Raw genomic sequence first — 57671 nt, 5'->3', positions numbered from 1 at the left:
CCAGGCGCTGTGCGACGAGGTGGGCGCCACGCCCGAGCAGGCCGACGCCGCGCTGCAGCTGGCGTCGATCCGCACCGAGGACACGTCCTTCGTGGACAAGGTCCGGGCGCTCGGGGTGAACACGCAGCTGCTCGAGGAGGGGCTGCGTGAGCTCGAGGAGGTCGTCGCGGAGGCCTCCCGCCGCGCCCCCGGCCGCGTCGTGGCCGACCTGTCCATCGCCCGCGGCCTCGACTACTACACCGGCACCGTCTACGAGACCGTGCTCCTCGGCCACGAGCAGCTGGGCTCCGTCTGCTCCGGCGGCCGCTACGAGTCCCTGGCCACGACCGGACGGAAGACCTATCCCGGGGTGGGCCTGTCCGTCGGGGTCACCCGGCTGGTCTCCCGCATGCTCTCCCAGGGGATGGCCGCACCGTCCCGGCAGGTCCCCACGGCCGTGCTCGTCTCGCTGGTGGACGAGGAGTCCTGGTCCCAGGCCCAGGACGTGGCCGAGCAGCTGCGCGCCCGCGGCATCGCGTGCGAGGTCTCGGCCAGCGCCGCGAAGTTCGGCAAGCAGATCAGGTACGCGGAGCGCCGCGGCATCCCGTTCGTGTGGTTCACCGCCCGCGCCGAGGACGGGACCCTCGTGCACGAGGTCAAGGACATCCGCTCCGGCGAGCAGGTCCGCGCCGATCCCGCCGCGTGGGCCCCGCCGGCGGAGGACCTGCGCCCGGTCGTCGCCGCCCGCGCCGAGGCGTAGCGCCCGGCACGGGCCCCCGCACGCGTCGCCACCGCCGAGTCCCCACTCGCCCGGCGCCGAGTCCCCATCGAGGCCGCTTCGGAGCCGCTTCTGAGCCGCTGAGTCCCCATCGAGGCCGCCTCGGATCCGCCGAGTCCCCACTCGCCCGGCGCCGAGTCCCCATGGTTGCCGGATCTGGACCGTCATCTTCCCAATCCGGCTTCGGCTCCCCAGGAGCGCGCTGGGGGAACTGAAGCCGCATTGGGGATCGGGCGCTCCGGCGCTCGGCCGGTTGGGGGATCGGCGCCGGGGTGGGGCCTGTTGCCGGGCGGCGCGTGGAGGGCGGGCGCTGCTGAGCGCGGGTGAGTGGAGGGCGGCGCTGCTGAGCGCGGGTGAGGTGTCAGCGGCGGCGGAGGGCCAGGACCAGCGCCCGGCCGGCGAGTCCCGCCGCGAAGACGCCCAGCATGGTCAGCACCGACACGACCGGCAGGGTGGCGGCGAGCACCAGGCACCCGGTCAGACCCACCACGTTGACCGCCCGGGGGGCCCAGCCGGGCCGCTCGGTCATGGTCAGCGCGGAGAGATTGGCCAGGGCGTAGTAGACCAGCACCCCGAAGCTGGAGAACCCGATCACGGTCCGCACGTCCCCGGCCAGGACCAGGACGACCACCAGACCCGCCACGGCAAGCTCCGCGGCCCACGGCACCCGGTGCCGTTCGGACACAGCGGCCAGCCCGGCCGGCAGGTCCCGGTTGCGGGCCATGGCCAGGGCGGTGCGGGAGATCCCCGCCACGAGGGCCAGCAGGGCCCCGAGCGTGGCCAGGGCCGCGGCAGCGGTCACGACGGCGCCCGCGGCGGCCGCCGGACCGGCCGCCCAGCCGGCGGACTCCACGGCGGACCGGACGGCCGTCAGCAGCGGTGCCGGCGCCGCGGCGAGTCGGTCCGGCCCGAGCAGGCGCAGCAGGCCCAGGCCGAGTGCGCCGTAGAGCACCAGGGTGACCGCCAGCGCCCCGAGCACGGCCCGGGGGATCGTGCGGGCCGGGTCCCGGACCTCCTCGCCCAGCGTGGCCACGCGGGCGTACCCGGCGAACGCGAAGAAGAGGATCCCGGCCGCCGGCAGCACCCCCCACGCCGAGCCGTCCGGGAGCGGGGAGGCCGGTGGCGCCGCCGCGGGGCTCGTGTACAGGAGCGCGGTCACCCCCACCAGCACCGCCAGCACGGGCAGGAGCAGCAGCCTGGTCATCCGCGCGGTGCGGGTCACCCCGCCCAGGTTCACCGCGGTCAGGCCCAGCACGGCGGCCACGGCCAGCAGCCGGGCGACGACGTCGCCGGTCCCGGCGAGCTGCCCGGCGTAGAGGCCGAAGGCCAGCGCCATGGCCGCCGCGGACGCCGTCTTCCCGGTCACGAAGCCCCAGCCGGCCACGAACGCCGGCCAGTGGCCCAGGCGCTGCCCGGCGTACAGGTACGAGCCGCCCGAGGCGGGGTAGCGGGCGGCCAGCTGGGCCGTGGAGGTCGCGTTGCACCAGGCCACGACCGCGGCCACGAGCAGGGCGGCGGGCAGCCACGACCCGGCGTGGCCCGCGGCGGGCGCGAAGGCCACGAAGACCCCGGCGCCGACCATCGAGCCGACGCCGATCACGGTGGCGTCGAGGGTGCCCAGCCGACGGGCGAGGGCCGGGTGGCCGGAGGAGCTGCTCATGGTCGTCCTGTCGGTCGGGAACCGGGCTGTAAACTCGTTCCCGAACGAGAGTAGGGGCACCGGGCGACCCCGGCCGAACGTGCGATCCGTGCGGCCCCGTCCGGACCTCCCGACCAACGAAGGGCTTTTGAGTGCTGCGCACACACAACCTCGGCGAGCTACGCGCCGAGCACATCGGAGAGACCGTCACGCTGGCCGGCTGGGTCGGCCGTCGCCGCGACCACGGAGGGGTGGCCTTCCTGGACCTGCGCGACGCCTCCGGTGTCGCCCAGATCGTGGTGCGCGACGAGGCGGACTTCCACCACCTGCGCAACGAGTACGTCCTCCAGGTCGTCGGCTCCGTGGAGCGTCGTCCCGAGGGCAACGAGAACCCCGCGCTCGGCACCGGCGAGATCGAGGTCGTGGCCGAGACCGTGACCGTGCTCAACAGCGCCGCCCCGCTGCCGTTCCAGATCGACGAGCACGTGGAGGTCGGGGAGGACGCCCGGCTCAGGCACCGCTATCTCGACCTGCGCCGGCCCGCGCCGGCGCGCAACATGAGGCTGCGCTCGGAGGCCAACCGGATCGCCCGCGAGCTGCTCCACCAGGACGGCTTCACGGAGGTCGAGACGCCCACGCTGACCCGTTCGACGCCGGAGGGCGCGCGGGACTTCCTGGTCCCGGCCCGGCTGGCCCCCGGCTCCTGGTACGCCCTGCCGCAGTCCCCGCAGCTGTTCAAGCAGCTGCTGCAGGTCGGCGGCATCGAGAAGTACTACCAGATCGCCCGCTGCTACCGGGACGAGGACTTCCGTGCGGACCGCCAGCCCGAGTTCACGCAGCTCGACATCGAGGCCTCCTTCGTGGAGCAGGACGACGTGATCGCCCTGGGCGAGCGCATCGTGGCCGCCCTGTGGCGGCTCGTCGACGTGGAGATCCCGACCCCCATCCGCCGGATGACCTACGCGGACGCCATGGCGAAGTACGGCACCGACAAGCCGGACCTGCGCTTCGGCCTCGAGCTGACCGAGCTCACGGACTACTTCCGGGACACGACCTTCCGCGTGTTCAGGGCCCCGTACGTGGGCGCCGTGGTCATGCCCGGCGGTGCGTCCCAGCCGCGACGGACGCTGGACGCGTGGCAGGACTGGGCCAAGCAGCGCGGCGCCAAGGGCCTGGCCTACGTGCTCGTGGGCGAGGACGGCACCCTGACCGGTCCGGTGGCGAAGAACATCACCGACGCCGAGCGCGAGGGCCTGGCCGCCGCCGCGGGTGCGCAGCCGGGCGACTGCATCTTCTTCGCCGCCGGGGAGACGAAGTCCTCCCGCGCGCTGCTCGGCGCCGCCCGGGTGGAGATCGGCCACCGCACCGGCCTGATCGACGAGGACGCCTGGGCGTTCGTGTGGGTCGTCGACGCGCCCCTGTTCGAGCCCGCCGCCGAGGCCGTGGAGTCCGGGGACGTCGCCGTGGGCGGTGGCCACTGGACCGCGGTCCACCACGCCTTCACCGCTCCCAAGCCCGAGTTCCTCGACAGCTTCGAGCAGGACCCCGGCGCCGCCCTGGCCTACGCCTACGACATCGTGTGCAACGGGCACGAGATCGGCGGCGGCTCCATCCGCATCCACCAGCAGGACGTGCAGCGACGGGTCTTCGAGGTCATGGGCCTCGGCGCGGAGGAGGCCGAGGACAAGTTCGGCTTCCTGCTGGAGGGCTTCCGGTACGGCGCGCCCCCGCACGGCGGCATCGCCTTCGGCTGGGACCGCGTCGTCGCGCTGCTGGCCGGCGCCGACTCCATCCGCGAGGTCATCGCCTTCCCGAAGACCGGCAACGGCTACGACCCGCTGACCGCCGCGCCAGCCCCGATCACCCCCCAGCAGCGCAAGGAGGCGGGGGTCGACGCCGAGCCCGAGCCCCACGGCGGGCAGGGGCACCGGGCCGACGGCGTGCGCGCCGAGCAGGTCCAGCCCGCCACCGCCCAGTAGCCGTCGGTGCCCCACGGGCCGGGACCGCGCGCCGCCGCGGCCCCGGCCCGTCCTCGGTCCGGGGAAGCCTGCCACGGGACAGGGGCAGGGGAGTCCGCCACGGCGGATCGGTCCGGAGGAGCCGGCCACGGTGGATCGGGCCGGTGAGCGTACCCCAGGAAGCGGTCCCGAGGGCGCCGTTGCAGGTGGGCCGTCGTGGAAGACGGACCGTGACGGCTCGCTCCCGGTCGCAGGTGCGACGGCACCGGTCACGGAGCATCATGGAGCCCGGCGGCCGCCGTCCCGGCGGACCGCAGATCGTCCCCGCTGCACCACCCCCGAGGGGATCCCATGACCCGTGACCCAGCCCCGACCCGCGACCCTGCCATGACCCGCACGGCTTTCCTCAACGCGGGAGCCTGCTTCGCCGAGCTCGTCGCGGCCGTCCCGCCCGGCCGGTGGTCCGCCCCCGGCCTCGGCTCCTGGGACGTCCGTGCGCTGGTGGGCCACGCCTGCCGCGCCCTCACGACCCTCACCCGCTACCTCGACGAGCCCGTTCCGGACGTGGCGTGCACCAACCCCGGGCAGTACTTCGTGCGCTCCGCGGAGGCGACCACCCCGGAGGAGGTCGCGGCCCGCGGCGTCGCGGCCGGGAACGATCTGGGCGAGGACCCGGCCGCGACCGTGCGCTCGGCGCTCGAGCAGGCGCGCGCGGCGCTCGCCCGGTTCCCGATGTCCGAGGACCCGGTGATCCGCACCGCGGCGGGCGGCATGCGGCTCAGCGCCTACCTGCCCACCCGCACGTTCGAGCTGGCCCTGCACGGGCTGGACCTGAGCGCCGCGTGCGGCCTGGACCGGCGGCCGCCGGACCACGTCCTGGCCGACGCCGGGCGCACCGCGATGCAGATCGCCGACGAACGGGGCCTGACCCCCGAGGTGCTCCGCGCGCTCACCGGGCGCGGAGACCTGCCGGAGGGCTTCTCCCTGCTGGGCTGAGCGGCGGACTCAGAGGACCGTGCCGGCCGTCGCGGCGTAGGCGAGACCGATGAGCACCCCGATGAGCGCTCCGGCCGCCGTCTGCGCCGGGGTGTGGTCCCCGCTGCGCACCCGCGAGAGGGCCACGGCGATCGGCACCGGCAGCGCGACGACGACCGCCCCGGGGACCGTGACGACGCCCAGGGCGACGGCCCAGCACGACGCCATGGCCACGTGGGCGGAGACCTTCCACCACAGGGTCACGACCATCAGCACGAGGATGCCGGCCAGCACGAAGGCCGTCGTCCACGGCACGGCGGGAGGAGCACCGAGCCACAGCTCCGCACCGACCACGAGAGCCGTCAGCGCGCCCGTGGCGGCGTAGACGGGCAGCCGCTGCGCGCGGGAGCGCACGAAGTGCCCGTCCACCAGCCCGCGCCGGGCCAGCGCGCGCAGCACGAACATCGGCAGCGACGCCACGAGCACGGCCGTGCCCAGTCCCCAGAGCAGCCCGGGCAGCCCGTCGCCGGCCCAGCCGGCGAGCAGCAGCAGGGAGAGCACGAGCGGGGCCGGGGCGAAGACCTCGGCCACGAGGACGCCGGCGCGTGCCGCCGCGCGATCTTCCGTCATGGGACGAGGCTACCCGCCGCCGGCCGGCGCCTGTGGTGGGATGGAGCCCATGCGCATCGTCCTGCAGCGAGTGATCCGTGCCGCCGTGACCGTGGAGGGCGAGACGGTGGGAGCGATCGACGGGCCCGGCCTCGTCGCCCTCGTGGGGGTGACCCACGACGACGACGACGCGACCGCGGCGCGGCTGGCCGAACGGACCTGGAACCTGCGGGTGCTGGCGGGCGAGCGCTCCTGCTCGGACCTCGGCGCGCCGGTGCTGGCGGTGAGCCAGTTCACGCTCTACGGGGACGCCCGCAGGGGGCGTCGCCCGTCGTGGTCCGCCGCGGCGCCGGGTCCGGTGAGCGAGCCCCTGTTCGAGGCGTACGTGCGGGCCCTGCGCGAGCTCGGCGCCCACGTGGAGACCGGCCGCTTCGGGGCGATGATGCAGGTCGAGCTCGTCAACGACGGCCCGGTCACGCTGGTCCTGGACAGCGCCGAGCTGGAGCGGCCGCGCCGGGCCTGAGCCGGCGCCGGCCGGCCGCGGGCACCGTGACCCGGGACGGAACGGCGCGGCCGGCCACGGGCCGCTCCAGGAGGTCGGGGGCAGCGGCTAGCCTGGGGGCGTGACCGGCTCCCTCTTCGACGACCTCGAGACCACCGACCCCGGCGCGGGCGAGCGGCGCGACGAGGCCCGACCCGGCCGGACCCGGCGGTCCCGCGCCCCGCTCGCGGTGCGGATGCGCCCGCGGACCCTCGACGAGATCGTGGGCCAGCAGCACCTGCTGAAGCCCGGCTCGCCGCTGCGCGTGCTGGCGGGGGAGGAGCACGGGCCGGCCGGGCCGTCGTCGATCGTGCTCTGGGGGCCTCCCGGCACGGGCAAGACCACCCTGGCGCACGTGATCGCCCGCGGGGTGGACCGGAAGTTCGTGGAGCTCTCCGCGATCACGGCCGGCGTCAAGGACGTGCGCCGGGTGATGGACGAGGCGCTGACCGACCGGGACCTGCACGGGCGCACCACCGTGCTGTTCCTCGACGAGATCCACCGCTTCACCAAGGCCCAGCAGGACGCGCTGCTGCCGGGGGTCGAGAACCAGTGGGTGGTGCTCGTGGCCGCGACCACCGAGAACCCGTCCTTCTCCGTCGTCTCGCCCCTGCTCTCCCGCTCGCTGCTGCTGACGCTGCGGCCGCTCGAGCGGGCCGACGTGGCGGCGCTGCTGGACCGTGCCGTCGTCGACCCCCGAGGACTGGGCGGGCAGGTGGAGCTGTCCGCCGAGGCGCGCGAGCACCTGCTGGAGCTCTCCGGCGGGGACGCCCGCAAGGCCCTCACCTCCCTGGAGGCCGCCGCCGCCGTGGCCTACTCCGAGGCGCCGCCGGACCACGCAGGGGCGCCGCCGGACCACACGGAGGAGGCCGTGCCCGGGCAGGAGCCGGCGGACGGGCCCCGGGCCGAGGACGTCCGGCCGAGCGGCACGCCCGTGATCACCCGCGAGCACGCCGAGGAGGCCCTCGACCGGGCGGCCCTGCGCTACGACCGCAACGGCGACCAGCACTACGACGTCGTCAGCGCGTTCATCAAGTCGATCCGCGGCTCCGACGTGGACGCCGCGATGCACTACCTCGCCCGGATGATCGAGGCGGGGGAGGACCCGAAGTTCATCGCCCGGCGGCTGATCATCTCGGCGTCGGAGGACATCGGGACGGCGGACCCGACCGCGCTGACGACGGCCGTCGCCGCCGCCCAGGCCGTCCAGCTCATCGGGATGCCCGAGGGCCGGATCCCGCTGGCCCAGGCCGTCGCGCACCTGGCCACCGCCCCGAAGTCCAACGCCGCCTACACCGCGATCAACGAGGCGGTCGCGGACGTCCGCGCCGGCCGGGCCGGACCCGTGCCGCCGCACCTGCGCGACGCGCACTACCCGGGCGCCGGCCAGCTCGGCCACGGCCGCGGCTACGTGTACGCCCACGACGAGCCCAACGGGGTCGCCGCCCAGCAGTACCCGCCCGACGAGCTCGTGGGCACCGACTACTACCGTCCCACCGACCACGGGCACGAGCGCGCGGTCGCGCACCGGCTCGGGATCCTGCGCGGCATCGTCCGGGACGGCGGGGGCCCGGCTCAGCGGCCGTCCAGCTGACGCACCACGGCGGCGGCCGTGCGCTCGTCGATGAGCAGGTCCGTGACCACGCCCGCCCGCAGCGCGCCGAGCAGGCCCGGCACCTTGTGCTCCCCGGCCACCACGCACAGCCGGCGCGGGATCCGCCGCAGCTCCATCGGGGTGGGCCCGCTGGCCCGCCGGTTGAGGTCGATGTCCGCGTACGTCCCGTCCTCCCGCAGGAACACCGTGCAGACGTCCCCGACGACGTGGTGGGCCGCGAGCTCACGGAAGGCGTCCTCGGCCAGGTACCCGCCGCTGTAGACCTGCGAGATCATCGGACCGCGGAACGCGCCGACGCTGAACACCGCGAGGTCCGCCGCGTTGCGCACCGCCAGGACCCTGCGGACCGACGACTCCTGCCACATGAGCGTTCGCGTCTCCTCCCGGTCGAAGAACGCGGGGGTGGGGAAGGGCAGCAGCGACGCGCCGAACGCCGTCGACATGCGCCCCAGCAGCGCGGCCGACTGCGCCGCCCCCGGGGACCGCGCGCTCACCGCGCCGTTCATCTGCACGACCACGGCGTCGCGCGTGGGCCGGGGGACCAGATGCTCGGCGACCGCCGACGTCGTGGTGCCCCACGCGACCGCCAGGGTCATGCCGTCCCCGAACCAGTCCCCGAGCAGCGCCGCGGCCGCCCGGGCCACGGACTCCAGCCGCTGGGGCTCCGTGGCGGTGCGCGGCGTCCCGGCCACGTGCACCGTGATCCCGAAGGTCTCCCGGAGCCGCCGGGAGAGCTCGTGCCCGGCCGCGGGCGGCGGGGCCAGGCTGATGCGCACGATGCCCCGGTCCCGGGCGGCCTGGAGCATCCGGGAGACCGTGGGCCGGGAGACGCCGAAGCGGTCGGCCACGGCCTCCATCGTCATGCCCTGCACCCAGTACAGCTCCGCGGCGTGGTGGAGCTCGGCATCACCGTGCACGACATCCTCCGTTTGCTGCACGTTCGTTCATTTGGATTGAGCATAGGTGCAATCGACGGAACAGTGTGAGGCAGAGCACGAAAAGGTCTCCGCACCCACCGACCGAAAGGACGCCGACCATGGCCGTTCCCACCCTGTCCCCCGCCGAGCGACGCCGCGCACTCACCGAGCTCTCGGAGGGCCCCGAGCTGGACGTCCTCGTGGTCGGCGGTGGCATCACCGGGGCCGGCATCGCCCTCGACGCCGCCACCCGGGGCCTGCGCACCGGCATCGTCGAGGCCCAGGACTGGGCCGGTGGCACCTCCCAGTGGTCCTCGAAGCTCGTGCACGGCGGCCTGCGCTACCTCCAGCAGCTGGACTTCAAACTCGTCTCCGAGGCCCTGCGCGAGCGCGAGCTGCTCCTGGACTTCCTGGCCCCGCACCTGGTCAAGCCCGTCCCCTTCCTCTACCCGCTGACCCACCGCTTCTGGGAGCGGCCCTACGTGACCGCCGGCATCGGCCTCTACGACGCCCTCGCCCACATCGGCGCGAAGGTCGCCACCCTGCCCTTCCAGCGCCACTACAGCTTCGCGGGCGTCCAGCGCGTCTTCCCGGACATCAGGCCGGGGTCCATGGTCGGGGCCGTCCAGTACTGGGACGGCAGGGTCGACGACGCCCGCCTCGTGCTGACCGTCGTGCGCACCGCGGTGCGCTACGGCGCGCTCGCGGCCAACCGCGCCCGGGCCGTGGACTTCCCCAAGGACGGCAGCGGCCGGGTGGTCGGCGCCACCGTGCGCGACCTCGAGACGGGCGCCGAGCTCACGGTGCGCGCGAAGAAGGTCATCGCGGCCACCGGCGTGTGGACCGAGCAGACCCAGGACCGGGCCGGCGCGGAGGGCGGGCTGAAGGTGCTCGCCTCCAAGGGCATCCACATCATCGTGCCGCGCGAACGGATCCGCGGCGAGCGCGGCCTGATCCTGCAGACGGAGAAGTCCGTGCTGTTCATCATCCCGTGGGAGCGCTACTGGATCATCGGCACCACCGACACCCCGTACCACCAGGAGCTCCGCCACCCCGTGGCCACCGCCGAGGACATCGACTACGTCATCGACCACGCCAACGTGGTCCTGGACCGACCCCTCACCCGCGACGACGTGATCGGGACCTACGCCGGGCTCCGGCCGCTGCTGCAGCCGGGGACCAAGGCCGGCGGGGACGAGCAGTCGACGAAGATCTCGCGCGAGCACACCGTCACGGAGGTCGTCCCCGGCCTGATCTCGATCGCCGGCGGCAAGCTCACGACCTACCGGGTCATGGCCCAGGACGCCGTGGACCTCGCCCTGGGCGAGGAGCGTGCCCGTGAGCTGCCCTCCGTGACCGACCGCACGCCGCTGCTGGGCGCCGACGGGTACCTGGCGCTGACCCGCCGGGCGGCCGGGCTGGGCGCCCGGCACGGCTGGAGCGAGGAGCAGGTCCAGCACCTGCTGAGCCGCTACGGCTCGGCGCTCGAGGAGATCGTCGACCTCGTCGCAGACCGCCCGGACCTCAACCGGCCGCTCGCCGGTGCGCCCGCGTACCTGCGGGCCGAGATCGTCCACGCCTGCACCCACGAGGGGGCGCTGCACCTCGAGGACGTCTTCGCCACCCGCACGCGGCTGACCTGGGAGCAGGCGCGCCACGGCCTCGACGCCGTCGAGGAGATCGCCGACCTCGCCGCGGAGGCCCTCGGCTGGGACGGGCGGCGGCGTGCCGCCGAGGTCGAGGCGTACCAGGCACGGTGCCGGGCCGAGGACGCCGCGGCCGGCACCGCCGACGACGCCGCGGCCGCCGCCGCCCGCGCCGCGGCCCCGGACGTCCTGGAGATCGTGCGCGGCGGCTGAGCCCCCGGCCGCGGCACCCCGGCGCCCCGGCTCACCACACCCCCGGCCCACCACACCCCCGGCCCAGCACATCCCCCGGGCCGTCCGCGGACGGACGTTCCGTCCGCGTGACCACCCCTGCGCTCCGTGCTGCCCGCAGGCGGTCCGCCATGCCCACCCGACCCGAGGAGCAACCGTGTCCACCACGACCCACCTGCTGATGCAGACGCTCGAATCCGAACCCGTCTCCCTGACCACCGTCTTCTTCTCCGAGGTCGCCGGAACCGCCATGCTGCTCCTGCTCGGCTGCGGCGTGGTCGCCAACGCCGTGCTCCCCAGGACGAAGGGACTCGGCGGCGGCTTCCTGATGATCAACTTCGGCTGGGGCCTGGCGGTCTTCGCCGGCGTGTACGTCGGCTGGCGGTCCGGGGCCCACATCAATCCCGCGGTCACCGTGGGCCTGTGGGCCAGCGGCGCCGAGGAGTACGCCCCCGGGATCGCAGTCGCCGCCCTCAGTACTCTCGTGTACTTCGCGGGCCAGGTCCTCGGCGCCTTCCTGGGCGCGGTGCTCGCCTTCCTGGCCTACAAGAAGCACTTCGAGGAGGAGGCCGACGGCGAGGTCAAGCTCGCCGTGTTCTCCACGGGGCCGGCCGTCCGGTCCTACGGCTGGAACGTCGTGACCGAGGTCATCGGCACCTTCGTCCTCGTGGCGGTGATCCTGCTCTTCGGGAACACCCCCTCGCAGCTGGGTCCGCTGGCCGTGGCCCTGCTGGTCGTCGGCATCGGCGCGAGCCTGGGCGGGCCCACGGGCTACGCGATCAACCCCGCCCGTGACCTCGGCCCTCGGATCGCCCACGCCCTGCTGCCCATCCGCGGCAAGGGGAGCAGCGACTGGTCCTACGCCTGGGTCCCGATCGTCGGCCCCCTCCTCGGCGCCGCCCTCGCCGGCGGTTTCTACCAGGTCTTCACGACCCCCGCGGCGTGACGCCGGATCCGCACCACCCCCGCGGCCCGGCGCCGTGATCCGCACCACACCCGATACGATGCGACACCACCACGAAGTGAGGAATCCCCGATGAGCACCGAACCGAAGTACGTCATGGCGATCGACCAGGGCACCACCAGCACCCGCGCGATCATCTTCGACAAGCAGGGCACCATCGTCGGCACCGGACAGCTGGAGCACGAGCAGATCTTCCCCCGTGCCGGCTGGGTCGAGCACGACCCGATGGAGATCTGGCTCAACGTCCGCAAGGTCGTCGCCGAGGCCGAGGCGAGCTCCGAGGTCAGTGCCCGGGACATCGCCGCCGTCGGCATCACCAACCAGCGCGAGACGACCGTGGTGTGGGACCGCACCACGGGGCAGCCGGTGCACAACGCCATCGTCTGGCAGGACACCCGCACCCAGGCGCTCGCCGACGAGCTCGCCGGAGACATCGGACCGGAGCGCTACAAGGACCGCGTGGGCCTTCCGCTGGCCAGCTACTTCTCCGGGCCCAAGGTCACCTGGATCCTCGACAACGTCGAGGGCGCCCGCGAGGCCGCCGAGCGCGGCGACCTCCTGATGGGCAACACCGACTCGTGGCTGGTCTGGAACATGACCGGCGGCGTGGACGGCGGGGTGCACGTCACCGACGTGACCAACGCCTCGCGCACGATGCTCATGAACCTCGACACCCTGGACTGGAACGAGGAGATCTGCGCGGACATGCGCATCCCGGTCTCGATGCTGCCCGAGATCCGCTCCTCCTCCGAGGTCTACGGCAAGGGCCGCACCCGCGGCTTCCTGAAGGACGTCCCCATCGCCGGCATCCTCGGGGACCAGCAGGCGGCCATGTTCGGGCAGGCCTGCTTCGAGAAGGGCATGGGCAAGAACACCTACGGCACGGGCAACTTCGTGCTGATGAACGTCGGCACCGAGGTCGTGGCCTCGAAGAACGGGCTGCTCAGCACCGTCTGCTACAAGATCGGCGACCAGGACGCCGTCTACGCCCTGGAGGGGGCCATCGCCGTCACGGGCTCCCTCGTGCAGTGGCTGCGGGACAACCTCGGCATCATCTCCGCCGCGCCCGAGGTCGAGGCGCTGGCCGCCTCGGTCGAGGACAACGGCGGGGCCTACTTCGTGCCCGCCTTCAGCGGCCTGTTCGCCCCGCACTGGCGCTCCGACGCCCGGGGAGCCCTGGTGGGCCTGACCCGCTACGTGAACAAGGGCCACATCGCCCGGGCGACCCTGGAGGCCACCGCCTACCAGTCCCGCGAGGTGGTCGAGGCGATGAACGCCGACTCCGGGGTGGACATCACCGAGCTGAAGGTCGACGGGGGCATGACCGCCAACGAGCTGCTCATGCAGTTCCAGGCGGACCAGCTCGGCGTGCCGGTGATCCGTCCGCGGATCACCGAGACCACGGCCCTCGGTGCGGCCTACGCCGCGGGGATCGCCGTCGGCTTCTGGTCCGGCACGGAGGAGGTGGCCGCGAACTGGGCCGAGGGCACCCGCTGGGAGCCCTCGGTGGAGGACGAGCGGCGGGAGAAGCTGTTCCGCAACTGGAAGAAGGCGGTCACGAAGTCCTTCGGCTGGGTCGACGAGGACGTGGACTGACCGCCCACCCCATGACGTGCCGCACGCCATGACGTGCCCCATCCCGTGAGATGGCGGAAGAGGGCCACAGGGCACCCCCGAGTGGCCCTCTTCCGCCATCTCGGCGCAGGGTGTCGGCGCGGGCGGCGCGAGGCGGCGCGGGGAGCGCGGGGCGGCGCGGGCACGCTATACTGGGACGTCGGCCGGCAAGGCCCGTGCTCCCGCACGCCCGGCGCACCGCCTCAACCACGGTGCACGGCGCGCGGTCACGGCGCTTGCAGGAACAGAGGATTGCGGCTGATCCTCACCTCTCCGGCGGGACCGATCCCGTCCACGGAGGCCGGACCGGACAGAACACGCCCGCCCCGCGCGCCGGGGCGGAGCACCGCATTGTGAAAGGTAAACGTGGCTAACAACACGCGTGCGCGCCGTCAGGTGCGCAAGTCCCGCGCCCTCGGGATCGCCCTGACCCCGAAGGCCGAGAAGTACTTCGAGCGCCGTCCCTACGGCCCCGGCGAGCACGGCCGTGCCCGCCGGAAGGCCGACTCGGACTACGCCGTCCGCCTGCGCGAGAAGCAGCGTCTCCGCGCGCAGTACAACATCCGCGAGAAGCAGATGCACATCGCCTACGTCGAGGCCAAGCGCCAGGAGGGGCAGACCGGTGAGAACCTGGTCGCCCTGCTGGAGTCCCGGCTCGACGCGCTGGTGCTGCGCTCCGGCTTCGCCCGGACCATGGCCCAGGCCCGCCAGATGGTCGTGCACCGCCACATCATGGTGGACGGCCAGCGGGTGGACCGCCCCTCGTTCCGCGTGAAGGAGGGCCAGCTGATCCACGTGCACCCGCGCTCGGAGAAGATGGCCCCGTTCCAGGTCGCCGCCGCCGGTGCGCACCAGTCGGTGCTGCCGGACACCCCGGGCTACCTCGACGTGCAGATCGAGAAGCTGCAGGCCAAGCTCGTCCGCAGGCCCAAGCGCGCCGAGGTCCCCGTGACCTGCGAGGAGCAGCTCGTGGTGGAGTACTACGCCCGCATGGCCTGATCCCTGCGGGCACCTGCCCCGGAGCACCGGGAGCAGGGCCTTCCCGGCGGAAGAGCCCGCGGCGCCCGCGCCGCGGGCTCTTGCGTTGGGTACAGTTGTTCCCCGGGCGCCGCGCCGGTGCCCGTCCCCGCACGGCCGGCACGGTGGGACCGTCCCGGCCGGCCCCCGACCCGACCAGCAAGGAGCGCACCGCCCCATGACCGGTGGAGAAATCGCAGGACTGCTCGCCGCGGGGGTGTTCGCCGTGCTGGTGGCACTGCTCGCCGTGCCGATCCTCAAGCTCGGGAAGGTCTTCGACGAGCTGCGGCTGACGATCCGCTCGCTCAACAACGAGACGGTGCCGCTGATCGACGAGGTCACCCGCACCGTGTCGACCACCAACTCCCAGCTGGAGAAGGTGGACGGGATCACGACCAACGTCTCCGACGCCTCCGCGAACGTCTCCGCGCTGTCCTCGCTGGTCGCCTCGACCGTGGGACAGCCCCTGATCAAGGTCGCGGCCTTCTCCCACGGGCTGCGCCGGGCGTTCGGCACCACGAGCGGCGGGGCCCACCGCGCCGACCGCTTCGGCGCGGCCGGCCACGACACGCCCGGCGCCGCACCGACCGGACCGGACGCGGCGGGGGAGGCCCGGCCATGAGCTTCTGGGGCAGGCTCGCCCTCGTGGCCGCCGGCGCCGCGATCGGCGCCGCCGCGACCCGGATCTCCCGGACCCCGGGCGGGGACCTCGCCGTGCGCCAGGAGGCCCCCGCCCGGGCGCCGCGCCCCGGGGACTGGCGCTCCCGCCTCTACCGCTTCGCCGCGACCGTGCGGGCGGGCATGGACGAGCGGGAGGCCGAGCTGCGGGCCTCGTTCGGCGTGTCCGCGCCCCGGCCCGCGCGAGCACGGCTGGACTCGCCCGGGACCGGCCCGCAGGTGCTGGACGGCACCGCCGGCACGCCCCGCGGCGAGACGCCCACCGACCCCTCGACCGACCGCGAAGGAAAGCACCGGTAATGCTGTCTCAGGAAATCACCAAGCGCTGGCTGGACTACTTCGAGGGCCAGGGCCACACCGTGGTGCCCTCCGCCTCGCTGGTCTCCGCCCAGCCGGGCTCGATGTTCACCATCGCCGGCATGGTGCCGTTCATCCCGTACTTCCTCGGCCAGGAGACCCCGCCCTACCGTCGGGCGACCTCCATCCAGAAGTGCATCCGCACGCTCGACATCGACGAGGTCGGCAGGACCGCCCGGCACGGCACCTTCTTCCAGATGGCCGGCAACTTCTCCTTCGGCGACTACTTCAAGGAGAAGGCCATCCCCATGGCCTGGGAGCTGCTCACCTCACCCGTGTCCGGGGGCGGCTTCGGCCTCGACCCGGAGCGGCTGTGGGTGACCGTCTACGAGGGCGACGAGGAGTCCTACGCCCTGTGGCGGGACACCGTGGGCGTGCCCGTCGAGCGGATCCAGCGCATGGGCCGGGACGAGAACTACTGGGACACCGGCCAGCCCGGCCCCGCAGGCCCCGACTCCGAGATCTTCTACGACCGCGGCCCCCGCTACGGCCGCGAGGGCGGTCCGGCCGTCGACGACGACCGGTACATCGAGATCTGGAACCTCGTGTTCATGCAGTACCAGCGCGGCGAGGGCTCGGGCAAGGACTACGAGATCCTCGGCGACCTGCCCGAGAAGAACATCGACACGGGCCTCGGCGTGGAGCGCCTGGCCATGCTCCTGCAGGGCGTGGAGAACTTCTACGAGACCGACCAGGTCCGCCCCGTCCTCGACCGGGCGGCCGAACTGGCCGGGAAGACCTACCGCGGCACGGAGAAGCCCGGCGAGGAGGGCTACGACGACGACGTGCGCCTGCGCGTGGTCGCCGACCACGTCCGCTCCTCCCTGATGCTCATCGCCGACGGCGTGAGCCCGTCCAACGAGGGCCGCGGCTACATCCTGCGCCGCCTGATGCGCCGCGCCATCCGGGCCATGCGGCTCATGGGCGTCACCGAGCCCTGCCTGCCCGTCCTGCTGCCGGTCTCCCGGGACGCCATGTCCGGGGTCTACCCGTACGTTGCCGCGGACTACGAGCGGATCTCCCGCATCGCCTACGCCGAGGAGAGGTCGTTCCTGAAGACGATCGAGTCCGGGACCACCCGGCTCGACGAGGCCGTGCGGGCCGCCCGCGGCCAGGGCCGGCCCCTGTCCGGGTCCGAGGCCTTCGCCCTGCACGACACCTACGGCTTCCCGATCGACCTGACCCTCGAGATGGCCGCCGAGGCCGGGGTGCGGGTCGACGAGACGGCCTTCCGCGGCCTCATGGAGGAGCAGCGCCGCCGGGCGCAGGAGGACGCCCGGGCCAAGAAGGGCTCCCACGCCGACCTCTCCGTGTTCCGCCGGCTGCTCGAGGAGGGCGGCTCGGTCTTCACGGGCTACACCGACCTGGGCGCGGAGACCGTCCTGCGCGCCGTCCTGCGCGCCGGCGTGACGGTCCCGGCCGCCTCCGCCGGCGAGCACGTGGAGGTCGTGCTCGACGAGACGCCGTTCTACGCCGAGGCCGGCGGCCAGGCGGCCGACCGCGGCACCGTCACCGGCAACGGGTTCGTCCTCGACGTCCTCGACGTGCAGCAGCCGGTCAAGGGCCTGTCCGTGCACAAGGCGGTGGTGCGCGAGGGCGAGGCGGTCGCCGGCAGCACCGTGTTCGCGCAGGTGGACGTCGCCCGGCGCCGAGCCGCCGAGGCCGCGCACTCCGGAACCCACATCGTCCACGCCGCCCTGCACGACGTCCTGGGCCCCGAGGCCGTCCAGCGCGGCTCCTTCAACAAGGAGGGCTACCTGCGCTTCGACTTCGCGTGGGGCGAGGGTCTCGGCGAGTCGCAGCGCCAGGAGGTCGAGGAGCTCTCCAACGCGGTGATCCACCAGAACTTCGAGGTCGTCACCCAGGAGATGGCCCTCGCCGAGGCGAAGGCGATGGGCGCGATGTCCCTGTTCGGGGAGAAGTACGGGGACCGGGTCCGCGTGGTGGAGATGAACGGCCCGTGGTCCCGCGAACTGTGCGGTGGCACCCACGTGGGCGCGACCGCTCAGATCGGCTCGCTGACCCTGCTCAGCGAGCAGTCGGTCGGCTCCGGCAACCGCCGCGTCGAGGCGCTCGTCGGCCTGGACGCGTTCCGCCACCTGGCCGCCGAGCGCACGCTCGTCCACCAGCTCACCGACATGCTGAAGGTGCAGAGCTCCGCGGAGCTGCCCGAGCGCGTGGCCACCACGCTCGAGAGGCTCAAGTCCGCGGAGAAGGAGCTCGCCGGCCTGCGCCGGGAGCGGCTCCAGGCCCAGGCCGGCGCCCTGCTGGAGCAGGCACGGCAGGTCGGTCAGGTCACGGCCCTCGTGCACGACGCCGGGGAGGTCTCCGGCGCCGACGACGTGCGCTCCCTGGCCCTGGACCTGCGCGGACGCCTCGGCGCCGCCGCCGCGGTCGTCGCCGTGGCCGGCGTGGCCAAGGGTCGTCCCCTCGTCCTCGTGGCCACGACCGAGCGCGCCCGGGAGGCCGGGGTGAGGGCCGGGCAGCTCGTGCGCACCGCCGCCAAGGTCCTCGGCGGCGGGGGCGGCGGCAAGGACGACATCGCCCAGGGCGGTGGGCAGGACCCGTCGCAGATCGGCGCCGCGCTGGACGCCGTCCTCGCGGACGTCGCCCGGGCGACGGGCGGCGCCGCCGCGTGAGCGAGGAGTTCGTCAGGGGCCGCCGGATGGGCGTCGACGTCGGGCAGGTCCGTGTGGGACTGGCCCTGAGCGACCCCGACGGCATCCTCGCCACCCCGCTGACCACGCTGCGGCGGGACCCGAAGAAGGGCTTCGACGTGAAGCTGCTGGCCGGACTGGTCCGGGAGCACGACGTCGTCGCCGTCTACGTCGGACTGCCCCGCAGCCTCGACGGCGGCGAGAACGCCTCGACCGGCATGGCGCGCGACTACGCCGCCGCCCTCGTGCGCAGGCTCCGTGCCAAGGGCTCGGGCGTGCGCGTCCGGCTCGTCGACGAGAGGCTGACCACCGTCGACGCGCACCGGTCCCTGCTGGAGGCCGGGGTGTCCCGGCGCGACCACAAGGACAAGGTCGACCAGGTCGCCGCCGCCACCATCCTGCAGAGCGCCGTGGACCGCGGGCGGGCCACCGGGACGGAGCCCGGCGCGCCGGTGGATCCGTCCGCCCCCGGCCCGGGGACCCCCGGCGTCGGCCATAATGGGGGAGAACCCGACGCGGACGGTCTGGTCGCGGAGCGCCGCGGGGGGCGGTCCACCGACACCGAGGGCGCCGCCGAGGACTCCGCCCGAGCGCCCGACCGGGCGCGGACGGCACCGCCTACGACCACCGATCCGGACGGAGAGCATTCGTGAGCGACGACCCGTACGACCAGTCGGCCCCCCGCCGCCCCGACCCCCCGCGCGAGCCCTCCGGCACCGCCGGCGGCCTGGGCAGCCTGCTGGACGAGCCGTCGTCGCGGGAGCCCGCCCACGGCCTGCGCGGCGTGTTCGAGCACGTGGAGCTGACCCCCGAGCAGATCAAGCGCCGGATGCGCCGCGGCCGGGTCTCGCTGACCACGGCGGTCGCCCTGTTCCTGCTGGCCGCCCTCATCACCGTGTCGGTGCTCGCCTCCACCTTCGGCTGGTTCGAGGTCCGCGACTACGGGGGCGAGGGCAAGGACCCCGTGACCTTCTCGGTCTCCGAGGGCGCCACGACCGGCCAGATCGCGGTGGCCCTCGAGCAGCAGGGCGTCGTGGCCGACGCCGGGACGTTCCTGGAGACCTACCAGGAGGAGCACGCCGAGGAGTTCATCCAGCCGGGCCAGTACGAGCTGCGCACGGAGATGAGCTCGGAGGCCGCCGTCGACGCGCTCATGGAGGAGGACGAGGCCACCCACTACGCGGCCGTCGCCCAGACCCTGCGCATGACCGAGGTCTTCGAGATCCTCAGCCGGTCCACCGGCATCCCGGTCTCGGAGTTCGAGGCCTACGAGGAGGACACGGAGACCTTCGGGATCCCCGACCGCTTCCCGACCCTCGAGGGGTGGCTCCACCCCGGGGAGTACCGCTTCGCCCTCGACGCCACGGCCGAGGACGTCCTCCAGGCCATGGTCGACCGCACGCGCACGACGCTGGAGGACAACGGGGTCACGGAACCCGACCAGCAGTTCGAGGTGCTGACGATCGGCTCGATCATCGAGTTCGAGGTCCAGCCGGAGCACTACGACATCGTGGCCGGCGCGATCGAGAACCGGCTCGAGAACCCCGAGGGGGAGACCTCCGGCTTCATCCAGTCCGACGCCTCCGTGACCTACGGGCTCGGGCGCAAGAGCTACGACTTCTCCGACGAGGAGCGCCGGGACACGTCGAACCCGTACAACACGTTCGCGAACCCCGGGCTGCCCGTGGGCCCGATCGGCTCCCCGGGCGACGCCGCGATCAAGGCCGCGGCCGACCCGCAGGACACCGGCTACTACTTCTGGGTGACGGTGAACCTGGAGACCGGCGAGACCAAGTTCGCCGAGACCTATGCGGAGCACCTGGAGAACGTGGAGGAGTACAACCAGTGGTGCAGCGAGAACGAGGGCAGGTGCGGATGAGCCGCGCGCGGGCGGCCGTGGTGGGCCACCCCATCGGTCACTCCCGGTCGCCGGACCTGCACCGCGCCGCCTACGAGGTGCTCGGCGAGGCCATCGACTACGGCGCCCACGACCTGCTCGAGGAGCAGCTCCCGCCGTTCGTGGACGCCCGGCGCGGGGACCCGGCGTGGCGGGGGCTGTCCGTGACGATGCCCCTGAAGTCCGTGGCGGCCGCGTGCGCCGACGAGCTCACCGGGCTCGCCCGGGCCGTCGGTGTGGTCAACACCCTGGTCTTCCGTCCGGACGGGAGCCTGCTCGGGCACAACACGGACGTCTCCGGCATCGTGGGGGCCGTCCTCGCGGCCGGGTCCGTGCCCGCCGCCCCCACGGCGGCGGTGCTGGGCGGCGGCGGCACGGCGACCGCGGCCGTCGCCGCGGCGCAGCGGCTGGGCGCCGGTGCCGTCGACGTCTTCGTCCGCGCCGCCTCCCGGGCCGGGCGCGCGGAGGAGGCAGGGCGGCAGCTGGGCGTGCCGGTGCGGCTGCGCGCGTGGGACGAGGCCCCGGGGGCCCTGGCCGGCTACGACGTGGTCGTCTCCACGCTTCCGCCCCACGGCGCGGACGAGCTCGCCGGCCGGTTCGCCGGCGGCCGCCCGGTCACGACCGGGGTGCTGCTGGACGCCGCCTATGACCCGTGGCCCTCCGCCGTCGCCCGGGCGTGGGCGCAGGCCGGGGGAGCGGTCGCACCGGGACTCGATATGCTGATCTTCCAGGCGGTGGACCAGATCCGCCTGTTCACCGGCCGCGGCCTGGGCGCACCCCTGCCCCGCGAGCAGGACGTGGTCACCGCGATGTGCACGGCGGTGGGGCGGCCCATCCGCGTCGTCCCGTCCCTGCCCCGCACCTGAGACCTGTCGGCAGGACGTGCTCCTCCCGGGCCGCCTGCCGCCGAGAACCCGAACGGAAAGAGTTGTTATGTTGCGTTGGCTCACGGCCGGCGAGTCACACGGCGAGGCGCTCGTCGGGATCATCGAGGGCGTTCCCGCGGGCGTGTCCCTGTCCAGTCAGGACGTCCGCGACGCCCTGGCCCGCCGCCGCCTGGGCTACGGCCGGGGGGCGCGCATGAAGTTCGAGCAGGACGAGGTGCGCCTGCTCGGCGGCGTGCGCCACGGCGTGACCCAGGGCGGACCCGTGGCCGTGGAGATCGCCAACACCGAGTGGCCCAAGTGGCGCGACGTCATGTCCGCCGACCCCGTGGACCCCGCGGTCCTGGAGGGGCGCGCCCGCAACGCGCCGCTGACCCGTCCCCGCCCCGGCCACGCCGACCTCACCGGGATGCAGAAGTACGGCTTCGACGAGGCCCGCCCGGTCCTGGAGCGCGCCAGCGCCCGGGAGACCGCCACGCGCGTGGCCCTCGGCGTCGTCGCCGCCAAGATCCTCGAGGCCGTGGGCGTGGAGCTCGTCTCCCACACCACGGCGGTGGGCACGGTCAGCGCGCCCGTCGACGCCGACCGGCCCCTTCCCTCGGACGTCGCCGCGCTCGACGCCGACCCCCTCCGGTGCTTCGACGCCGCCACCTCCGAGGCGATGGTCGCTGCCGTGGACGCCGCGCACAAGGACGGCGAGACCCTGGGCGGGGTCGTGGAGGTCCTCGCCTACGGGCTACCGCCGGGGCTGGGCTCGTACGTGCACTGGGACCGGCGCCTGGACTCCCGGCTGGCCGGAGCCCTCATGGGCATCCAGGCCATCAAGGGCGTCGAGGTGGGCGACGGGTTCCTGACCGCCACCCGCCCGGGGTCCGCGGCCCACGACGAGATCGCCCGCGGCGCCGACGGCGCCGTGCACCGGGCGAGCAACCGCGCCGGCGGGATCGAGGGCGGCATGTCCATCGGCGACGTGCTGCGTGTGCGCGCGGCCATGAAGCCCATCGCGACGGTGCCGAAGGCGCTGCGCACCGTGGACGTGTCCACCGGGGAGGCCGCCCGCGCCCACCACCAGCGCTCCGACGTCTGCGCCGTGCCGGCGGCCGGCGTCGTGGCCGAGGCGATGGTCGCCCTCGTGCTCGCGGACGCCGTCGTCGAGAAGTTCGGCGGTGACTCGATCGCGGAGACGGCCCGCAACAAGGCCGCCTACCTCGCGGCGGTCCCGGCCTCGCTGGTCTCCTCGGCCGAGCCCGTGGACGTCGAGGGGACGGTCGCCGAGATCGGCGCCGACGACCACATGGGCGACCCGCTGGTCGCCCCGCCCGAGAGCCCGGCCGGCTCCGAAGGAGGCCGCGCGTGAACGCCCAGTTCCCGGCCCCGGCCGACGCCGCGCCGGTGCCGCAGCGGCCCGTGGTCCTGATCGGTCCCATGGCCGCCGGCAAGTCCTTCCTGGCCCTGCACATGTCCAAGTTCTACGGCTACGACTTCGTGGACGCCGACCAGGTGATCGTCTCCCGCTACGGGGTGATCTCGAGGATCTTCAGCGAGCACGGCGAGAAGTACTTCCGGGACCTCGAGGCGGACACCATCGCGGAGGTGCTGCGCGATCCCGACCACGCCAACGCGATCTTCTCCGTGGGCGGGGGCGCGCCCATGACGCCCTCGGTGCGGGAGCTGCTGCGCCACGAGCTCGTCGCCTATCTCGAGGTGGACACCGAGACGGTGCTGCCCCGGATCAGCGGCAACCGGACCCGCCCCATGCTCCAGCCGGACCCGGAGCGGCGCTGGCAGGAGCTCTACGAGTCGCGGCGCGCCTGCTACGAGGAGCTCGCCGACATCACCCTCGACGGCACCCGCAACCGTCCCGTCGCCGAGATCGGCGCCGACCTCGAGGAGGCCCTCGTGCGGTTGCGCGCCGAGCGCGGGGGCGGAGGCGTCCCCGAGACCAACCAGCCCGAGACCACCCGGCCCGAGACCAACCAGGAGGTCCAGGCGTGAGCGATCCCGCACCCGGCACCGTCACCACCATTCCCGTCACCGGCGCCACCGCGGCCGAGGCCTACGACGTGCTCGTGGGCCACGGCCTGCTCGGGGAGGTTCCCCGCGTGCTCGGCGACCGCGTCCAGCGCGTGCTCGTCATCCACCCCCGGGCCCTGCGCAGCACCGGCGACGTGGTCATGGAGGAGCTCCGCGGCCAGGGCTACCAGGCGTTCACGGCGGAGATCCCCGACGCGGAGGAGGGCAAGCACATCCAGGTCGCGGCCTTCTGCTGGCAGGTCCTGGGGCAGAACGACTTCACCCGCTCCGACGCGGTCGTCTCCGTGGGCGGGGGAGCGGTCTCCGACCTCGCGGGCTTCGTGGCGGCCACGTGGCTGCGCGGGGTGCGCGTGGTCCACGTGCCCACCACGCTGCTCGGCATGGTCGACGCCGCCGTGGGCGGGAAGACCGGCATCAACACCGCCGAGGGCAAGAACCTCGTGGGCGCCTTCCACCCGCCGGCCGCCGTGCTGTGCGACCTCGACACCCTGCGCACGCTGCCCGTGAACGAGCTGCTCACGGGGATGGCGGAGGTCGTCAAGTGCGGCTTCATCGCCGACGAGCGGATCCTCGAGCTCATCGAGCAGCATCCGGAGGCCGTGCGGGACTCGCAGTCCGAGGTCGTCCGCGAGCTCGTCGAGCGCTCCGTGCGGGTGAAGGCGGAGGTCGTCTCGGGCGACCTGCGGGAGGCCGGGCGCCGGGAGATCCTCAACTACGGGCACACCCTGGGCCACGCCATCGAGCACAACGAGCGCTACCAGTGGCGCCACGGCGCCGCGGTGTCCGTGGGGATGGTGTTCGCCGCAGAGCTCGCCCGGACCGCCGGCAACCTCGGCGACGACGTCGTCGAGCGCCACCGCGCCGTCCTGGGCTCCCTCGGGCTGCCCACCGCGTACCGGTGGGACCAGTGGCCGCGGCTGCTGGAGGTCATGAAGCGGGACAAGAAGACCCGCGGGAACCTGCTGCGCTTCGTGGTCCTCGACGGCGTCGCCAGGCCGCGAATCATGGAGGTCCCCGACCCCGCCATCCTCTTCGCCACCTACCAGGAGATCGCCGAGGGCGCCCCCGGCTAGAATGGTCCGCGGTCCGGGACGAGACCCGCCTTCCGCACCGACCTGCCGACCACCCAGACCGACAGAGAGAGAACCTGTGGCTACCACCAACGACATCAAGAACGGCACCGTGCTCAAGCTCGAGGGCAACCTCTGGAACGTCATCGAGTTCCAGCACGTGAAGCCGGGCAAGGGCGGGGCGTTCGTGCGCACCAAGATGCGCAACATCACCTCCGGCAAGGTGGTCGACAAGACCTTCAACGCGGGCGCCAAGATCGAGACGGCCACCGTGGACCGCAGCGAGTACCAGTACCTGTACCAGGACGGCGCCGACTACGTCTTCATGGACACCAAGGACTACGACCAGATCACCGTCCCCGGTGAGGTCGTGGGGGACGCGGCGAACTTCCTGCTCGAGTCCATGACCGCCACCATCGCGATGCACGAGGGGGCCCCGCTCTACCTCGAGCTGCCGGCCTCCGTGGTCCTCGAGATCACCTACACCGAGCCGGGCCTGCAGGGCGACCGCTCCACGGGCGGCACCAAGCCCGCGACCGTGGAGACCGGCTACCAGATCCAGGTGCCGCTGTTCCTCGAACAGGGCACCAAGGTCAAGGTCGACACCCGCACGGGTGACTACCTGGGCCGCGTCAACGAGTGAGCGCCCGCGGCAAGGCGCGCCGCCGCGCCGTCGAGATCCTCTTCGAGGCGGAGCAGCGCCGCGAGGACGTCCGCGAGGTCATGGAGCGGCGCCGGCTGCACAGCGACTCGCTCGTCGCCCCGTACGCCGAGCAGCTCGTGCTCGGGGTGACGATGCGGCGGGGGGAGCTGGACGAGTACCTCGAGACCTACTCGCAGGGCTGGACCCTGGACCGGATGCCCGCCGTGGACCGCAACGTCCTGCGGGTCGGGGCCTGGGAGCTGCTGTTCAACGACGACGTCCCGGACGGCGTGGCCGTGGCCGAGGCCGTGTCCATCGCCAAGGAGTTCGCCGGTGACGACTCCCCGCGCTTCGTGAACGGCCTGCTGGGCCGCCTGCAGGAGATGAAGCCGACGCTGCTGGGCTGAGCCCGGACGCCGCCCCCACCCCGCTCCGCCCGTGCACCGCACCGGGCGAAGCGGGGTCCGTCGTTCCCGCCCGCCGTGGAGCCCGGCGGTCCGGGGCGGGACGGGCGCTACGATCCTGCCAGGAGGGCACGAGGAGCACCGGGAGGTCTGCCATGGCGGATCCCGCCGTCACCCTGCGGGACGTCTCGAAGCGCTACGGTCCCGTGAGCGCCGTCGACGGGGTGACGCTCGAGGTCGGGCGGGGGGAGGTCTACGCGCTGCTGGGGCTCAACGGCGCGGGCAAGACGACGCTGATGCGGATCCTGCTGGGCATGGTCCGCCCGGGCGGCGGGTCCGTGACCATCCTGGGCCGGGACGTCCGGGACCGGGCCGTGCGCGCCGAGATCGGCTACCTGGTGGAGACGGCGTCCGCCTACCCCGAGCTCACCGTGCGGGAGAACCTCGAGGTCGCCCGGCGCCTGCGCCGGGTCCCGCGGCGGGCCGCGGTGGAGGACGCCGTCGAGCTCTTCGGGCTCCGCGAGCACGCCGACCGCCGCGCCCGTGCGCTCTCGCTCGGCAACCTCCAGCGCCTGGCGCTGGCCCGGGCGACCCTGCACCGGCCCGCGCTGCTCGTCCTCGACGAGCCCGTCAACGGCCTGGACCCGGCCGGGGTGGTCGAGGTGCGCCTGCTCCTGGGCCGCCTGGCCCGCGAGCACGGCACCACGGTCCTGCTCTCGAGCCACATCCTCGGGGAGGTCGCCCGGGTGGCCACCCGGATCGGGATCCTGCACCGGGGCAGGCTCCTCGACGAGTTCGGGGCCTCCGGGCTCGCCGAGCGGGTCGAACGCCGCCTGGAGGTCACCACGCGCGACGACGCCGCGGCGGCGTCCGTGCTCCGGTCGGCGGGCCTCGCCGTGCACGAGCGGCGGGGGTCGCTCGTGCTGGCGGACGCCGCGGTGGTGGACCGGCCCGAGGAGGTGGCCGTGCGGCTCGTGCACGCCGGGGTGCCGCCCACCGGGATGACGGTGGTCCACGAGGACCTCGAGGCCTGGTTCCTGCGCCGCGTGGGCGCCGGCCCCACGGCGACGCCGGGCTCCGGCGCGGCCGCCCCGGGGGCCATCGGCCCGGGTGCGCCGTCCGCGGGTGCGCCGTCCGCGGGTGTGCCGTCCGCGGACGAGGAGGGGACCCGCCGTGGGCGGTGAGCCGGCCGCCGCACTGCGCGCCGAGTCGCTGAAGCTGCGCCGCTCCCGGGTGCCGTGGGCCACCGCCGGCGCCATGGTCCTCATGGCGCTCGTCGGGGCGTTCTTCATGTACGTGCTCCTCGACGTGGACCGCGCCCGGACGCTGGGCCTGCTGGGGGCCAAGGCCCAGTTCGCGGGCGGCGGCGCCGACTGGACCGGTCACCTGGCCCTGACCGCGCAGGCGGTGTCCGTGGGCGGGCTCGTGGTCTTCGGCACCGCCTCGATCTGGCTCTTCGGCCGGGAGTTCGCCGACCGGACCGTCACGGACCTGCTGGCCCTGCCGACGTCCCGGACCTCCGTGGTCGCCGCCAAGCTGGTCCTGGGGCTGGTCTGGTGCCTGGCGCTCACGGCGCTGCTGATCGGGCTCGTGCTCGGCCTGGGGGCGCTGCTCGGCCTGCCCGGGTGGTCGCCCGGGGTCGTCCTGCACGGGACCGGGACGATCCTGGCCGCAGGGCTGCTCACGGCGGTCCTGTCCGCCGGCTACGGGCTGGCCGCCAGCGTGGGACGCGGCTACCTCCCCGCCGTCGGCGTCCTGTTCGTCACCGTCCTGGCCGCCCAGGTCGTGGCGGCAGCGGGCCACGGGGCTTGGTTCCCCTGGGCGGTGCCGGCGGTGCTCGCCGGCACCGCCGGGCCCGAGCAGCCGGTCGGCTGGGCGGGGATCGCCTCGGTGCTCGTCGTGGGCGCGGGCTCCGCCGTGGTGACCGCGCTGTGGTGGGAGCGGGCGGACCACACCGGATAGAGGCCGCGGGCGTCTGCTTTACGGAGCAATAGTTGACACGGCAATAATATGGCGTCATCCTGGAGGCACGCCCACGAACGCCGCCGGGTCCTCTCCCGCCCGGCCGGACAGGAGGACCACCATGACCATCGACCCGATCCGGCTCAACCACGCCGTGCTCTTCGTCGCCGACCTCGAGCGCTCCCTCGGCTTCTACACGGGCGTCTTCGGAATGGAGGTGGTCGCGAGGGAACCCCGGGCGGCCGCCGCGTTCCTGCGCTCGCCCCGCTCCGGCAACCACCACGACCTCGGCCTGTTCGGGGTCGGCCCCGACGCCCCGCCCCGGCGCCGCGGCGGCATCGGGCTCTACCACCTGGCGTGGCAGCTCGACACGATCGACGAGCTGGCGGCGGCCCGCGAGGACCTCGTGCGGGCCGGGGCCTACACCGGGGAGTCCAGCCACGGCGCCACGAAGAGCGTCTACGGCGTCGACCCGGACGGCCACGAGTTCGAGATCATGTGGATGCTCCCGCGCGCGGAGTGGGGGGCCTGGGCGAGCGCCGCCCCGGTGGACGCCCTGGACCTGCGGGCCGAGCTCGAGCGCTGGTCCGGCGTGCGCACCGCGGGCGAGCTGTCCGGCACGACCACCGACCCCGGGCGGGGCCGGGCGTGAGCGTCTTCGCCCCGCCCGTCGTGGCGACCGCCGGCTCGGCGGACCCCCGCGCCCCCCTCGTGGTGCTGCTGCACGGGCGCGGCTCCCACGAGCGCGAGATCCTGTCCCTGGCCGCGCGGCTGCCGGAGGGCCCGGCGTACGCCGCCGTGCGCGCGCCCATCGCCGAGGGCGGCGGCTTCGCCTGGTTCGCGAACCGTGGCATCGGCCGCCCCGTCGCCGAGTCCCTGGCCGGGACCACGGCCTGGTTCCGCGCGTGGCTGGACGCCGCCGCGCCCCGGGGGCGCCCGGTGGTCCTCGTGGGCTTCAGCGGCGGGGCCGCCTTCGCCGGGGCGCTGCTGCTCCAGGACCCGGCCCGCTTCGCCGGCGCCGCGATCCTCCACGGCACCCTGCCCTTCGACGCCGGGGTGCCCACGACCCCGGCGCGGCTGGCCGGGACGCCCGTGTTCGTGGCGCAGGGGGAGCGGGACACGGTCATCCCCCGGGAGTTGCTGGACCGGACCTGGACCTATCTGACGGGCGAGTCCGGCGCGCCGTCCTGGGGCCGCCGCGACCCGGGCGGGCACGGCATCACCCCCGCCGCGCTGGGCGAGCTCGGCGGCTGGCTCCAGGAGCGGCTCGCCTTCCTCTCCCGCCGCGGCTCCCTCGCCCCGGAGGGGCAGGGTCGCGCCCGCTGGAGCGGCCTGCCCGGCGGTACGCTCCCCCCGCGCGCCGGGACCCGCCCCGCCGCGTCCTGGACCATCCCGCAGGAGCAGCTCACGGACAACGCCCCCGTTCCGCTGCAGGAGCGGCTGATCGCCCGGCTCGGCGCCCTGCCGGGGGTCGACGTCAGGCAGTCGGCCATCTCTGTCCCGGGCGCCCGCGGCCTGCTGCTGGGGCCCACGGCCCGGGGACCCCTGGACGCGTTCATCGTCCCGCCCGCCGGCGAGTTCGCCCACCAGCACCCCGCGCACGACGGCTCCCTGCACGTGGCCCTGCCGTCGGCGCTGGCCGCCGACGCGGTGGCCAAGGGCTGGGCGGTGGCCCACCCGCTCGCGGGCGTCCGGCTCGCCCCGGGCATGGTCCTGGTCTACGGCCCCCGCGACGACGCCGAGCTGGAGACGGTCGCCGGGATCGTCGCGAGCGCCCACGCCGTCGCCGCCGGGGCCGGCCCCACCGGGGACGGACCGGCCGGGGGCGGTCCGGCCCCGGAGGATTCCGGCGGGAGCGGATCCGGCGCGCCCGAGCCCGCCGGGAGGCCCGCCGCCGGGCGGTGACGGGCGGTCCCGCCGCTTCGGGGGAGGTCGGGATCACGTCCCCCGGAGGCGGGACGCGGGGTGCCGCTGTGCTATTTTGGGGCGAGCAAGCAACCTTTAAGTCCGTCCTGTGAGGCGGGGAAGGAGGCGGCACCCATGATCGACGACACCTCCACGGCCGGCCCCGCAGCGGGAGCCCTGGCAGAGCGCGTCATCCTCTCGGCAGCCGACATCGACCGCGCCCTCACGCGCATCGCGCACGAGATCCTCGAGGCCAACAAGGGGGCCTCGGACCTCGTCCTGCTGGGCATCCCGCGTCGCGGCTACCCACTGGCCCAGCGGATCGCGGCCAAGATCGCCGCCACCGACCCCGGCTTCGACCCGGCCGCCAGCCTCGGCCAGCTGGACGTCACGATGTTCCGGGACGACCTGCGGCGCAATCCCGCCCGGACCCCGCAGCCCACCCGCATCCCCGTGCAGGGCATCGACGGGCGCACGGTGGTCCTCGTGGACGACGTCCTCTACTCCGGGCGGACCATCCGCGCCGCCCTCGACGCCCTCGTGGACGTCGGCCGGCCGCGGATCGTGCGCCTGGCCGTGCTCGTGGACCGGGGCCACCGGGAGCTGCCGATCCGGGCCGACCACGTGGGGAAGAACCTGCCGACCTCCTCGCAGGAGAAGGTGCGGGTGCGCCTGGCCGAGACCGACCCCGAGCCCCGCCCGGCGGAGCACGCCGACTGCGTCGTCATCGTGGCCCCCGCGCCGGGGGCCACGGCATGAGGCACCTGCTCTCGACGCGGGACCTGTCCTACGACGCCGCGCTGACCGTCCTCGACACCGCCGACCAGATGGCCGCCGTTGGGGAGCGGTCCGTGAAGAAGCTCCCGGCGCTGCGCGGGCGCACGGTGGTCAACCTGTTCTTCGAGGACTCCACCCGAACCCGCATCTCCTTCGAGACCGCGGCGAAGCGGCTCTCCGCGGACGTCATCAACTTCTCGGCCAAGGGCTCCTCGGTCTCGAAGGGGGAGTCCCTGAAGGACACCGCCCAGACCCTGGCCGCGATGAGCGCCGACGCCGTCGTCATCCGGCACTCGTCCTCCGGCTCCCCGCAACAGCTGGCCGAGTCCGGGTGGATCGACGCGGCCGTGCTCAACGCCGGCGACGGCACGCACGAGCACCCCACGCAGGCCCTGCTCGACGCCATGACCCTGCGCCAGCACCGGGCCCGCACCGAGGGGCGGGAGTCCACGCGAGGCCTCGACCTCGAGGGCATGCACGTGGTGATCGTGGGGGACGTCCTGCACTCCCGCGTGGCCCGCTCCGACCTGTGGCTGTTCACGACCCTCGGCGCGCGGGTGACCTTCGTGGCACCGCCCACCCTGCTGCCCGTGGGCATCGCCGGCTGGCCGTGCGAGGTCGTCTACTCCCTCGACGAGGCCCTCGACCCCGCCCCGGACGCCGTGATGATGCTGCGCGTGCAGCGCGAGCGGATGCACGACGCGTTCTTCCCGACCCCCCAGGAGTACGCCCGCCTCTGGGGACTCACCCCCGAGCGCGTCACCGCGCTCGACGCGGCGGGCGCGCCCACCGCGATCATGCATCCCGGGCCCATGAACCGCGGCCTGGAGATCTCCTCGGCCGCCGCCGACTCCCCGCGCTCGACCGTCCTCGACCAGGTGCGCAACGGCGTGTCCGTGCGGATGTCCGTGCTCTACCTGCTCCTGTCCGGCGACGAGCAGCACCCACCCACCACCGCACCAGGAGCGCTGATCCCGTGACCTCGTACCTTCTCCAGGGCGCCCAGCTGCTCGGCGAGCAGACCGCCGACATCCTCGTGGACGGGGGCGTGATCCGGCGCATCGGCCCGGACCTCGCCGCGGGGGCCGGCGAGGCCCGCCTCGTCGACGCCGCCGGGCTCGTGGCCCTGCCGGGTCTCGTGGACATCCACACCCACCTGCGGGAGCCGGGCCGCGAGGACGCCGAGACGGTGGAGACCGGCACCCGTGCCGCGGCCCTGGGCGGCTACACCGCGGTGTTCGCCATGGCGAACTCCAACCCGGTGGCCGACACCGCCGGGGTCGTGGAGCAGGTCCACGAACTGGGCCGGGCCTCCGGCTGGGTCGACGTCCGCCCGGTGGGCGCCGTGACCGTGGGCCTGAAGGGCGAGCAGCTCTCCGAGATCCGGGCGATGGCCGACTCCCGCGCCGCCGTGCGGGTGTTCTCCGACGACGGCAAGTGCGTGCACGACCCGGTGCTCATGCGCCGGGCGCTCGAGTACGTCAAGGCCTTCGACGGCGTCGTCGCCCAGCACGCGCAGGAGCCGCGCCTGACCGAGGGCGCCCAGATGAACGAGGGCTCCGTCTCGGCCGAGCTGGGCCTGACCGGCTGGCCCGCGGTGGCCGAGGAGGCGATCATCGCCCGGGACGTGCTGCTCGCCCAGCACGTGGGCTCCCGGGTGCACATCTGCCACCTGTCGACCAAGGGCTCCGTGGAGATCGTCCGCTGGGCCAAGCAGCGCGGCGTCGACGTGACCGCCGAGGTCACCCCCCACCACCTGCTGCTCACCGACGAGCGGGTCCGCACCTTCGACCCGGTCTACAAGGTCAACCCGCCGCTGCGCACCGACGAGGACGTGCACGCGCTGCGGGAGGCCGTGGCCGACGGCACGATCGACGTCATCGGCACCGACCACGCGCCGCACCCGGTGGAGGACAAGGAGTGCGAGTGGTCGTGCGCCGCGCACGGCATGACCGGCCTGGAGACGGCGCTGTCCGTGGTCCAGCAGACCCTGGTGGAGACCGGCCTGCTCACGTGGCGCGACGTAGCCCGGATCACCTCGCAGACCCCCGCCCGGATCGGGCGGCTGCGGACCCAGGGCCGGCCCCTGGCCGAGGGGGAGCCCGCGAACATCACCCTGTGGGACCCCGCGGCCTCCACCGTGGTGGACCCCGCACGGCACGCCTCCAAGGGCCGCAACAGCCCCTACCGGGGGATGGAACTGCCCGGCGCCGTGCGCGCCACCTTCTTCCGCGGCCACCCCACGGTCCTCGACGGCGCCCTGAACACGCCCTCGCCGCGGGCCTGACCACCGCCCGCCCAGCCGCCCGGAGGCCCCGACCCCATGGAACAGCTCACCACCGTGCTCGTCACGCTCCTCGTCCTCGCCGTCCTGTTCGGCCTCCTGCGCCGCGGCTGGACGGGACGCGTGCGGCGCCAGGCGGGCATCGCCGCCCCGCCGGAGCCGCCGGCCGGGGACCGCGAGGCGCGCCTGAGCGTGCCGGGCATGTACGTGGCCACCACGGAGCACGGTGCCCCGCTGGAGCGGATTGCCGCCCACGGCCTCGGCGTGCGCGCCCGGGCGACGGTCCTCGTCCGCGACGACGGCGTGGTCGTCGACCGGCGGGGCGCCCCGGCGCTGTTCCTGCCCGCGGCCGACATCGTGGCCGTGGGCACGAGCTCGGGCATGGTCGGCAAGTTCGTGGAGCGCGACGGGCTGGCCGTGCTGACCTGGCGGCTCGGGCCCACCGTGGTGGACACCGGCTTCCGCACCCAGCGTGCCGAGGACAAGCGGCGCCTGCTCGACGCGGTGGAGGCGATCGCCCCGGCACCGCACTCCTGAGCCCCGCTCCCGCCCCGCTCCCGACCACAGCCCCACCGCGCGAAGCCGACGCTCCGGCGCGGACCCGCAGTACGGACCCGAACGTACAGACCAGAACGTGAGGACGACCTTGAGCTCGATCACCACTGAACCCGCCGTGCTCGTCCTGGAGGACGGCCGCGTCTTCCGCGGCCGCGCCTACGGCGCGCTCGGCACCGCCCTCGGCGAGGCCGTGTTCTCCACCGGCATGACCGGCTACCAGGAGACCATCACCGACCCGTCCTACGCCGGACAGCTGGTCGTGCAGACCGCCCCGCACATCGGCAACACCGGCGTCAACCGCGAGGACGCCGAGTCCCGGCGCATCTGGGTCTCGGGCTACGTCGTGCGCGACGCCGCCCGCCGCCCCTCCAACTGGCGGTCCGAGGGCGCCCTGGACGAGCAGCTGGCCGCGGAGGGCGTCGTCGGCATTCAGGGCGTGGACACGCGCGCGATCACCCGCCACCTGCGCAGCCGCGGTGCGATGCGCGGCGGCATCTTCTCCGGGGACGCGGCGCAGCGCCCCGAGGCGGAGCTCGTCGCCGAGGTCGGGGCCGCCGAGCGCATGGAGGGCCGCTCCCTCGCGGAGAGCGTGACCATCCCGCAGGCCTACGTCGTCGAGCCCGCCGAGCACGGCTGGACCGGGCAGGTCCGCCACGAGCTCGTGGCGGTGGACCTGGGGATCAAGTCCATGACCCCGCACCGCTTCGCCGAGCGGGGCGTGCGCGTGCACGTGGTCCCCGCGCAGACCACGTTCGAGCAGATCCGGGCCCTGCGCCCCCGCGGGGTGTTCTTCTCCAACGGCCCCGGCGACCCCGCGACGGCGCGGCGCCAGGTCGAGACGCTGCGCGAGGTGCTGCGCGCGGGGATCCCCTTCTTCGGCATCTGCTTCGGCAACCAGCTGCTCGGCCGGGCCCTGGGCTTCGGGACGTACAAGCTGGTCTTCGGCCACCGCGGCATCAACCAGCCCGTGCTGGACCGCAGGACCGGGCGGGTGGAGATCACCGCGCACAACCACGGCTTCGCCGTGGACGCCCCCCTCGAGGGACCCGTGCCCGCGCCCCAGGAGGAGTTCGGGCGGGTCGAGGTCAGCCACGTGTGCCTCAACGACGACGTGGTCGAGGGCCTGAACTGCCTGGACCTGCCCGCCTTCTCGGTGCAGTACCACCCCGAGGCCGCGGCGGGCCCGCACGACGCCTCCTACCTCTTCGGCCGGTTCATCGAGCTCATGGACAGCCACCGGGACGGCCGCGCCGACCCGACCATCGACAACGCCGTCCCCGGCGGCGCCCAGGGCGCGCAGGACGCACAGGAAGAAGGGCAGAACTGACATGCCGCGCAGGACAGATCTCAACAGCGTTCTGGTCATCGGCTCCGGGCCGATCGTCATCGGCCAGGCCGCCGAGTTCGACTACTCGGGCACGCAGGCCCTGCGGGTGCTCAAGGAGGAGGGCATCCGCGTCATCCTCGTGAACTCGAACCCGGCCACGATCATGACCGACCCGGAGTTCGCGGACGCGACCTACGTGGAGCCCATCACCCCCGAGGTCGTCGAGAAGATCATCGCCAAGGAGCGCCCCGACGCCGTGCTGCCCACCCTGGGCGGGCAGACGGCGCTCAACACGGCGATCGCCCTCGACGCCAACGGCGTGCTCGAGAAGTACGGCGTGGAGCTGATCGGGGCGAACGTCGAGGCGATCAACCTGGGCGAGGACCGCGAGAAGTTCAAGGGGGTCGTCGAGCGCTGCGGCGCCGAGTCCGCCCGCTCCGTGATCGTGCACTCCATGGACGAGGCCCTCGCCGCGGCCGAGGAGCTCGGCTACCCCATGGTCGTGCGCCCCTCCTTCACCATGGGCGGACTCGGCTCGGGCATGGCCTACGACGAGACCGACCTGCACCGCATCGCCGGCGCCGGCATCCAGTACAGCCCGACCTCCGAGGTGCTCCTCGAGGAGTCGATCCTGGGCTGGAAGGAGTACGAGCTGGAGATGATGCGCGACAAGCACGACAACGTCGTGGTCGTGTGCTCCATCGAGAACTTCGACCCCGTGGGCGTGCACACCGGGGACTCCATCACCGTGGCCCCCGCCATGACGCTCACCGACCGCGAGTACCAGAAGCTGCGGGACATCTCCATCGCCGTGATCCGCGAGGTCGGGGTGGACACCGGCGGGTGCAACATCCAGTTCGCGATCGAGCCCGACACCGGGCGCGTGGTCGTCATCGAGATGAACCCCCGGGTCTCCCGGTCCTCGGCGCTGGCCTCCAAGGCCACCGGCTTCCCGATCGCCAAGATCGCCACCAAGCTCTCGCTGGGCTACACGCTCGACGAGATCCCCAACGACATCACGCAGAAGACGCCGGCGTCCTTCGAGCCGACGCTGGACTACGTCGTCGTCAAGTGCCCGCGCTTCGCGTTCGAGAAGTTCCCGGCCGCGGACCCGACCCTGACCACGACCATGAAGTCGGTGGGCGAGGCCATGGCGATCGGGCGGAACTTCACCGAGGCCCTGCAGAAGGCCATGCGCTCCCTGGAGCAGAAGGGCTCGTCCTTCTCCTTCGCGCGCCCGGAGCTCGACGACGCCGGCCTGGACCGGCTCGTCGAGGCCGCCCGCACGCCCACGACGGAGCGGATCCAGCAGGTCCAGCAGGCCCTGCTGGCCGGCGCCTCCGTCGACCGGCTCTACGAGGCCACGGGCATCGACCCCTGGTTCCTGGACCAGATCGTGCTGCTCAACGAGGTCGCCGAGGTCGTGCGCGAGGACACCGACCTCACCCCCAAGACCCTGCGACTGGCCAAGCGGCACGGCTTCTCCGACACGCAGATCGGGGAGCTCGCCCACCTGGACGAGGCCGTGGTGCGCGGCGTGCGCCACGCCCTGGGGATCCGCCCCGTGTTCAAGACGGTGGACACGTGCGCGGCCGAGTTCGAGGCCTTCACCCCCTACCACTACTCCTCCTACGACGAGGAGAGCGAGGTGGGGGAGCACCAGAAGCCGTCGGTGATGATCCTGGGCTCGGGGCCCAACCGGATCGGGCAGGGCATCGAGTTCGACTACTCGTGCGTGCACGCGTCCATGGCGCTGCGCGAGGCCGGGCACGAGACCGTCATGGTCAACTGCAATCCCGAGACCGTCTCGACCGACTACGACGTCTCCACGCGGCTGTACTTCGAGCCGCTGACGTTCGAGGACGTCATGGAGGTCGTCGAGACCGAGCGCCGCACCGGCGGCCTGCTCGGGGTGTTCGTGCAGCTGGGCGGGCAGACGCCGCTCAAGCTCGCCGCCCAGCTCAAGGCGGCCGGGGTGCCCGTGCTGGGCACCACCCCGGAGGCCATCGACCTCGCCGAGGACCGGGGCGAGTTCGCCCGCGTGCTCGCCGAGGCGGGGCTGCGCCAGCCCAAGAACGGCACGGCATCGACGTTCGAGGAGGCCAAGCGGATCGCCGACGAGATCGGCTACCCGGTGCTCGTGCGCCCCTCCTACGTCCTGGGCGGACGCGGCATGGAGATCGTCTACGAGGAGGCCGCGCTGGCGCGCTACCTCCGCAACGCCACGGAGGTCTCTGCCGCGCGGCCCGCGCTGATCGACAAGTTCCTCGAGGACGCCGTGGAGATCGACGTGGACGCGCTCTACGACGGCGAGCAGCTCTACGTCGGCGGGGTCATGGAGCACATCGAGGAGGCCGGGATCCACTCCGGGGACTCGGCGTGCACCCTGCCCTCGATCACCCTGGGCCCCGACGTCGTCGAGCGGGTGCGCGAGGCGACCCTGGCCATCGCCCAGGGCGTGGGGGTGCGCGGGCTGATCAACATCCAGTTCGCCATGGCCTCCGACATCCTGCACGTCATCGAGGCCAACCCGCGCGCCTCCCGCACGGTGCCGTTCGTCTCCAAGGCCACGGGCGTGCAGCTGGCCAAGGCCGCCGCGCTCATCGGCACCGGCGCGACCGTCGCCGAGCTGCGCGCGCAGGGCATGCTGCCCGAGCGCGTCGACGGGTCCACGCTGCCGGCCTCGGCCCCGGTGGCCGTGAAGGAGGCCGTGCTGCCCTTCGCCCGGTTCCGCACCGCCGAGGGCGCCGTGGTCGACTCCCTGCTCGGGCCCGAGATGCGCTCCACGGGCGAGGTCATGGGACTGGACAAGTACTTCGACACGGCCTTCGCCAAGGCGCAGGCGGCGGCGAACGTGTCCCTGCCGACCTCGGGGCGGATCTTCGTCTCCGTGGCGAACAAGGACAAGCGTGCCTCGATCTCCTACGTGCGCATGTTCAAGGACCTCGGCTTCCAGGTGCTGGCCACGCGCGGGACGGCGGACGTGCTGCGCCGCAACGGCATCGAGTCGACCGTGGTCCGCAAGATCCGGGAGGCCGGCCCGGGCGAGCAGACGATCGTGGACCTCATCACCGCCGGGCAGATCGACCTGATCTTCAACACCCCCGCCGACGGCGCGGCGCGCCACGACGGCTACGAGATCCGGGCGGCCGCCACGAGCGTGGGCGTGCCGCTGATGACGACGGTCTCGGTGCTGGGCGCGGCACTGCAGGCGGTCACGGCGCTGCGCGCCTACACGTGGGACGTGACCAGCCTGCAGGAGCACGAGCGGCGGCTCGGCGCCCTGCTGCGCGCCGAGGAGCCCGAGGTGGTCCGTGCCTGAGGCGGCACAGGGCGCCGGGCCGGCCCGCGACCCCTTCGGCGCACGGCTGGGCCGGGCCATGGACGAGCACGGGCCGCTGTGCGTGGGCATCGACCCGCACCCCGGTCTGCTCGACGACTGGGGCCTGCCGCCGACCGCCGAGGGCGTGCGGAGCTTCACGCTCACGGTGCTCGAGGCCGCGGCCGGGCACGCCGCGGCGATCAAGCCGCAGGTGGCCCTCTACGAGCCCTACGGGGCGGCGGGCTTCGCCGTGCTCGAGGAGCTGTTCGACGCAGCCCGGGGCGCGGGGCTGCTGACGGTCGCCGACGCCAAGCGCGGCGACATCGGGTCGACCATGGAGGCCTACGCGGCCGCGTGGCTGGGGGAGGGCTCCCCGCTCGCCGCGGACGCCGTGACGCTGAGCCCCTACCTGGGCTTCGAGTCCCTGCGCCCGGCCCTGGACCTCGCGGCCCGCACCGGACGCGGCACGTTCGTGCTGGCGCTGACCTCCAACCCCGAGGGGCCCTCCGTCCAGCACGTGGGCGGGACGGCGTCGGTGGCCCGCGGGGTGTGCGAGGCGGCGGCGGCCGAGAACACGCGGCGGCTCGGCGACGCGCCGGCGCTCCCGCGAGAGGGCCTGGGCCCGTGCGGTCTCGTGGTGGGGGCCACCGTGGGCGACGCGCCCGGCCGGCTCGGCGTCGACCTCGCCGCCGTGCGCGGTCCGCTGCTGGCCCCCGGGTACGGGGCCCAGGGCGCCCGCGCCGAGGAGCTCCCGGGCGTGTTCGGCGTCGCGGCGGGGCAGGTGCTGGCCGCCTCGAGCCGGGCGATCCTGCGCGAGGGACCGGGTGTGCCGGCGCTGCGGGAGGCGGTGCGCCGCTCGGCGGAAGAGCTCGCGGCGGCCCTCGGCTGAGGTCGGCGGGTCCCCGGAGACGGGACCGGCCGACGACTTCCCAGGTCACGTGACGGTCGTGTCTGCTTGCTGTGCATTGTTTTTCATGTAGTTTCATCTGCAAACGGGCTGTCCGTCCCACCGCGGGACGGGGGCTGCGGCCCGTGGCGACGAGGAGGAACCACATGGCACTGCGTCCGCTGAGCGACGACGAGCGGGCCGCCGCGCGGGAGAAGGCTACCCGTGCCCGGACGGCCCGCGCCGAGGTCAAGAAGGGCCTGCGCGAGAGGAGGATGTCGGTGGCCGACATCCTCGAGCGCGCGGACCAGGACGAGGCGGTGAGCCGGCTGAAGGTCACCGACCTGCTGGAGTCGGTCCCCGGCATCGGCCAGGTCCGCTCGGCGGCCATCATGGACGAGCTCGGCATCGCCCGTACGCGGCGCCTGCGGGGCCTCGGGGTGCACCAGCGCAAGGCGCTCATCGCGTACCTCGACCGCTGAGCCGGCCCGGGCGGGGACCGGTCGGCCGGGGCCCGGGGTCACGGACCGCGCGACCACGTGCCCGGCGGCCATCGGCCGGAGCGGGCATCGGCTAGATTGGGGGAAACACCCGCCCCAGGAGGATGCCTGTGAGTCCCGACGCGCCACGTGCCGCGCGCCCGTCCCTGACCGTGCTCGCCGGTCCCACGGCCGTGGGCAAGGGCACGGTCTCGACCTACGTACGGGACCACTACCCGCAGGTCTGGCTGTCCGTCTCGGCCACGACCCGGGACCCTCGCCCGGGGGAGGTCGACGGGGTGCACTACTTCTTCGTCTCCGACGAGGAGTTCGACGCGATGGCCCGCGACGGCCGGCTGCTCGAGTGGGCCGTGGTGCACAACACGCACCGCTACGGAACCCTGCGCTCGACGGTCGAGCGCGCGCTCGAGGGCGGGCGCAGCGTCCTGCTGGAGATCGACCTGCAGGGCGCGCGACAGGTCCGCAACACCATGCCGGAGGCGAATTTCGTGTTCCTCGCCCCGCCCAGCTGGGACGAGATGGTCGCCCGGCTGGTGGGCCGGGGCACCGAGACGGCCGACGAACAGCGGGTCCGGCTCGAAACCGCTAAACTGGAGCTCGCGGCAGAGCCGGAGTTCGACCACACGGTCGTCAACGACCGCGTCGAGCGCGCCGCCGCCGAACTCGTGCAGCTCATGGGCATCGACCCCGAGCCGACATCCTGAAGCCGACCACACCGTCTGGAGCAATCGCTTGTCTACCCACACCGAAGGCATCATCAACCCGCCGATCGACGCCCTGCTGAAGAAGTCCGACTCCAAGTACGGGCTGGTCATCTTCGGGGCGCGCCGTGCGCGGCAGATCAATGCCTACTACTCGCAGCTCCACGAGGGCCTCTTCGAGTACGTCGGCCCGCTCGTGGACACCCAGCTGAACGAGAAGCCGCTGTCCATCGCCCTGCGGGAGATCGACGAGGGCCTCATCGAGGGCCGCCCGGTCGAGCACGCCGGCTTCGCCGAGAACGGCCAGCTCACCACCGAGCAGGACCTCGCGGCGGACGTCTTCGGCGCCGACTTCTTCGCCCAGAGCTCCGAGGAGCCGGCCGCGGACTTCGCGGCGGACACCACCTTCTCCGACGACGCCGGAGTCGACTTCTCCGCCGGCGCCCAGGAGGCCGAGCCCGTGGGCGACCTGCCCGGCGACGGCACGGACAACCCGGCCGACGGCGCCGGCGACGCCGCGGACGCGGCCCCGGAAGAGCCGGGACGGGCCCCCGGGGACCTCCAGGACCAGTGACCCTGCTGGGAGCACCCCGGCGGAGCCCGGCGGCATGAAGGTCGTCCTCGGCGTCGGCGGCGGGATCGCCGCGTACAAGGCGGCGCTGCTGCTGCGGCTGTTCACCGAGGGCGGCCACACCGTGGTGCCCGTGCCCACCGAGGCGGCGCTGCGGTTCGTGGGCGCCCCCACGTGGGAGGCCCTGTCCGGGCAGAAGGTCAGCGCGGACGTGTTCGACCGCGTGGACGAGGTCAACCACGTCCACCAGGGCCAGACCGCGGACCTCGTCGTCGTCGCGCCCGCCACCGCCGACCTCCTGGCGCGCGCCGCCCACGGCCACGCCGACGACCTGCTGACCACCACCCTGCTGGCCACGCGCGCCCCCGTGCTCTACGCCCCGGCCATGCACACCGAGATGTGGCTGCACCCGGCCGTCCAGGCCAACGTGGCCCTGCTGCGCGCCCACGGGCACACCGTCCTGGAGCCCGCGGTCGGCCGGCTCACCGGCCCGGACACCGGGCCCGGCCGGCTGCCCGAGCCCGAGGTCATCCACGACGCCGCCCTGCGCCTGGCCGCCCGCGAGGACACGGGTGAGGGCCCGTTGGCCGGGGTGCGGGTGCTCGTCAGCGCCGGCGGCACCCGTGAGCCGCTGGACCCCGTCCGGTTCCTCGGCAACCGCTCCTCGGGCAAGCAGGGCGTGGCGATCGCCGCGGCGGCCCGGGACGCCGGCGCGGACGTGACGCTGGTGGCGGCGCACCTCGAGACCCCCGTCCCCGCCGGCGTGGAGGTCGTCCACACCGGCACGGCCGAGCAGCTGCGCCGGGCGTGCGTGCGGGCCGCCGCGCGCGCCGACGTCGTGGTGATGGCCGCCGCGGTCGCCGACTACCGCCCCGCGCGGGCCGCCGACGCCAAGCTGAAGAAGGCCGAGGACGGGACCAACCCCGTGATCGAGCTCGTGCGCAATCCCGACGTCCTGCGGGAGCTCGTGGACCTGCGCAACACCGCGCGGCGCCGTCAGCTGCTCGTGGGCTTCGCCGCCGAGACCGGGGACGCCGAGACCGACCCCCTGACGTTCGGGCGGCAGAAGCTCGCGCGCAAGGGCTGCGACCTGCTGGCGGTGAACCAGGTGGGGGAGAACCTCGTGTTCGGCCAGGACACCACCGTGCTGACCGTGCTCAGCGCGGACGGCGGGCCCGAGGTCGTGCTCGAGGGGGGCAAGGACGAGGTCGCCCGGGGGCTCGTGGAACGGATCGGCCGGGAACTGGCCTCCGTCCGGGCCTGAGGCGCCCGGCCGGGCACCCCGACCCCGCTGTCCCGCGCGGGGTCCGCGCCGACGTCCCGGGACGCGTGAGGCGTCCGGGCGTCCGGGGCGGACGGTAGTGTGGTCTCCCGTGAGCGAGACGACCCAGCACCTGAGACTGTTCACCTCCGAGTCCGTCACGGAGGGCCACCCCGACAAGATCTGCGACCAGATCAGCGACTCCATCCTGGACGACCTTCTGCGCCAGGACCCGGAGTCCTCCGTGGCCGTCGAGACCATGGTGACCACGGGGCTGGTGCACGTGGCCGGGGAGGTCAAGACCCGCGGGTACGTGGAGATCCCCAACGTGGTCCGCAAGACGCTGCTGGACATCGGCTACAACTCCGCGGTGCACGGCTTCGACGGCGAGTTCTGCGGGGTGTCGATCAGCGTGGGCGAGCAGTCCCCGGAGATCTACGAGGGCGTCTTCAACTCCCTCGAGGTGCGGGAGGGCACCGCCGTGGACGCCCGGGACGCCCAGGGAGCAGGCGACCAGGGCCTGATGTTCGGCTACGCCTCGGACGAGACCGAGGTGCTCATGCCGGCGCCGATCTGGATCGCCCACCGGCTCTCGGAACAGCTCACCCGCGTGCGCAAGGCCGCCGTGCTGCCGGGCCTGCGCCCCGACGGCAAGACACAGGTGACCCTCGGCTACGACGGCGACCGGCCCGTGGCCGTCGACACCGTGGTCGTCTCCTCCCAGCACGCGGAGGGCTACGACCTCGATCAGCTGGCCTCGGACCTGCGCCAGAGCGTGATCACCCCCGTGCTCGAGGAGACCGGACTGGACCTGTCCGGGACCAAGGTGATCATCAACCCCGCCGGCAACTTCGTGCGCGGCGGCCCGGTGGGCGACGCCGGTCTGACCGGGCGCAAGATCATCGTGGACACCTACGGGGGGATGGCCCGTCACGGCGGCGGGGCCTTCTCCGGCAAGGACCCCTCGAAGGTGGACCGCTCCGCCGCCTACGCCATGCGGTGGGTGGCCAAGAACGTCGTGGCCGCCGGTCTGGCCGGGCGCGTCGAGGTCCAGGTCGCCTACGCGATCGGCCGCGCCCACCCCGTGGGGCTCTACGTCGAGACGTTCGGCACCGAGACCGTCGACCCGTTCCGGATCGAGCGCGCCATCCGCGAGGTGTTCGACCTGCGGCCGCTGGCGATCATCGAGGACCTCGACCTCAAGCGGCCCATCTACGCGCGCACGGCCGCGCACGGGCACTTCGGCCGGACGGAGCCCGAGTTCACCTGGGAGCGCACCGACCGGGTCGCGGACCTGCGGTCGGCCGCCGGGGCCTGAGCGTGCACCCGGAGGACCCCGGTGCCGCCGCGGAGCAGCCGCGGCAGCTGTCGCTCCTCTCGGGTTACCCGCCCACCCCGCCCCGGCCCGACGACAAGGGGGTGGGCGCCGCACGACCGGCCGAGCACGACCCCGTGGCCAGGGTGCTGCTGGACACCCACGTCCCGCACCTGGACCGGCCGTTCGACTACGCGGTGCCCGCCGATCTCGCGGCCGAGGCGGTGCCGGGGGCCCGGGTCAAGGTGAGCTTCGCGGGACAGGAGCTCACCGGCTTCGTCCTGGAGCGCACGGCCGACTCGCAGTTCATGCAGCGGCTCCAGCCGCTGCGCCGCGTCCTCTCCCCGCTGCCCGTGCTCACGCCCGCCGTCGCCCGGCTCGCCGAGGACGTCGCGGCCCGCTCGGCCGGGACGGTGGCCGACGTCGTGCGCGTAGCCGTCCCGCCCCGGGTGGCGCGCGTGGAGAAGGAGGTCGAGCAGCGCCTGGCGGAGACGCCGGCCCACTCCACCGGCCTGTCCCCGCAGGCCCCCGGGCCCTCCCACGACCCCGCGCTGGCCGACTACGCCGGCGGGGCCGCCTTCCTGGCCGAGCTGGGCGGCGGGGGCTCCCCGCGCGCCGTGGTGGAAGTGATGCCCTCGCACCCGGCGCACGACTGGACGGACGTGCTGGCCGCCGCCGTGGGCGCCGCCTGGCGGGCCGGCCGCGGCGCGGTGGCGGTCGTGCCGGACCAGAAGGCTCTCGCGCGGCTGGAGCGCTCGGTCGTGGACGAGATCGGCGCAGAGCACGTCGTGCGGCTGCACGCCGACGACGGGCCGACCCAGCGGTACCGGGCGTTCCTCGCCGCGGCGACGGGTCAGGTCCGGGTGGTCATCGGCACCCGGTCGGCCGCCTACGCCCCCGTGGACGACCTCGGGCTCGTGTGCTGCTACGACGACGGCGACGAGAACCTCGTGGAGCAGCGCGCCCCCTACCAGCACGTGCGGGACGTGCTCCTGCTGCGCGCCGAACGCACCGGGTGCGCGGCGCTGTTCGCCGGACACGCCGTGAGCCCCGAGGCGCAGCGGCTCGTGGCCTCCGGGTGGGCGCGGCGGCTGGCCCCGGCCCGGGACGTGCTGCGCCTGCACATGCCGCGGATCGTCTCGACCGCCGACTCCTGGCACGCCGCCCGCGACCCCCTGGCCTCCCGGGCCCGGCTGCCCGAGGCCGCCTACCGCGCGGCCCGGGAGGGCCTCGAACGGGGTCCCGTGCTCGTCCAGGTGGCCCGGGCCGGCTACGCCCCGCACCTGGCGTGCGAGCGGTGCCGGGAGCCGGCCCGCTGCGTCCACTGCGAGGGTCCGCTGGGGGTGGTGAGCCGCCGGGGCGTGCCGCGCTGCGGCTGGTGCGGACGCTCGGCCCACTCGTGGACGTGCGCCGTGTGCGGCTCCGCGCGGATGCGCCTGGTCACGGTCGGTGCACTGCGCACCGCCGAGGAACTGGGCCGTGCCTTCCCCCAGGTGCCCGTGGTGGCGTCCTCCGGGGAGGCCGTGCGCACCGTCGTGCCGGCCACCCCCGCCCTGGTCGTGGCCACCCCGGGAGCCGAGCCGGTGGCCGAAGGCCGCTACTCGGCCGGGCTGCTGCTGGACGGCAACCAGATGCTCATGCGCCCCGCCCTGCGCGCCGCGGAGCAGACGCTGCGCCGCTGGTTCAACGCGGCCGCGCTCGTGCGGCGCGCGCGCGACGGGGGAGTCGTGGTGGTCACCGCCGAGCACGAGTCCGCGGTCGGTGCGCTCGTGCGCTGGGACCCCGCGGGGCACGCCGAGCGGGAGCTCGCGGAGCGCCAGGCCCTGGGGTTGCCGCCCGCGGTCCGCTCGGCCGCGCTGACCGGCCCCGCACCGGCCGTCGCAGCGTTCCTGGCCGACCTCCGGCTGCCACCCGCCGTGCGCGTCATCGGGCCCACACCGGTCGAGGAGCACGAGTCCGGCCGCGACGGAGAGCCCGCCCCGCACCGGGTGCTGCTGTTCTTCGGCTACGGGGTCGCCGCGGAGGTGACCCGGCGGCTGCGAGCCACCCGGTCCAAGGCCTCCGCGCTGCGCAAGCACGGCCCCGTGCAGGTGCGCTGCGACGTCACCGACCTGCTGTGACGCGGGTGCATCGGGCGGGGTCCTGCCGGTAGGGCCGGAGCCGCTGCCGGGGTCGACACCGTGCGCTCCGCGGCCGGGTGGCCCCCGGTGGTGGGCTGCGCGGAGCCGGAGGGGTACGGGCCGATCCCGGACAGCGTGGCCGCCTGGATCGCGGATCAGGGCCGGACGTCCTCGTCGGCGGGAACGTCGACCGGAACAGCGGGGTGTCGCCCGTGCGCGTTTCGGCGTCGCCCGTGCACGCCTCGGGCCACCTCGAGCAGGGCGGTCGCCGAGTCGGTCCAGGACCAGGCCCGGGCGCGGTCGAGGCCGGCGAGCACCTGCCGGCGGCGGTGGGCCGGGTCCTCGAGCGCCCGGACCGCGGCGGCGAACCCGGCGTCGTCGTCGGGGGCGACGAAGGAGGCTGCCTCACCGGCGACCTCACGGAAGATCGGCAGGTCGCTGCACACCACCGGGGTGCCCGCCGCGAGGGCCTCCACGACCGGCAGTCCGTAGCCCTCGGCGCGGGAGGCCGTCAGCAGGGCGGCCGCTCGCCCCAGCAGCTCCGTGTACCGGGCCTCCGAGACCCCGTCGTGGAAGACCACCCGCGCCCCGGCCGGCACGAGGGACTCGAGCTCGGCGCGGCGGGCGGGGGAGATCCCGGAGAGCAGGTGCAGCTCGTGGTCGGGCAGCCGCCCGGCGACGCGCAGCAGCGTCTCGACGTTCTTGTACGGCAGGAAGGACCCCATGTAGAGCAGCACCCGGTCGGGGCGGGCCGGTCGCTCCAGGGCCGCCTGGGGATCGACGACGGAGCCGGGCCGGGGCGCATTGGGCACCACGTGCACGGGCCGGCGGGTGAGCCGGTGCTCGGCGATCAGTGCCCGGGTGGTCCGCGAGACGGTGACCACGGCGTCGGCCCGGTCCAGCAGCAGCCGCTGTGGCCACCAGGCCCGGTGGTAGAGCCGCCAACCCGCACGGACCGCTGCCGGAAGGTCGCCGGGGGGCTGGGGATGGTCGTAGTAGATCAGGTCGTGCAGGGTGAGGATCAGACCGTGACGGCGGCCGACGGAGCCCATGGTCTGCATGGGGGAGTACACGACGTCGGGGGCGTACCGGTTGACCACCAGTGCGGTGGCGGCCTCCGCCGCCGAGACCGGTGAGGGGCCGGAGACGTGCGGGAGGTCGGGGAGCATCGCGAGCTGGCGGCGGTCGCTGACCAGCATGGCCAGCTCCAGCCCGGGGTCCTCGGCGGCCAGGTCCGCGGTGGCCGCGAGCAGGCTCGCGCCGTAGCGGCTGATCCCGTCGTGGCGGCCCGGACGGGTGTAGCGCGCGTCGAAGAGCAGCCTCACCGCCGCCGCTCCCGGCGCACGATGCGCTGCAGCCCGGTGAACTGGCTGGTGTTCGGGGCGGCGAGGTCGGCGGCAGGCAGCTGGTCGTGCAGCTCGACCGGCTCCGGGGCCGGGGAGGTGAGGAAGTCGCGGACCAGCTCGGCGGCGCGCGCCGGCGCCTCGTAGTGGATGAGGTGGCCCACGCCCTCCAGCACCTCGAGGCGGTGGCGTCGGATCCAGGAGGCCATGCGGCGCTGGTCGGCCACGGACCCGATCTCGTCCTCGTCGCCGACGACGAGCAGCGTGGGCATGGTCAGCCGCACCGCCACCTCCGCGACCGTGTGCGAGATCGAGGCCTCGTAGGCCTGCATCAGGACGTCCCGGTCCGGAACGGGGGTGAAGTAGGCCCGGTGCTGGTGACGGACGTAGCCGCGGACCTGCGGGTCCTGGGACTTGGTCATGACCTCGCTCATCGCATCCGTGACCAGCCCGCTGGAGAGCAGTCGCCGCCCCAGGGGCCCGGGCAGGGCCCGGCCGAGCCGGTAGTACGTGGCGGTGAGCCGGCTGAGCACCGCCTGCTCGCCGTCCAGGGGCGGGCGGCAGATCGGGTTGACCAGCACGAGGCGCTCCACCATGGCCGGGTGCGCCGCGGCGAAGTGCGCCGCGAGCACGGATCCGAAGGAGTGGCCCAGCACCACGATGCCGTGCCCGACCCGTCCCGCCCGGGACGTGCCCGCGCTGTCGTCGTCGCCGGCCGTGCCGCCGGGTACCGGGTCGTCGGGGATCCTGCCGTCGTGCACCGCACCGCCGGTGAGGTCCTCGACGAAACCGCGGAGGAACTCCACGTAGCCGGCGACGTCGTGCGGACGGTCGGGGAACGGCTCGGAGCGTCCGAATCCGGGCAGGTCGGGGACGACGACGTGGTAGTGCTCGCGCAGCCGGTCGGCGACCAGCTGCAGGCCGTGGTGGTCGCCGCGGAAGCCGTGCACCATCAGCAGCAGCGGCTTCGGCCGACGGTCGACGTCGTAGAACCAGTAGCGCACCTTGTGCCCGTCCAGGACCGTGCTGCGCCTCTCCGCGGCGGGGTTCTGCAGCGTACTGCCCGGCACGTCGCCGCCCGGCCCGACGTGCGGTCTCCCGGTCCCTTCCGCCATGATCGCCTCCCTGCGGGCCTCGGGAGCGCCCGGTGCGTCCCGGCCCGGTGTCGATGCTAGCGGCTGCGGCCCGTGGGCCCGGCGCCGCTGGGCTACCATGGGACGGATTCCACCACCGTCGGCGCGCGCCGGGACCCCGTGATGCCCGGCCGCCGACGCGTCCGCGCGCGGCCCGTCCGGGCCGCGCCCACGACCGCGAAGGCGAGGACCGTGACCGAACAGCAGACCACGACCGAGAGCACCGGCTACGACTTCCGCGCCATCGAGGCGAAGTGGCCGTCGTTCTGGGACGAGCAGAGGGTCTTCGAGCCGGTCGACGACGGGTCCCGGGAGCGCCGCTACGTCCTGGACATGTTCCCCTACCCCTCCGGGGACCTGCACATGGGCCACGCGGAGGCCTTCGCGATGGGCGACGTGGTGGCCCGGTACTGGCGTCAGCGCGGCTACGACGTGCTGCACCCCATCGGCTGGGACTCCTTCGGGCTGCCCGCCGAGAACGCGGCGATCAAGCGCAACGCGCACCCGGCGGAGTGGACCTACGCGAACATCGAGACGCAGAAGGCCTCCTTCAAGCGCTACGGGATCAGCGTGGACTGGAGCCGCGAGCTGCACACCTCCGACCCGGAGTACTACCGGTGGACGCAGTGGCTGTTCCTGCAGTTCCACCGCCGGGGCCTGGCCTACCGCAAGAACCACCCCGTCAACTGGTGCCCCACGGACCAGACGGTGCTCGCCAACGAGCAGGTCGTCAACGGCGCCTGCGAGCGCTGCCACACCCCGGTGACCAAGAAGGCCCTCAACCAGTGGTACTTCAAGATCACCGACTACGCCGACCGGCTGCTCGAGGACATGACCGAGCTCGAGGGCCACTGGCCCGAGCGCGTGCTGGCGATGCAGCGCAACTGGATCGGCAGGTCCGAGGGCGCCCACGTGCAGTTCCTCATCGAGGGTGCAGGGGACGGCGGGGCCGACCGCGAGGTCACGGTCTTCACGACCCGGCCCGACACCCTCTACGGCGCGACGTTCTTCGTGGTCGCCGCCGACGCCGAGCTGGCCGACCGGATCGTGGCCCCGGAGCACGCGGAGGAGCTGCGCGCCTATCAGGAGCAGGTCAAGGCCCTCTCGGACATCGAGCGCCAGGCCACCGACCGGGAGAAGACGGGCGTGTTCCTGGGCCGGTACGCCGTGAACCCGCTCAACGGCGAGAAGCTGCCCGTGTGGGCCGCCGACTACGTGCTCGCCGACTACGGCACCGGCGCGATCATGGCCGTGCCCGCCCACGACCAGCGCGACCTCGACTTCGCCCGGGCCTTCGACCTGCCCGTGCGGGCCGTGCTGGACACCGGCGAGGAGGACCCGGCGGTCACCGGCGTCGCGACGACGGGCGAGGGCACGCTGATCAACTCGGGCGAGCTGTCCGGGCTCGCGAAGGCCGAGGCCATCGAGACGGCGATCGGCACGGTCGAGGCAGCCGGCACCGGCCACCGCCAGGTCAACTACCGGCTGCGGGACTGGCTGCTGTCCCGGCAGCGGTTCTGGGGAGCGCCCATCCCGATCGTGCACTGCGGCTCGTGCGGCGAGGTCCCCGTGCCGGAGGACCAGCTGCCCGTGCGGCTGCCCGAGGACCTGCGCGGCGAGCAGCTGGCCCCCAAGGGCCGGTCCCCGCTCGCGGCGGTGGAGTCCTGGGTGCACGTGGACTGCCCGTCCTGCGGCGGGCCCGCCGAGCGCGACACCGACACGATGGACACCTTCGTGGACTCCTCCTGGTACTACCTGCGCTACATCTCCCCGAACGACGAGCAGGCGGCGTTCGACCCGGAGCGGACCCGCCGGTGGCTGCCGGTGGACCAGTACGTGGGCGGGGTCGAGCACGCGATCCTGCACCTGCTCTACTCCCGGTTCTTCACGAAGGTCCTCTTCGACCTCGGGCTGGTGGACTTCACGGAACCGTTCAAGGCGCTGCTCAACCAGGGGCAGGTGCTCAACGGCGGGAAGGCCATGTCCAAGTCCCTGGGCAACGGCGTGGACCTCGGCGAGCAGCTGGACGCCTTCGGAGTGGACGCCGTGCGCCTGACCATGGTCTTCGCCTCCCCGCCCGAGGACGACGTCGACTGGGCCGACGTCTCCCCGCAGGGCGCCCAGAAGTTCCTCGCCCGTGCGTGGCGCCTGGCGCAGGACGTCACGAGCGAGCCCGGCGCCGACCCCGCGGCCGGTGACCGCACCGTGCGCCGGGCCGCCCACCGCGCCGTGGAGGACTCCGCGCAGCTGCTGGACGCGGGGAAGTTCAACGTGGTCGTCGCCAAGGCCATGGAGCTCGTCAACGTGGTGCGCAAGGCGGTCGACTCCGGCTGCGGACCCGCCGACCCGGCCGTCCGCGAGGCCGTGGAGGCCGTGGCGGTGCTGCTCTCGCTGGTCGCCCCCTACACGGCCGAGGACATGTGGCACCAGCTGGGCCGCGAGGGCTCCGTCGTCGTCGCCGGCTGGCCGACCGTGGACCCGGCGCTTCTCGTGGACGACACCGTGACCGCCGTGGTGCAGATCAAGGGCAAGGTCCGGGACCGGCTCGAGGTGCCCGTGGACATCGGCGAGGAGGCCCTGCGCGAGCTCGCCCTGGGCTCGGAGACGATCCGCCGGCAGCTGGGCGACGCCGAGATCCGCAAGGTCATCGTGCGGGCCCCCAAGCTCGTCAACATCGTCGCCTGACCCCCCGGCCCGCCCGAGCGCCCCGACTCCCGGGTGAGCGCCCGGAGCATCGCCGCCGTCACCGCCGCCGTCACAGCCGTCCCGCCCCGCGGGACTCGGGGCGCGCGCCGCCGTGGTCGGGAGGCTCTCCCTCGGCCACGGCCGCACTCGGTCGACGTCGAGGGCTGAGCCGGCCTGCACAGACCGGGAAACACCGCCCCGGCGTCCCCAGGTCCTCCACGGGCAGCCGCGGGGGTGCGGCCGCCGAGGTTGGCTGGGCCCATGACCACGCCCCGTGCCCGCCCGACCTCCGCCGATCGTCCCCGCCCGGACGGTACCGCGGCACCGGGTGAGCGGCTGGCCGCGCTCCTGGCGGAGGCCGGCGGCGACGCCGCTGCCGGCCCGTCCGTGTCCACCGACGACCCCGACCCGGGTCCGGCGCACCGGTGGGAGGTCGCCGCCCGCACCCGCGTCCCCGTCCCCCTGCTGCTGCTCGCCGCGGCGGGGCTGGCCGTCCTCGCCTGGAGCCTCCTCGGGGCCGGTGGCGACCCGGTGCCGGACGGGACCGGACGTCCTGTGCTCGCCGACGTGAGCGCCGACGACGAGGCCCCGGACGGCCCGGAGCCCTCGCCCGCAGGCGGCCCGGAGGACCCGCTCGCCACGCCCGGCGGGGGCGTCGCCGCATCGCCCTCGCCCGGGCCGCGGCTCGCCGTGCACGTGACGGGCGAGGTCGCCCGGCCCGGCGTCGTGCAGGTCGACCGGGGCGCGCGCGTCGTGGACGCCGTCGAGGCCGCCGGGGGACTCACGGAGCACGCCGCCACCGCGGCCGTGAACCTGGCCGCGCCCGTGGCCGACGGCCAGCAGGTGCTCGTCCCCGACGCCCGCGCGGCGCCCGCGCACGGCCCGCTCCCCGAGGGCACCGGGGCGGCGCCGCCGCCCGGGGCGCCGGCGGCCGGTGCCCCGGCCGGTCCCGTGAACCTCAACACCGCCTCCGCCCAGGAGCTGGAGACCCTGCCCAGGATCGGCCCGGTGCTCGCCGGGCGGATCGTGGCGTTCCGGGAGCAGCAGGGCGGCTTCGCCGTCGTCGAGGAGCTCGACGCCGTTCCGGGCATCGGTCCCACGCTGATGGAGGCCCTGCTGCCGCTGGTGACCGTGTGAGGAGCCCCGCGGTCTGGTGGTCACGTGCCCTCGAGCACCAGCAGCACCGCGAAGCCCGCGCCGCGAGGTGCACGTGGGACCTCCGCCTCGTGCCCGCCGCCCTCGGCGCATGGCTCACCGGTGTGCTCGCGGCCCACCGTCCCCTCATGGAGGCCGCGGCCGGGGCCGGGCTGGGGTTGCTGGTGCTCGTGCTCGTGGGCGCCCTCGCCCACGCCGTTCGGACCGGTCCGCACCCCGGGTGGGAACCGTGGCGGGCCGCGCCCTGGTCCGCCGCAGCACTCGGCGCCCTGGCGGTGCTGGCCGTGCTGCTGAGCACCGGGGCCGCCCACCGCGGGACCACCGCGGGCGTGCTCGGGGACGCCCTCGCCGACGGCGCAGCCATGAGCGTCACCGCCGAGGTCACCGAGCGGCCCCGGCGCTGGAGCTCGCCGGCTCCGACCGGGGCGGAGGGCGAGGACCGTGCGGGAGTGACGGTCGACCTGGCCCTGGAGGAGGTCGTCCACGACGGCCGCAGCGCGCGCACCGGCGTGAACGCCACCGTTTTCGCGGACGGACCGTCCTGGAGCCGCCTCGTCCCCGGTGAGCGGATCGCCGCCGTCGTCACCGCCGTTCCGGACCGGCCCCCGGGAACAGTGCTCCTGCGCGCCGAGGCCCCGCCCCGCCCGGTGCCCGCTGCCGCTCCCACGGCACGGGACCGGGTCCGCGAGCGCTTCGTGCTGTCCACGGCGGGACTCGGCCCGGACGCCGCGGGGCTGCTGCCGGGGATGACCTTCGGCGAGCGCTCCGGCATCGGCCCGGACCTCGACCAGGACATGCGCGACACCGGGCTCACCCACCTCACCGCGGTCTCGGGGGCCAACTGCGCGCTCGTCACCGTCCTGGCCGGTCACACCGCCCTGGCCCTCGGGGCCAGACGGCGCGCCTGCCTGCTCGCCGGACTGGGCGCGCTCGCCGCCTTCGTCGTCCTGGTGGGCCCCGACCCGTCCGTGCTCCGGGCCGCCACGATGGGTGGTCTCGCCGCCCTGAGCCTCCTCGCGGGACGGCCCGCCGTGTCCCTGGCCGGTCTGAGCGGAGCGGTGGTCGTGCTCGTGGTCGCCCGTCCGGCGCTGGCCGCCGAGTTCGGGTTCGTGCTCTCCGTGCTCGCCACCGCCGGCATCGTGGTCACCGGACGGCCCCTCGCCCGGTGGCTGGGCACCGCGGTGCCCGACCCGCTCGCCGCGGCCCTCGCCGTCCCGGTGGCCGCGCAGCTGTGGTGCGCCCCGGTGCTCGTCCTGCTCCAGCCGGACGTCCCCCTGTACGCGCTCCCGGCCAACGTCCTGGCGGCCCCGTTCGTCCCCCTGGTGACCGTCTGCGGACTCCTCGGGCTCCTGGTGCTCGGACTGCCCGCCGGCACCGAACTCGCGCTCGCACCGCTCACGGCGGGAGCCGCCGGCACCCGTGTCATCGCGGCCATCGCCCGGGGGTTCGCCGGTGCGCACGGGGCACTGGCCCCGTGGCCCGACGGCCTGCCGGGAGTGCTGCTCATGGCGGTGCTGAGCGCCTCCGGGATCGCCGCCGTGCACGCCGTGGACGTCCGCCGGCGCCGGCCCGGCCCGGACGCGGGCCTGCTGCGCAGCGGCCCCGCTCCGCGGGCCGCCCCGGAACGGACCTGGCGGCGGCGCCGCCGACGCGCCACGGTCGCCGCGCTCCTGCTGCTCGTCATGCTGGGACTCGCCCTCCGGGCGGTCGTGGGCGCCCACCGTCCGGCGCCGGCGTGGGAGGCCGTGGTCTGCGACGTCGGGCAGGGGGACGCCCTCCTGCTGCGCACCGCTCCGGGGAAGGCCGTGCTCGTGGACACCGGACCCGACCCGCGGGCGCTCGGGCGCTGTCTGGACCGCAGCGGCGTGCAGGGTCTGGAGCTCGTGGTGCTCACGCACGCCCACGCCGACCACACCGGCGGGCTGCCCGCCCTGGCCCGCCGCGGCGGGGGAGTCGGCGAGGTCTGGTACTCCACCGCCGCCCCGGACCCGCCGGCGGCGCTGGCCGAGGCCCTGCCGGGAACTCCGTCCCGCCGTCCTGTGCCGGGGGAGAGCCGCAGGATCGGCGGACTGGAACTGACCGTCCTGGCCCCCGAACCGGCTCCGGCCCGGCGTTTCGGGGCGCCGAGTTCCGCGGACGAGAACAACGCCTCCCTCGTCCTGCGGGCGGAGCTGACGGCTCCGGGCGGCGGGACCGTGTCCTGGCTGCTCACGGGAGACCTGGAGGAGGAGAGCGCCCGGAGGCTGGTGCGCCGGGCCGGTCCCGACCTGGACGTCGACGTCCTCAAGGTCTCGCACCACGGGGCGCGCAACGGGGGGACGGCCGTCATCGACGCGGCGAGCCCCCGGCTGGCCGTGGTCTCGGTCGGCCGCGACAACGACTACGGCCACCCGCACCCGTCGATCCTCGCCCATCTGGAACGCAGCGGCGTGCCGCTGCTGCGCACCGACGAGCACGGCGGCGTGGCGCTCCTGCGCGAGGAGCAGCGTCTTCTCGCCGTGCCCCTGGAGCAGCGGCGGCGCGCCGCAGCGGACCGGCACACCGTCGTCGACGAGCCGCGCTCCGGGAGGCGCTCGCCCGGTGCGGCGCGCCGGTCCCGGGCCCGCAGCCCCGCCCCGCCCGTCCCGTCCCGCCCGGGCCCGTCCCGCCCGGGCCCGTCCCGCCCGGGCCCGTCGCACCGGCCGGGGGTTGCGAACGCCCTCGTGGAGCCCCTCACGGCTCCGTCCGGGCAGGCCTCGTGCTCGAGCACGGTCACGCTGCGGCCGTGGGGGCCGTGTCGCGCAGCGCCAGGGCGGCCTGGACCAGGGCGGCGTGGGTGAGGGCCTGGGGGAAGTTGCCGAGGTGGGCACCGGTGGCCGGATCCATCTCCTCCCCGTAGAGGCCCAGGGGACCGGCGAGCTCGAGCAGCTCGTCGAAGAGGGCCGTGGCCTCGGAACGCCGCCCCGTGCCGGCCAGGGCCTGGACGAGCCAGAAGGAGCACGGCAGGAAGGCACCCTCCCCGCCGGGCAGCCCGTCCCGCCCCGGAGGATAGCGGTGGAGCAGCGGGCCTCCGGCCGACAGCTCCGTCCGGATCATGTCCACGGTGGCACGCGCCCTGGGTGAGCCGGGGGGCTCGAATCCGGTCGCGGGCAGCAGGAGCAGGGCGGCGTCGAGGTCCGGGGAGCCGTAGGCCCGGGTGTAGCCGCCCCGCCCGGGGTCGAAGCCCCGGGTCCGGATCTGCTCCGCGAGCTCGTCCCGGGCGGTCGTCCAGCGCCGGCGCTGCCGTCCGCCGAGGCGGTGGGTGGCCCCGAGGCGCAGGGCCCGGTCCAGGGCCAGCCAGCCCATGAGCTTGGAGTGGACGTGGTGGGCGGCGTCGTCGCGGATCTCCCAGATCCCGGCGTCGGGTTCGGGCCAGCGGGCGGCGACGGTGTCGGCGAAGGCGCGCATCGCCCGCCAGGTCTCGGAGTTCAGCCGGCGGCCGGCGCACACGGAGTTCCACGCTGCGTCCAGGACCCACCCGTAGCCGTCGAGCTGGTGCTGGCCGGCGGCCGCGTTCCCGGTGCGCACGGGGGCGCTGCCGGCGTAGCCGGGCCACCCCGTCAGGTTCCGTTCCGCGGGGACCGGTCCCCCCATGAGGGTGAGCAGGGCCGGCAGCCGGGGGCGGTCCAGGCGGCTGGCGTGGAGCAGCCAGCCGAGGAACCGGTCGGCCTCCAGGGACTTGCCGGTGCGCAGGAAGGTGCTCACCCCGATGCTGGCGTCGCGCGGCCAGGTGTAGCGGTAGTCCCAGTTGCGGATCCCGCCGGGGTCCTCGGGCAGGGACGTGGTCGGGGCGGCGACCGGGGCGCCCGATGGGGAGTACGTGAGCAGGCGCAGGGTCAGGAGGCTGCGGACCACCTCCGGACGGTGCGGCAGGTCCTCGTGGACCTCCGCGGCCCACCGCCGCCAGCGGGCTTCGTCGTCGGCGACCAGCTCCCAGGCGGTCACGGGGTCGACGTGGACCAGGGGCTCGCCGTGGGCGGCGGCCAGCACGAGGGTGACCGGCCGTCCCGGCTCGACGGTGATCGTGCCGGGGCGACCCGGCGTGATCTCCAGGGGCGGGTGACTGGCCAGTGAGAGCGCCGACCGGCCGAAGTCGCAGATCAGCAGGGAGCCCCGGCGGGTGCGCGGACGGCGGTGGTGCTCTCCCCACCGGGGGTCGAAGTCGATCACCGCGGCGACCGGGCCGCCTTCGGCGCAGAGCCGCCGCACGAGCAGCGTGGTGGGCAGCAGCCGACCGGAGACCTCCGCGACCATCGCCTCGGTCAGCACCAGACGGCCGCCGTCGGTGTCCCAGCTGGTCCTCAGGGTGGCCGTGTTGTCCCGGTAGCGCCGTTCCGACGGCGTGACGGGCTGTGCAGGGCCGGCCCGGAAGCGTCCGGCTCCGGGCCCGCCGAGCAGGGAGCCGAACACGGTCGTGCCGTCGAAACCGGGCAGGCAACACCAGTCGATGGTGCCGTCTCCGGTGACGAGCGCGGCCGTGCGGGTGTCGCCGATCAGTCCGTGGTCCCCGATGGGGGCCGACGGCGCCGGCGGTCGTTCGGGGCCGGTCGTGGCCTCTCCCGGCGTCGTGGCCTCTCCCGTTGTCATGGCCTCTCCCGTCGTCGTGGGCGGTCCCGGCGGCCGGGGGCGGCCGGTCGGCTGGGTGTGCGTCGCGGATGCTGCCCGGGTCAGCGGGGGTCCAGGAGCATCCCGAGAAGGATGCCGTAGGCCAGGTGCGCGACCAGGGCCACGACGGGGGTCTGGAAGCCGTAGTTCAGCGCCAGCAGTCCCGGGGGCTCCAGCACCGCACGGCTGGCCGGGCCCGCCCGGTGGGAGGCCATCCTGGGATGCACCCCCGGCAGCAGCGGGAGGATCAGGGTCAGCGCGACCGCGCCGTGGAGCAGGCCCAGGAGCCCGCCCAGCCACCAGCTGGCCTGCTGCAGCAGGGCGAACGTGCCGGCGTAGCCGAGGGCGAAGCCCTGTCCGGCGATCAGGTGCAGGACGCCGCCGACGGCGCGTGCCCGGTCGGGGTCCTCGGTCACGACGGTGCCCAGGACGAGGGGTATGTCCAGCCGGGTCAGCCCCGCCATCTGGGCGGCGATCATCGTCAGTGTCAGCGCGCCGGTGGCCAGCAGCCCGAACAGCGCCCAGCCGGCCCAGTCCATCTCCGCCTCCTCGTGCGTGTCGGGGCGCCCCCGGGTTCCCGGCGGGCAGGCCGCACGGTGGTGTGCCGCGTGGCCTGCCCGCCCGGGAGGTCCGGGACGCTCCGCGGAGCCGCCTGTTCCGGCCCTCGTGCGTCAGCCGACCACAGTGGTCAGCCGGTGGGCAAGAGGTGTGTCCGTGTCGGACGCCCGGCTCCGGCGGCGGTCACCCGGCACGGCGGGGGCGGTCGTGGGCCCCGGCGAGCAGGCCCAGGGCGAGGGCGCCCACCAGCAGTCCGACATCACGCAGGGCGATGTCGTAGTAGCCGAAGCTGAGCAGGTTGACCACGATCCCGGCCAACCACAGCGCGACGACGTAGGCCCCGATGCGGGGCCTGATCGCCACGAGGACCCCGGCGAGGACCTCGACCACGCCCACGACGAGCATCGCGGTGTGGGCGCTGACGGGCAGCAGGTCCACCGCCCAGGGCGCGAGATAGTTCTCCCAGGTCGTGAGGATGTTGGTGAACTTGTCCAGGCCGAGGACGATCGGCAGGACGGTGAAGCCGACGCGCAGGAGCACGAACGCCGTGTGGGCGGGATCGGCTCCGGCCCGGTGCGGGACGTGGCGGCTTTCCGGGGTGCGCGGCACGGTGGCGGACATCGGAATCTCCTGGTGGAAGGGCGGGTGGATGGGTGTGGGTGAGCCCTGTCCCGCTGATCACCGGGCCGGCGATCGCCGGGACACGGTGTGCTCTCGATGGGCTGGCGGGGCGGAGCGCGGGGACGAGGTGTGCCGGCGGACGGGGCGGGTCGTGGGCTCCGGGCAGATGCCCGGGGCGACGACGAGGAGGTGCGGTGGTGCGGTCCCGGGACGCCGACCGCGGGACGGGGGGTACCGGCTCCGGCTCCGACCAGCGGTGGCCGTCGTCGATACCCGTGGGCGCCGGATCGACGGCGCCGAGGACGCTCATGGTGCCCCCCCCAATTTTTACGAATCTACTTGTATTAACTCTCGTCGTAACCGCAAGCGCAAGGGGTGGCGGCCTCCGGGCCGGCATCCTGCGCCTCGGGCACGCGCTGCTCCGCGACGACCCGGGGCCGCGCAGGACGGCGGCGCCCCGGGCGAGGGCGGGCGACGGCGGGCAGGTGCGGCCGCCGGCATCGCTCGGACGGCGGCCGGACGGGGAACGGGCGGGGACGGTGCGCGGGCCGCGCGGGGGACGGTGCGACGTCACGGCGCGGCCGAAGGAGCAGCCGGGACGGTGCCTCGGTGGCCGGTCCGCTCCGCCGAGTGTTCCGGTGTGCTACGTCGCCGCGATGTGCACCAGGCACCCCTGGGGTGTGGCGAAAGGCGCCAGGCCGGTCACCTCGAGCGGCGCACCGAGACGTTCGAGCAGTCCTCGGAGCAGTCCGAGCTGCACCGAGCACACCACGTCACGGTGCTCGCGGGCGACCTCCAGAAACGGACAGCGTCTCTGCAGCACGGTGACGTGACGACCGTCCGAGGTGACCTCCGGGGCGAAGCCGACGCTGGTCAGGGCCTCCATCACCTGGGTGATCGCTTCCCGGGCATCCGGGGCCGGTCCCGTGCGGGCCTCGACCAGATGCGCCGCCCAGG

At 74.4% G+C, this 57671-nt stretch carries 49 protein-coding genes (2 of these 49 only partly in view); 40 read left to right on the top strand and 9 right to left on the bottom strand.

Translation table 11 applies throughout. From position 1 onward, the window contains the following. Nucleotides 1–739 carry the 3' portion of a histidine--tRNA ligase gene (gene hisS / locus ACH9EU_RS08075; protein ID WP_396413424.1) on the top strand. The gene continues 620 nt to the left of window position 1, outside the view, so only the last 739 of its 1359 coding nucleotides appear in the window; its start codon lies off the left edge, out of view; it ends in the stop codon at nt 737–739. Between the two features lie 379 nt (nt 740–1118). On the opposite strand, the gene ACH9EU_RS08070 is transcribed toward hisS, so the two are convergent. Beyond that, the gene (locus tag ACH9EU_RS08070) at nt 1119–2417 is read right to left on the bottom strand and encodes an amino acid permease (RefSeq protein ID WP_396413423.1); all 1299 of its coding nucleotides are present in this window, start codon (nt 2415–2417) and stop codon (nt 1119–1121) included. 131 nt (nt 2418–2548) lie between these two features. On the opposite strand from ACH9EU_RS08070, the gene aspS reads away from it, so the two are divergent. Both aspS and ACH9EU_RS08060 read left to right on the top strand, forming a co-directional pair. Beyond that, nucleotides 2549–4375, top strand: coding sequence for an aspartate--tRNA ligase (aspS, locus tag ACH9EU_RS08065; protein ID WP_396413422.1), 1827 nt, complete (start codon nt 2549–2551; stop codon nt 4373–4375). Nucleotides 4376–4741: 366 nt separating this feature from the next. After that, a complete protein-coding gene (locus ACH9EU_RS08060; RefSeq protein ID WP_396413421.1) occupies nt 4742–5350 on the top strand; it encodes a maleylpyruvate isomerase N-terminal domain-containing protein in 609 nt (202 codons plus the stop codon). Nucleotides 5351–5359: 9 nt separating this feature from the next. Here ACH9EU_RS08060 and ACH9EU_RS08055 read toward each other — a convergent pair whose 3' ends face one another. Continuing rightward, the gene (locus tag ACH9EU_RS08055; RefSeq protein ID WP_396413420.1) at nt 5360–5959 is read right to left on the bottom strand and encodes a hypothetical protein; all 600 of its coding nucleotides are present in this window, start codon (nt 5957–5959) and stop codon (nt 5360–5362) included. Nucleotides 5960–6008: 49 nt separating this feature from the next. On the opposite strand from ACH9EU_RS08055, the gene dtd reads away from it, so the two are divergent. Then, a complete protein-coding gene (gene dtd, locus ACH9EU_RS08050; protein WP_396413419.1) occupies nt 6009–6461 on the top strand; it encodes a D-aminoacyl-tRNA deacylase in 453 nt (150 codons plus the stop codon). A 100-nt stretch (nt 6462–6561) separates the two neighbouring features. After that, on the top strand, nt 6562–8073 hold the full coding sequence (locus tag ACH9EU_RS08045; RefSeq protein ID WP_396413418.1) for an AAA family ATPase: 1512 nt from the start codon (nt 6562–6564) through the stop codon (nt 8071–8073). Here ACH9EU_RS08045 and ACH9EU_RS08040 read toward each other — a convergent pair. Next, nucleotides 8055–9032 carry a sugar-binding domain-containing protein gene (locus ACH9EU_RS08040; RefSeq protein WP_396413417.1) on the bottom strand — a complete coding sequence of 326 codons (978 nt, stop codon included), beginning with the start codon at nt 9030–9032 and terminating at the stop codon, nt 8055–8057. The genes ACH9EU_RS08045 and ACH9EU_RS08040 overlap by 19 nt on opposite strands. 98 nt (nt 9033–9130) lie before the next feature. Here ACH9EU_RS08040 and ACH9EU_RS08035 point away from each other — a divergent pair, with 98 nt between their 5' ends. The 32 genes from ACH9EU_RS08035 (at nt 9131) to ACH9EU_RS07880 (ending at nt 44596) form a co-directional block, all read left to right on the top strand. Continuing rightward, entirely contained in the window at nt 9131–10870 is a 1740-nt protein-coding gene (locus ACH9EU_RS08035) for an FAD-dependent oxidoreductase (RefSeq protein ID WP_396413416.1), read from the top strand. 199 nt (nt 10871–11069) lie between these two features. Then, nucleotides 11070–11834, top strand: a complete 765-nt coding sequence (locus ACH9EU_RS08030) for an aquaporin (protein ID WP_396413452.1) — start codon at nt 11070–11072, stop codon at nt 11832–11834. A 90-nt stretch (nt 11835–11924) separates the two neighbouring features. Further along, nucleotides 11925–13448, top strand: a complete 1524-nt coding sequence (gene glpK / locus ACH9EU_RS08025; protein WP_396413415.1) for a glycerol kinase GlpK — start codon at nt 11925–11927, stop codon at nt 13446–13448. A 384-nt stretch (nt 13449–13832) separates the two neighbouring features. After that, complete coding sequence (rpsD, locus tag ACH9EU_RS08020; RefSeq protein WP_396413414.1) at nt 13833–14465, top strand: 30S ribosomal protein S4; 633 nt, start codon at nt 13833–13835, stop codon at nt 14463–14465. 196 nt (nt 14466–14661) lie between these two features. Beyond that, entirely contained in the window at nt 14662–15105 is a 444-nt protein-coding gene (locus tag ACH9EU_RS08015) for a DUF948 domain-containing protein (RefSeq protein ID WP_396413413.1), read from the top strand. Continuing rightward, nucleotides 15102–15461, top strand: a complete 360-nt coding sequence (locus ACH9EU_RS08010) for a hypothetical protein (RefSeq protein ID WP_396413412.1) — start codon at nt 15102–15104, stop codon at nt 15459–15461. Before ACH9EU_RS08015 ends, ACH9EU_RS08010 begins: the two co-directional genes overlap by 4 nt. After that, the gene (gene alaS, locus ACH9EU_RS08005; RefSeq protein WP_396413411.1) at nt 15461–18157 is read left to right on the top strand and encodes an alanine--tRNA ligase; all 2697 of its coding nucleotides are present in this window, start codon (nt 15461–15463) and stop codon (nt 18155–18157) included. Before ACH9EU_RS08010 ends, alaS begins: the two co-directional genes overlap by 1 nt. After that, nucleotides 18154–18828, top strand: a complete 675-nt coding sequence (gene ruvX / locus ACH9EU_RS08000; protein WP_396413410.1) for a Holliday junction resolvase RuvX — start codon at nt 18154–18156, stop codon at nt 18826–18828. Before alaS ends, ruvX begins: the two co-directional genes overlap by 4 nt. Continuing rightward, nucleotides 18825–20054 carry an endolytic transglycosylase MltG gene (gene mltG / locus ACH9EU_RS07995; RefSeq protein WP_396413409.1) on the top strand — a complete coding sequence of 410 codons (1230 nt, stop codon included), beginning with the start codon at nt 18825–18827 and terminating at the stop codon, nt 20052–20054. The genes ruvX and mltG overlap by 4 nt, the downstream gene beginning before the upstream one ends. Next, nucleotides 20051–20938 (top strand): shikimate dehydrogenase, encoded by an 888-nt coding sequence (locus tag ACH9EU_RS07990; protein ID WP_396413408.1) that lies wholly within the window; start codon nt 20051–20053, stop codon nt 20936–20938. Before mltG ends, ACH9EU_RS07990 begins: the two co-directional genes overlap by 4 nt. Before the next feature lie 67 nt (nt 20939–21005). Continuing rightward, nucleotides 21006–22313: a chorismate synthase gene (aroC, locus tag ACH9EU_RS07985; protein ID WP_396413407.1), complete on the top strand. Its 1308-nt coding sequence runs from the start codon at nt 21006–21008 to the stop codon at nt 22311–22313. Beyond that, the gene (locus ACH9EU_RS07980) at nt 22310–22951 is read left to right on the top strand and encodes a shikimate kinase (protein WP_396413406.1); all 642 of its coding nucleotides are present in this window, start codon (nt 22310–22312) and stop codon (nt 22949–22951) included. The genes aroC and ACH9EU_RS07980 overlap by 4 nt, the downstream gene beginning before the upstream one ends. Next, nucleotides 22948–24063, top strand: coding sequence for a 3-dehydroquinate synthase (gene aroB / locus ACH9EU_RS07975; RefSeq protein ID WP_396413405.1), 1116 nt, complete (start codon nt 22948–22950; stop codon nt 24061–24063). Before ACH9EU_RS07980 ends, aroB begins: the two co-directional genes overlap by 4 nt. Before the next feature lie 76 nt (nt 24064–24139). After that, on the top strand, nt 24140–24703 hold the full coding sequence (gene efp / locus ACH9EU_RS07970; RefSeq protein ID WP_396413404.1) for an elongation factor P: 564 nt from the start codon (nt 24140–24142) through the stop codon (nt 24701–24703). Beyond that, entirely contained in the window at nt 24700–25110 is a 411-nt protein-coding gene (nusB, locus tag ACH9EU_RS07965) for a transcription antitermination factor NusB (protein ID WP_396413403.1), read from the top strand. Before efp ends, nusB begins: the two co-directional genes overlap by 4 nt. Before the next feature lie 152 nt (nt 25111–25262). Beyond that, entirely contained in the window at nt 25263–26291 is a 1029-nt protein-coding gene (locus ACH9EU_RS07960) for an ATP-binding cassette domain-containing protein (RefSeq protein ID WP_396413402.1), read from the top strand. Further along, nucleotides 26281–27069: an ABC transporter permease gene (locus ACH9EU_RS07955; RefSeq protein WP_396413401.1), complete on the top strand. Its 789-nt coding sequence runs from the start codon at nt 26281–26283 to the stop codon at nt 27067–27069. The genes ACH9EU_RS07960 and ACH9EU_RS07955 overlap by 11 nt, the downstream gene beginning before the upstream one ends. A 121-nt stretch (nt 27070–27190) precedes the next feature. Next, entirely contained in the window at nt 27191–27721 is a 531-nt protein-coding gene (locus tag ACH9EU_RS07950) for a VOC family protein (RefSeq protein ID WP_396413400.1), read from the top strand. Next, nucleotides 27718–28974 (top strand): luciferase domain-containing protein, encoded by a 1257-nt coding sequence (locus ACH9EU_RS07945; protein WP_396413399.1) that lies wholly within the window; start codon nt 27718–27720, stop codon nt 28972–28974. The genes ACH9EU_RS07950 and ACH9EU_RS07945 overlap by 4 nt, the downstream gene beginning before the upstream one ends. A gap of 135 nt (nt 28975–29109) precedes the next feature. Then, a complete protein-coding gene (pyrR, locus tag ACH9EU_RS07940) occupies nt 29110–29733 on the top strand; it encodes a bifunctional pyr operon transcriptional regulator/uracil phosphoribosyltransferase PyrR (protein WP_396413398.1) in 624 nt (207 codons plus the stop codon). Further along, nucleotides 29730–30731, top strand: coding sequence for an aspartate carbamoyltransferase catalytic subunit (locus tag ACH9EU_RS07935; protein WP_396413397.1), 1002 nt, complete (start codon nt 29730–29732; stop codon nt 30729–30731). Before pyrR ends, ACH9EU_RS07935 begins: the two co-directional genes overlap by 4 nt. After that, nucleotides 30728–32038, top strand: a complete 1311-nt coding sequence (locus tag ACH9EU_RS07930; RefSeq protein ID WP_396413396.1) for a dihydroorotase — start codon at nt 30728–30730, stop codon at nt 32036–32038. Before ACH9EU_RS07935 ends, ACH9EU_RS07930 begins: the two co-directional genes overlap by 4 nt. Before the next feature lie 36 nt (nt 32039–32074). Continuing rightward, nucleotides 32075–32572 carry a PH-like domain-containing protein gene (locus tag ACH9EU_RS07925; protein ID WP_396413395.1) on the top strand — a complete coding sequence of 166 codons (498 nt, stop codon included), beginning with the start codon at nt 32075–32077 and terminating at the stop codon, nt 32570–32572. Between the two features lie 97 nt (nt 32573–32669). Next, the gene (gene carA, locus ACH9EU_RS07920) at nt 32670–33920 is read left to right on the top strand and encodes a glutamine-hydrolyzing carbamoyl-phosphate synthase small subunit (protein ID WP_396413394.1); all 1251 of its coding nucleotides are present in this window, start codon (nt 32670–32672) and stop codon (nt 33918–33920) included. Between the two features lies 1 nt (nt 33921). Beyond that, nucleotides 33922–37242, top strand: coding sequence for a carbamoyl-phosphate synthase large subunit (gene carB / locus ACH9EU_RS07915; RefSeq protein WP_396413393.1), 3321 nt, complete (start codon nt 33922–33924; stop codon nt 37240–37242). Next, nucleotides 37235–38131, top strand: coding sequence for an orotidine-5'-phosphate decarboxylase (gene pyrF, locus ACH9EU_RS07910; protein ID WP_396413392.1), 897 nt, complete (start codon nt 37235–37237; stop codon nt 38129–38131). Before carB ends, pyrF begins: the two co-directional genes overlap by 8 nt. Before the next feature lie 164 nt (nt 38132–38295). After that, nucleotides 38296–38610 carry an integration host factor, actinobacterial type gene (mihF, locus tag ACH9EU_RS07905; protein ID WP_396413391.1) on the top strand — a complete coding sequence of 105 codons (315 nt, stop codon included), beginning with the start codon at nt 38296–38298 and terminating at the stop codon, nt 38608–38610. A 122-nt stretch (nt 38611–38732) separates the two neighbouring features. Further along, nucleotides 38733–39332 (top strand): guanylate kinase, encoded by a 600-nt coding sequence (gmk, locus tag ACH9EU_RS07900; protein WP_396413390.1) that lies wholly within the window; start codon nt 38733–38735, stop codon nt 39330–39332. Nucleotides 39333–39360: 28 nt separating this feature from the next. Then, nucleotides 39361–39903, top strand: coding sequence for a DNA-directed RNA polymerase subunit omega (rpoZ, locus tag ACH9EU_RS07895; protein WP_396413389.1), 543 nt, complete (start codon nt 39361–39363; stop codon nt 39901–39903). A 34-nt stretch (nt 39904–39937) separates the two neighbouring features. Continuing rightward, complete coding sequence (gene coaBC, locus ACH9EU_RS07890; protein WP_396413388.1) at nt 39938–41164, top strand: bifunctional phosphopantothenoylcysteine decarboxylase/phosphopantothenate--cysteine ligase CoaBC; 1227 nt, start codon at nt 39938–39940, stop codon at nt 41162–41164. A gap of 109 nt (nt 41165–41273) precedes the next feature. After that, nucleotides 41274–42479 carry a methionine adenosyltransferase gene (gene metK, locus ACH9EU_RS07885; protein WP_396413387.1) on the top strand — a complete coding sequence of 402 codons (1206 nt, stop codon included), beginning with the start codon at nt 41274–41276 and terminating at the stop codon, nt 42477–42479. 2 nt (nt 42480–42481) lie between these two features. Next, a complete protein-coding gene (locus ACH9EU_RS07880) occupies nt 42482–44596 on the top strand; it encodes a primosomal protein N' family DNA-binding protein (protein ID WP_396413386.1) in 2115 nt (704 codons plus the stop codon). Between the two features lie 155 nt (nt 44597–44751). Here the strand turns inward: ACH9EU_RS07880 and ACH9EU_RS07875 are convergent, their stop codons facing one another. Then, nucleotides 44752–45921, bottom strand: a complete 1170-nt coding sequence (locus ACH9EU_RS07875; RefSeq protein ID WP_396413385.1) for a glycosyltransferase — start codon at nt 45919–45921, stop codon at nt 44752–44754. After that, complete coding sequence (locus ACH9EU_RS07870) at nt 45918–47054, bottom strand: alpha/beta fold hydrolase (RefSeq protein WP_396413384.1); 1137 nt, start codon at nt 47052–47054, stop codon at nt 45918–45920. Before ACH9EU_RS07870 ends, ACH9EU_RS07875 begins: the two co-directional genes overlap by 4 nt. 210 nt (nt 47055–47264) lie before the next feature. On the opposite strand from ACH9EU_RS07870, the gene leuS reads away from it, so the two are divergent. From leuS to ACH9EU_RS07855, 3 genes are all read left to right on the top strand, one after another. Next, the gene (gene leuS, locus ACH9EU_RS07865; RefSeq protein ID WP_396413383.1) at nt 47265–49757 is read left to right on the top strand and encodes a leucine--tRNA ligase; all 2493 of its coding nucleotides are present in this window, start codon (nt 47265–47267) and stop codon (nt 49755–49757) included. 261 nt (nt 49758–50018) lie between these two features. Beyond that, on the top strand, nt 50019–50894 hold the full coding sequence (locus ACH9EU_RS07860; RefSeq protein ID WP_396413382.1) for a helix-hairpin-helix domain-containing protein: 876 nt from the start codon (nt 50019–50021) through the stop codon (nt 50892–50894). Next, on the top strand, nt 50891–53731 hold the full coding sequence (locus tag ACH9EU_RS07855) for a ComEC/Rec2 family competence protein (RefSeq protein ID WP_396413381.1): 2841 nt from the start codon (nt 50891–50893) through the stop codon (nt 53729–53731). Before ACH9EU_RS07860 ends, ACH9EU_RS07855 begins: the two co-directional genes overlap by 4 nt. Here ACH9EU_RS07855 and ACH9EU_RS07850 read toward each other — a convergent pair. The 4 genes from ACH9EU_RS07850 to ACH9EU_RS07835 all read right to left on the bottom strand — a co-directional run. Then, nucleotides 53664–55517, bottom strand: coding sequence for a glycoside hydrolase family 15 protein (locus ACH9EU_RS07850; protein WP_396413380.1), 1854 nt, complete (start codon nt 55515–55517; stop codon nt 53664–53666). The genes ACH9EU_RS07855 and ACH9EU_RS07850 overlap by 68 nt on opposite strands. Before the next feature lie 80 nt (nt 55518–55597). Further along, the gene (locus ACH9EU_RS07845; RefSeq protein WP_396413379.1) at nt 55598–56074 is read right to left on the bottom strand and encodes a hypothetical protein; all 477 of its coding nucleotides are present in this window, start codon (nt 56072–56074) and stop codon (nt 55598–55600) included. Nucleotides 56075–56276: 202 nt separating this feature from the next. Next, nucleotides 56277–56714, bottom strand: a complete 438-nt coding sequence (locus tag ACH9EU_RS07840; RefSeq protein WP_396413378.1) for a hypothetical protein — start codon at nt 56712–56714, stop codon at nt 56277–56279. Between the two features lie 643 nt (nt 56715–57357). Next, on the bottom strand, nt 57358–57671 hold the end of the coding sequence (locus ACH9EU_RS07835; protein WP_396413377.1) for a helix-turn-helix domain-containing protein. 355 nt of this gene lie beyond the right edge of the window; only the last 314 of its 669 coding nucleotides appear in the window; its start codon lies off the right edge, out of view; it ends in the stop codon at nt 57358–57360.

It is taken from the genome of Kocuria rhizosphaerae, from assembly GCF_044462265.1.
In the GTDB taxonomy this organism is placed as follows: Bacteria; Actinomycetota; Actinomycetes; order Actinomycetales; family Micrococcaceae; genus Kocuria; species Kocuria rhizosphaerae.
Note: the sequence above shows the minus strand (reverse complement) of the source record. Positions and strands in the feature narration are given on the sequence as shown.

Bases quoted from the DNA above. Each gene is read 5' to 3' on its own strand.
- coaBC (WP_396413388.1), top strand. From the start codon at position 39,938: ATGAAGGTCGTCCTCGGCGTCGGCGGCGGGATCGCCGCGTACAAGGCG.
- ACH9EU_RS07845 (WP_396413379.1), bottom strand. From the start codon at position 56,074: ATGGACTGGGCCGGCTGGGCGCTGTTCGGGCTGCTGGCCACCGGCGCG.
- ACH9EU_RS07840 (WP_396413378.1), bottom strand. From the start codon at position 56,714: ATGTCCGCCACCGTGCCGCGCACCCCGGAAAGCCGCCACGTCCCGCAC.
- aroC (WP_396413407.1), top strand. From the start codon at position 21,006: ATGTTGCGTTGGCTCACGGCCGGCGAGTCACACGGCGAGGCGCTCGTC.
- ACH9EU_RS08010 (WP_396413412.1), top strand. From the start codon at position 15,102: ATGAGCTTCTGGGGCAGGCTCGCCCTCGTGGCCGCCGGCGCCGCGATC.
- ACH9EU_RS07990 (WP_396413408.1), top strand. From the start codon at position 20,051: ATGAGCCGCGCGCGGGCGGCCGTGGTGGGCCACCCCATCGGTCACTCC.
- dtd (WP_396413419.1), top strand. From the start codon at position 6,009: ATGCGCATCGTCCTGCAGCGAGTGATCCGTGCCGCCGTGACCGTGGAG.
- mihF (WP_396413391.1), top strand. From the start codon at position 38,296: ATGGCACTGCGTCCGCTGAGCGACGACGAGCGGGCCGCCGCGCGGGAG.
- pyrR (WP_396413398.1), top strand. From the start codon at position 29,110: ATGATCGACGACACCTCCACGGCCGGCCCCGCAGCGGGAGCCCTGGCA.
- ACH9EU_RS07850 (WP_396413380.1), bottom strand. From the start codon at position 55,517: ATGACAACGGGAGAGGCCACGACGCCGGGAGAGGCCACGACCGGCCCC.
- ACH9EU_RS07925 (WP_396413395.1), top strand. From the start codon at position 32,075: ATGGAACAGCTCACCACCGTGCTCGTCACGCTCCTCGTCCTCGCCGTC.
- gmk (WP_396413390.1), top strand. From the start codon at position 38,733: ATGCCTGTGAGTCCCGACGCGCCACGTGCCGCGCGCCCGTCCCTGACC.
- ACH9EU_RS08035 (WP_396413416.1), top strand. From the start codon at position 9,131: ATGGCCGTTCCCACCCTGTCCCCCGCCGAGCGACGCCGCGCACTCACC.
- ACH9EU_RS08070 (WP_396413423.1), bottom strand. From the start codon at position 2,417: ATGAGCAGCTCCTCCGGCCACCCGGCCCTCGCCCGTCGGCTGGGCACC.
- ACH9EU_RS08030 (WP_396413452.1), top strand. From the start codon at position 11,070: ATGCAGACGCTCGAATCCGAACCCGTCTCCCTGACCACCGTCTTCTTC.
- ACH9EU_RS07860 (WP_396413382.1), top strand. From the start codon at position 50,019: ATGACCACGCCCCGTGCCCGCCCGACCTCCGCCGATCGTCCCCGCCCG.
- ACH9EU_RS07960 (WP_396413402.1), top strand. From the start codon at position 25,263: ATGGCGGATCCCGCCGTCACCCTGCGGGACGTCTCGAAGCGCTACGGT.
- ACH9EU_RS08015 (WP_396413413.1), top strand. From the start codon at position 14,662: ATGACCGGTGGAGAAATCGCAGGACTGCTCGCCGCGGGGGTGTTCGCC.
- alaS (WP_396413411.1), top strand. From the start codon at position 15,461: ATGCTGTCTCAGGAAATCACCAAGCGCTGGCTGGACTACTTCGAGGGC.
- glpK (WP_396413415.1), top strand. From the start codon at position 11,925: ATGAGCACCGAACCGAAGTACGTCATGGCGATCGACCAGGGCACCACC.
- ACH9EU_RS07935 (WP_396413397.1), top strand. From the start codon at position 29,730: ATGAGGCACCTGCTCTCGACGCGGGACCTGTCCTACGACGCCGCGCTG.
- ACH9EU_RS08055 (WP_396413420.1), bottom strand. From the start codon at position 5,959: ATGACGGAAGATCGCGCGGCGGCACGCGCCGGCGTCCTCGTGGCCGAG.
- carB (WP_396413393.1), top strand. From the start codon at position 33,922: ATGCCGCGCAGGACAGATCTCAACAGCGTTCTGGTCATCGGCTCCGGG.
- ACH9EU_RS07950 (WP_396413400.1), top strand. From the start codon at position 27,191: ATGACCATCGACCCGATCCGGCTCAACCACGCCGTGCTCTTCGTCGCC.
- ACH9EU_RS07870 (WP_396413384.1), bottom strand. From the start codon at position 47,054: ATGGCGGAAGGGACCGGGAGACCGCACGTCGGGCCGGGCGGCGACGTG.
- ACH9EU_RS08060 (WP_396413421.1), top strand. From the start codon at position 4,742: ATGACCCGCACGGCTTTCCTCAACGCGGGAGCCTGCTTCGCCGAGCTC.